The sequence below is a fragment of the Chloracidobacterium sp. genome (assembly GCA_016720705.1).
In the GTDB taxonomy this organism is placed as follows: Bacteria; Acidobacteriota; Blastocatellia; order Pyrinomonadales; family Pyrinomonadaceae; genus OLB17.
Map to the genome: position 1 here is coordinate 57,672 of JADKKB010000008.1, position 55,193 is coordinate 112,864.

Consider the following 55,193-nt stretch of genomic DNA (forward strand, 5'->3'; position numbering starts at 1 on the left):
GCGTCGGGAAAACCGGTCGATGTTGGTTCCGTTGCGTTGAACTATCGAATGGCAGCAATGGGCAGCATGGCCGAGATGAATAACGGATCCGCCTTTACGACAACCGGAACTCCGGGCGTCTATAAGGGCAAAGTTGATATCGAAATGGCTGGTGAATGGCAGGCCCAGATAACGTATGAAGGCCCGGCCGGAAAAGGAGCATTTTCGTTGCCCGTCAGAGCGAAGTAAGCAGGGATGATACATAAGCTCATCGAGTGGTCGTTAAATAATCGCGGACTGATAATCGTGTTTTATATCGGTGTCGCTGCCGCTGGTTATTGGGCCTTGCTGCGCACGCCGATCGACGCGATTCCCGACCTTTCGGATAATCAGGTAATTGTTTTTACAGATTGGACAGGACGCTCGCCGCAGGAGGTTGAAGACCAGGTGACTTATCCGCTTGTCACAAATCTCCAGGGGCTTCCCGGTGTGCGCGTAATCCGTGCAAACTCGGCTTTCAGTTTCTCGATGATAAACATCATCTTTGAGGACAACGTGGATCTTTACTGGGCGCGAACGAGAGTTTTGGAGCGTCTCAATTTGGTTACAAAACAGTTGCCCGAAGGTGTCGTCCCGACACTCGGCCCCGATGCGACAGGGGTCGGGCAGGTATTTTGGTACACGATTGAATCCGATTCGATGAATTTGCGTGACCTCCGCTCAGTTCAGGATTGGTACGTGCGCTATCAGCTCAATTCCGTTCCGGGCGTTGCTGAGGTTGCGTCGGTCGGCGGTTACGTTCAGCAATATCAGATCGACATCGACCCGAATAAACTGCGTGGCGTCAACATTCCGATTTCCACCGTCGTCGAGGCGGTGCAGAAATCAAACAATAACGTTGGCGGCAATGTCGTCGAACAGGGCGGACAGTGGGCGGTCGTTCGGGGAATCGGATTGATCGGCTCGGTGGAAGATGTCGAAAACATAATGATCGGCTCGTCAAACGGCACGCCGATCTTTGTCAAAAACGTGGCCGAAGTAAAGCTAGGCAACGCATTTCGCACCGGAGCACTCGACAAGAACGGTAAGGAATCCGTTGGCGGCGTGGTGATCGCTCGTTATGGTGTCAACACACTCGAAGTTATCGAGGGAGTTAAACAAAAGATCGAAGCTTTACAGGCCGGACTACCCGCGGGAGTTCGCATTGTGCCGTTTTATGACCGCACACAGCTTATCAATCAAGCAACCGGTACTCTCAAGCGAACGCTTGTCGAAGAGTTGCTCCTGGTTACCCTTGCTCACATCATTTTTCTTGCACATTTTCGCTCGATTTTGATCGTCACGATTCCGCTGCCGCTGGCGGTCCTGATGTCGTTTCTCTTCATGTATTTCATGGGCATCAGTTCAAATCTGATGTCGCTCTCGGGAATTGCCATCGCTATCGGCGTTCTTGTCGACGCGGGAATTGTCGTCACGGAAAACGCCTTTCGGTTTATGGAGATAAGGAAGATTGACCCGAAAGACCGCAAGGCGGTGTGGGAGGTTGTTCTCGAATCGACAAAACTTGTCGGGCGCCCCGTTTTCTTTTCGATGGCGATCATTATTCTAGCCTTTATTCCGGTATTTGCCCTGATCGGTCAGGAAGGAAAGCTCTTTCATCCGCTTGCCTTTACAAAAACATTTGCCATGGCCGGGGCGACGATCCTCGCCGTGACGCTCGTGCCGGTACTCTGCACATTTCTGATCGGTGGAAAAGTTCATTCGGAGGGAGCCAATCCAGTTATGCGTTTCTTGCGGCGGCTTTATGAACCGACGCTGCTTCTGGCGCTCAAGCATCGGGTTTTGGCTATCTGTTCGGCTCTCGTCCTGTTTCTCGGAGCGATCATCCTGGCGATGGGCATCGGCAACGAGTTTATGCCGCCTCTTAACGAAGGCGACGTGATGTACATGCCCATTACCGACCCGTCGATCTCAATTGATGAGGCGAGCAAGATAATGAGCAAACAGGGCGAGATGCTTAAAGAATTTCCAGAGGTCGAAACGGCGGTCGGCAAAGCCGGACGAGCCGAGACCTCGACCGATCCGGCGCCGACGAATATGAATGAGACGCTCATCCATCTCAAACCGCAGGATCAGTGGCGGCCGGGATTGACCCGCGAGGATCTGATCAGCGAAATGGATGAAAAGCTGCGGATGCCAGGCGTTACAAATATTTGGACGCAGCCGATCATTAACCGCATCGAGATGCTTTCAACAGGAATACGAACTCAGGTCGGCATCAAGATTTTCGGTAACGATCTGAAACAGCTCGAAACGCTTTCGCGTCAGGTCGCGGAGTCGGTCAAGAAAGTTCGCGGCGCCGTCGATGTCTATCCCGAACAGATCGGCGGCTCACCCTATATCGATATTAAGATCGATCGTCCGGCCGCCGCACGATACGGAATCGACGTTTCGGTAATTCAAGACACGATTGAAAAAGGCATCGGCGAAACGAATCTTTCCGTAACGGTCGAGGGACGCCGCCGTTTCCCAGTCCGCGTACGTTATGCCAAAGAATTTCGAAATACGCCTCAGGCGCTCGGTCAGATACCAATCGCTATGTCCAATGGCGGCTCGGTCCCGCTCTCACAAGTTGCTGAAATTCGTTCGGTCGAAGGCGCGACTATGATCCAAAGCGAAAATGGTTTACTTCGCGGCACGGTACTTTTGAATGTTCGCGGCCGCGATGTCGGCAGCTTTGTCGATGAGGCGAAGGAAAAGATAAAAGAAGTTGAACTGCCGACGGGATATTACATCGCATGGAGCGGCCAATACGAGAATCAGCAGCGTGCGAAGAGCCGTTTGTTCTTTGTCGTCCCGATTGTACTGTTGATCATCTTCGGTTTGCTCTATCTCACGTACCACTCGGGAGTTGACGCCGCGCACGTTTTGATGGCGGTACCGTTCGCTTTAACCGGAGGCGTCTATCTTGTCTGGCTTCTCGGCTACAACTTTTCGGTTGCGGTTTGGGTCGGCTTTATCGCTTTGTTTGGCACTGCGGTCCAGACGGCGGTAGTCATGGTTATCTATCTAAATGAGTCTGTTGAGAACCGGCGAAATGAATTGGGAAGACAGTTAACGTCCAGAGAACTCATGCAAGCGGTCATCGACGGAGCTCTGCTACGTTTGCGGCCGAAGGTAATGACAGTAACCACGGTGGTCGTCGGGCTATTACCGATCATGTGGAGCACGAGCTCAGGTTCCGAGGTAATGAAGCCGCTAGCCGCTCCCGTTCTGGGCGGAATGGTATCGAGTCTATTGCACGTCCTGATCATTACGCCAGTAATCTTCTATTGGCTTCGGGAACGAGAACTAAAGAAAGAAGTTTGATTGAACAAAAAAGGAGCTTTTATGAAAACAATTGAGAAATATGCTTTGGGTCTATTCCTGACAGCCATCGCTATCGTGGCGATGAACGCTCAGTCACAGGCTCAGGCCAAGTCCACAAAACCAAAATTGCAAACCGCACGGGTGTTGATCAACGACCAAGGTTACTCGCGAACCAGCATCAATCTTCGCCGCGGAGTGCCGACGCGGATAACATTCTTACGGCAGACCGAAGAAACGTGCGCAACCGAGGTTGTAATCGCCGACTATGGCATTAGACGTTCGCTCCCTTTGAATGTTCCGGTTGCCGTCAGCTTCACGCCAAAACGATCAGGTGAGGTCACCTTTACGTGCGGAATGAACATGATGAGAGGCAAATTGATCGTTTCATAATGTCAGAACAGCTCGACAAATTAGTCTTTATTTTGGTTTTGATGCTGCTGCCTGGCGGTGTATTTGGGCAGGCCCCGACAACGGCCCCAACGCCAGATACTACTGTCCGTTATCTCGATCAAATTGCCGGAGTAACCGCGGATCAGGCCGTTGTACTCGCACTCGAAAACAATGCCGAGATACTGGCGGTACGAAAAGAGGTCGAAGCAGCAAGAGCAATGGTCAAGCAGTCGAAGCTGCGTCCTAATCCCACGCTCAATGCAACCGGCGCTCGGCAGTTGGGCGGCATGGACAATAACCAGATGGCCGAAGTAATGCTGCCGCTCGAACTCGGTGGGCGACGTTCCGCGCGTATCGCTGTTGCACAGAAGGAACTGGAAGCTCGTGAGTTTGACCTTACAAATAGAGAACGGCTTCTTGCCGCCGATGTCCGGATCAAGTTCGGCGAAGCTGTAGCCTCAATCAAGAAAATTAACGTTACCGAAAGGACATTGACCGCAGCCAGACAAGGTTACGACCTTGTGGCGGCGAGAGTGACGGAGGGCAAGATTGCGCCGCTCGAACAAAACATCTTTCTCGTTGAGGTCAACCGGTTGCAGTCGATCCGCGAAACCGCCGAAGGAAAGGTCGAAACGGCGATGTTTGAGCTTCGCAATATGATCGGAATGAGGCCCGATGAACCTCTGCGGCTGCGAGGTGACTTCACAAGCCTCATCCAAACCTTGCCTTCGCTGATTGATTCCACGAACGACGGGTTGATCCAGAGACCTGATCTTCAGGGTGCGCGTGCGGTAAGGCAGTTGGCTGAGGCGAAGATCGAACAAGCAAGAGCCGAAGGCAGAGCCGATGCGAGCGTGAAGAGCGGCTACCAAAGGATGAATTCTGGATTTCCGGTCAGCGGGTTCGATGATCGAGGGTTATTACGACCCGTCCAAGACGTCTTTCACTTCTTCACATTCGGCGTCGAAATCACTCTGCCCGTCCGAAATCGGAATCAGGGTGCGATCGAGGCTGCTGTTTTCGAACGCGATGCTGCCCAGAGTCGCGTAGAGTTCGGTGAATTGACGATCCGTCGCGAAGTAGCGTCTACATTTGCGAGATACAACCGTGCGGCCCGTTCGCTATCGATATTTCAAAATGGTGTTCGGGACCAGGCGAATGCGAACCTACAGGTCATTTGGCAAACGTACGAGCTGGGGTCGAGAACCCTGCTCGATTACATTGCCGAGCAGCGCAGGTTTCTGGATGTGGAAAATGAATTGGTTGATAGGGAACTCGAAACCTACATCGCGAATGTTGAGATACTAAAGGCTGTCAATGCGCCGCAACTTACAAAGAAATGAGAGAAGAAATCAACGAAGATATTGTCGACGGCGTTGAACCGGGCAAAGTAGCTGCATCGACTCCAAATCGGAAACCTCTATACGTAGCGTCCGGGGCGGTGGGGATTGTTCTCCTCGGTGCGCTGGGATTCTGGTATTTGAGCACTAGTGAAGGTGGAAAGGCCGTCCCGCCGCCGCGAAGTGTTTCATTTGGTGACAATACCAGCACAGAACCCTCGCAGACCGCAAGCGAAGAGACAATAACAATCCCGGAAGACCAGTTGGAAAAGATTGGCTTGAAGATCGAGACTGTTGGTGAAACGCTTTCGGGCGAGGCGATGTCGCTATCAGCTACGGGAGTCGTCCAGCCAAACGCCTACAAAGAAACCCCCGTTATCTCACTCCTTGGAGGCGTGGTTCGAAAAGTGAGTGCGGAGCTTGGGAGCAGCGTCGGTCGAGGCCAGACTGTCGCAGTTATATTCAGTAATGAACTCGCCGCCGCTCAATCGCGGTATCTCGCGTTGCAAACGGAAGCTCAAACTGCGAGCCAGAATTACGACCGGACCGCGAAACTGGTCAGAATCAGCCCGGTTAGTAACACAGAACTGGATCAAGCTCTGGCTGCATTAACCACAGCGGAGGCCGAACTCGAAGAGCATCACAAACACCACGCACGAACCACGAAACTACTCGAAATTGGCGCGGCCAGCCGTGAAGAATTCGAGATGGCGACGACCCGGCTGAGAACGTCGGAAGCCAACGTCACTGCTGCAAAGAATCGATACGCACGTGCAGTTCAGGTAGCCGAGATCAATCCGGTCAGCCGAAGCGAGTTCGAGCAGGCCGCAGTCAAAAGGCAGACCGCCGAATCCGATCTTGCTACGGCAAGGCAAAGGCTTCAGCTATTTGGTCTTTCCTCGCAAAAGGTAAACTCGCTCCGCGCTCCTTCGCAAATCACGTCTGAGATCGCATTAACTGCTCCCGTTTCTGGAACAGTCACAAAACGCAGTATCAACGAGGGAGAGGTCGTCGAAGCGAACAAGGAACTGATGCGCGTGACGAACCTTTCCAGCGTCTGGGTAATTGCTCAGGTTTATGAAAAGGACTTCGGGCTTCTCCGCGAAGGAAGCGGTGCGAGTGTGACTTCGAATGCATTTCCCGGCCAAGTGTTTCGCGGTCATGTTACATACATCGATCCGAACATCGTGCCCGAAACCCGCACCGCTCAGGTCCGGATCGAGCTCGATAATCCGGGTCAAGTTTTGAAAGTCGGTATGTATGTAAACGTGGCCTTTGGATCAATGGGAACGGCTGAGCGCACAATGCCGACAATACCGGTCGCTGCCGTTCAAAATATGAACGACAAACAGGTCGTTTTCGTTACGACTGGAAAGCCGAACGTCTTCATTGTAAGGCCCGTGAGACTCGGATCGGAGAATCAAGGAGTCTTCCTGGTTCTCGAAGGTTTGAACGTCGGCGATAAGATTGCAACCGAAGGAAGTTTTCTTTTGAGAGCAGAATTTCTCAAGCAAAATCTGGAGCATTGATAATATGAAATCACAGTGGGAAAATGTTTATCAAACGAAAGGCCGGGATCAGGTTAGCTGGTTTCGTCAACATCTCGACACATCGCTGCAAATGATAAAAAGCACGGGAATTGGTAAAGATTCCTCTATTATCGACGTGGGAGGCGGCAACTCAAATCTCGTTGACGATCTTTTGATTCAGGGCTTTTGCGATGTTTCAGTTTTGGATATTTCCGGCAAGGCTATTGCGGACAGCAGGGATCGACTTGGCAACCAGTCAATTAAGGCTAATTGGATAGAGGCTGATATAACGGAGGTTGATCTACCCAAAAATGAATTTGACCTTTGGCACGACCGGGCAGTTTTTCATTTCCTAACCGATGCTGACGATCGACGCAAATATGTTGAACTCGTCCTGAGTTCACTAAAACCAGGCGGTCATATCATCGTGGCATCTTTTAGTCTTGATGGCCCCCAAAAATGCAGCGGGCTTTATGTTATGCGATACAGTCCTGAAACGATGCACGACGAATTTGGCGGGTCATTCGAGCTTGTTGAGAGCATTGCCGAAGTACATGAAACGCCTTTCGGCTCGACCCAGGACTTTGTTTATTGTTATTGCCGCAAGATCTGAAATCTGCAGAGCGGAGTTAAACGGCTCTTAGCTGGCTATTCGCACTTGTGAATACGCGGAAGGCGGAGCGCAGGAAAAGGCAAACCAATGCAAGGGCGATGATGATGTCGGGCCAGCCCGACTGAAAGAACCAAACCGCGCTGGCAGCGACAAAGACCGAGACGTTCGAAGCAATATCGTTACGCGAACATTCCCACACCGAACTCATATTCACATCGTCTGTCTTGTGACGCGTAAGCAGATAAAGGCATATCGAATTCCCGACGAGGGCAAGCAAACTAACCACGCCCATGATTTCAAAAATAGGAACGGTCGGAACCACCAGTTTGTAGATCACTTGTCCGAGCACAACGAGCGCCGCTAGAAGGATCAAACCGCCTTTGAATAAAGCGACCTGAGCCTTAGCCTGCGATGATTTATAGACAACGTAAAGGCTCAGCCCGTACGTCATCGCATCGCCAAGATTGTCCAGCGAATCCGACAACAACGCGCTCGAACCCGCATAAATGCCCGCACCGATTCCAGCCACAAACATCGCGACGTTTATACCAAGCACGATCTTCAACGTCGAACTCTGCCTCTCCCGCAAAGCCTCTATCGCACAATCATCTTCACAACAAGCCATAACGACACCAATTTCAGAATAGGTCAATACCCAAACGTTATCAACGAGAGCAGCATCATTACCGCTCAGAACGGATCCGATTAGCGTTACAGAACCTTATCGAAGCCGCTCGGGGAAAAGTCCTATCAAGCCTCGCCAGTGTAAATCGCTCCAATAAAAAAAATAGCGGATGGCAGCTGCTAGAATATGTTATTATTCTGCGTGGGAAACAAGGCGGCATTTTTGTTTTTTTTGCCTAGATTGCATGCGATCGAAACTCTGATACGGTTAGTTGACTTGGTTGCAGGTTGGTTGCAGCGTTCCTGATCATGGCTGATTAGTGTTGAATCGAGATGGCTGTAAGTTGCTGATTCTAAGAGCTTTTGAGCACTTTTGACAAATTATACAAACCTACCTAAATCGCTTGGGGTGCGAGAGGTCGCAAGTTCAAATCTTGTCGTCCCGACCATAATTGAAACGCCCGGTTCAAAGGTGAGCCGGGCGTTTTGGTGTTTTAGGATCAACAGTTAGTTAGAGACTTCGCTGATCTCGTTATCTGTCACGGTTTCTGCTGCATTTGGGTCCGGATATAATTTTTGATTCAGTCGTATGATCAAAAAGTGATTACCCAGAATAGCTATTGCCGCTACAACGACAATGATCGCACCAAGTAAAGGTCCCACTGAAAATGCACCGTTACCAAGTCCGGCCATTTTCTTGAATCTGAATGCTTCCTCCTCTAGCCAGAAATAGCGCATCAGAATGAAAGCGGCAAAATAGAAGAAACTGGACCAAACCGCCCAAGAGCTTTTAGTCGTCCACAAAATCGCATTTCCCACCAATATAAGCAGGACAAATGAGACCCATAGAAGATACCAGGCGATATCTGAATTAAAAGAATAACCCTCGATAGCAGCGATCGGGAGGCCAATGCTCTGTAACCAACTCCACGAATAGTAAGTGAAAAAACCAACCGTCGCGACGGAAACTGCAATCAGCCCAAGGTAAAGTTTGCTCCACATAGTTGAAGTTTGTATCACAATTCGGTCTCGAAGACAAAAAACGCCCGAACAGCGTTCGGGCGTTTTTAAGCGTCAATGAAAAATCACCGTCACTCCGGCCTTATTGTAAGGTAGATCGTCTGCCCACGCCTTGTGATCAGCAGGAGGATCGGTTTGCCGGTCGACGCGTCAATTATGGTCTTGACATCGGCGACCGAGCTGATCGGTCGTTTATTCATCTCAAGGATCACGTCGCCGCGAGAGATCCCGCCCATAGCGGCCGGGCCGTTCGGGTCGATATCTGCGACTACGAGACCATCATTTGAATCAAGTCCTAATTGCTTTGCTATTACTGGCGTCACAGGTTCTAGACTGAGACCGAGTTTGCCACCTTGATCGCTCGATTCCGGAGATCCGGGTTCACCCTTGGGATTCGAACCTTTTGATTGTTCGTCGGTATTTAATTCGTCCAGTGTTGCCGTTAGCTCGACTTCCTTGCCATCCCGGATAACAGTCAATTTAATGGCAGTTCCTGGCGATGTCTGAGCGACCTTGTTTCGCAGGAAATTACTATCTTCAAGCTTTTCACCATTGATCGCGGAGATTATGTCATTACGCTTAACACCGGCTTTATCTGCCGCACTACCCGTTTTAACATTGCTTACCAAGATCCCGGATTTATCCTTCAGGTCCAATGCCTTTGCGATATCATCCGTCACATTTTGAATGTTTATACCCAACATTCCGCGCCGTACTTTGCCGTCCTTCAGGAGTTGCTCCAGAACGGATTGTGCCATATTCGACGGTATCGAAAATCCAATTCCGATGTTTCCGCCACTTGCTCCACCTGGTGAAAGTATTTGCGAGTTGATGCCGATGAGTTCACCGGTTAAGTTGACTAATGCTCCACCTGAATTGCCGCGATTGATCGGTGCATCGGTTTGCAGAAAATCCTCAAAGCTTCCGTCACTGAGTCCTGTCCTCCTACCTTTCGCTGAAATGATCCCGGCAGTAACGGTCTGGCCGATTCCCAGTGGATTACCAATGGCAAGCACAATGTCGCCGACACGAACGTTGTCAGAATTCCCCAGCGTCAAGAAGGGGAGTTGCTGGGCATCAATCTTTAGTACCGCAAGGTCACTGAGCTTATCTGACCCAATTACTTTGGCATCAAATGATTTGTTATCGCTCATCAAGACAGTAATCTTTTCGGCACCATCGACAACGTGATAGTTCGTAAGTACCGTTCCGTCTGAGCTCACGATGACACCGGAACCGAGGCCGCGTTCGATCTGCGGCCGCTGATTCGGCATTTGTCGCTGTTGCGGCATTTGACGAAACATATCATCACCGAATGGAACCATCTGTGGCTGATTCTGTTGATTTTCTTTGTGTTCGGCCTCGATCCTAACAACCGCCGGCGAAGTCTTGTCTACGACGTCTGCATATGAAGTCCTGTTGCCGTCTACAACGAGGGGCGCCGCCGGAGCGGAGTTCACAGTTGGCGGGGCTTCAGAACCCGCAAGTATGCCGGTTTTACAAGCTCCGGAAATCACTGAAACGGCAAAAAGTGCGAAGTAAAAAAATGTTTTGATCGACATTTTGGCAATTCTCCAAGGTATTGTGAAAAAAATAAGTCGCCGGCAGAATGTTCTGCCGGGCAATCAATATGCAAAGTTATACGACGAATTTACCTGACAGGTTCGCTAAAGTTTTGAGTATCAGGAGACTTTCGAGGTTTGATCTCGAAAAATATATGCGAGTGATTTATAAACTAGCTTAGAACATAGAAATGCGGGGGAGTCGTAGTTTTCGTTGTACGAATATTCTACCAGGTCCATTCCAACAACTCGCTTCTTCTCAGCCAGCGTACGTATGAGGGCCAAAGTCTCATACCAACCTAACCCGCCGGGCTCGGGTGTGCCCGTTGTCGGTACAATGCTAGGGTCCAAACCGTCTATATCAATGGTCAGGTAAACATTGTCGGTGAGCCGATCTACGGCTTCGTCGATCCAGTCCGTCCGACCCACAATATCTCGTGCCCAATATATAGCCGTCGGAAGGTCTCCCTTCAGCGATCTTGCCTCATCGCCTGAAATTGAGCGGATTCCAACCTGTACAGATGGAATTCTAAGGTCCTTGACCACGCGAGCCATTATAGAGGCGTGTGAATGTGGTGTGCCGTCATATTCGTCACGCAGGTCAGCGTGTGCGTCGATCTGAAGCACACTAAGATCCTTGAATTTTTCGTGATGAGCCTGGATTATCGGTGCCGAAACCGAGTGTTCGCCGCCAATCATACAAACGAATCTATCGAGTTCGAGAAGCTTTTTCGAATACCCGTAGAGTTCTTCCATCATTTGCTTCGGCGTTTCTCTAGGGGTGAATTCCGGGAGTGTGTGAATGCCGAGTTTGTATACCTCGGCATCGGTTTCTTCTTCGTACAACTCCATATTGCGCGATGCATCCACGATCGCCATCGCACCGGCACCGGTACCGGTGCCATATGAAACTGTGCCCTCGTATGAGACGGGAAGTATAAGTATTTTGGCGGTATCGATGTCTGAGTATTGCGACTCGTCGATACCGCCAAAGTTCATCGGCAATTCAGATGATTGACTCATATAAAGATCTACGGAACTTCAACAACCAGATCCTTCCCGGCGAAACTAAAGTTCGGCCGTTTTCTGCCCTTCATAAATTTCGCAGCCGTTTGCGAAAGTGCCGTGATGATCATCGGCAAGGCAATCGAAGGGTCACTCGGAACATATGCCGTAGTTGCCCCGCGAAGCAGCTTGCCAAAGGTCGAGGTATGACTGCCGGCAAACGACGGAGTTCGGATATCCAGAGGGGCAGAGTCCGTTGTGATGGAGATCGCATACTTGTGGCCACGGATATTAGTACGCGTGATATATGACGAAACCTCAGCGACATTCACCATATTCTGACTGTTGGTGCTGCCCAATGTAATGATGCCCGAGTTGCGCGTGCGTTGAGCGATCTGCATCATTTCCATTGTATCTTGCGTCGTGTCGAATGAGATGTTGATCTTCTTTTCAAACTTCGCCCGAGCAATTCCAACTGACAGTTCCGAACCTCCAAGATCAGGGCAATACACCGGAATGCGTGCCTTGAACGCTGAGGTCAAAATACCATCTTCGTGAGCGATCTCAGACAACTCGCGACCCATCAGGTGCAGAAATTCGCGGACTGAATATGAACGGCTAAGCTCAAGCTGATTGATTACACTACCGATCCACTCATCAGCTTCCTGATATTCTTCGCGATTGGCAAGCACATCGCCCATTCGCATTACGTCAGATGCATCAAGCTCGTCGTCGTCCATACTCGGATGTGCCTGAAAGTGATTGCGTCCGAGGATCTCGTGGATGTCGTGATAAAGCACGGTGCCGGACATCACGATGACATCGACAAATCGATTCTTGATAACGTATGCCAGCAGTCGACGCATACCCGAAGGGATCAGGTTGCCCGAACCGCAAAGATAGATGGTCGAGTTGTCGTCCAGCATATCGAGCCAAATGCGGTGGGCCTCGGCCAACTGTTTAGCACCGAATCCGGCACCTTCCATTTTTTCCAGAAGTCCCGCGACCGAACGGTCTCGGTCAATGGGGATCGGCCTCGTCGGTACCGTCAAATATTTCGAAGCCTTTGTTTTCTTTTGAGCAACCATAATTTCTCCGCGAATGAATTAACTTTAACTATCTTCTAAATGTCTAAAATCCTTATTTCTTGTCTTTTGTGCCGTTTGGCGTCAAATATGTGTAACTATCGACTTGATCCTCGTAAAATTCGATCACTTTACTACCCTCGGTATTGGTAAGCACGCCTTCTTTAATTCGCAACATTACCGCCTTACGAAAAGTGTCGTGCAACTGCACGGCATCAAATCTGACCGACGCGAGGGAATCACCCAAAGTCGCACCGTAAATCACTTTCCTGATAATGTAACCATCCTCGCCAATAAAAATATGAGCTTCGTGGGGCACACCGAAGAGGTTATGATTATTGCCCATTACCTCTTGGTAAGCACCGACCAGCATCATTGCGAGGTAATAGGACTCGTTTTTGACGAGTTTATGCAGTTCGAGTACAGCCTTAGTATCGTGAAGGTCGACAAATTTATCGACGATACCGTCCGAATCGCATGTAATATCACATAGCGTAGCATATTCTGTCGGCTTTTTGTTGAGTTTATGAATTGGGATGATCGGGAACAATTGCTCGAGAGCCCAATTGTCCGGCATTGATCTAAATACCGAAAAATTAGCAAGGTATTTCGCACACATCAGCCGTCGAAGATCCGCAAACTCCTCCGAAACGTATTTTTTAAGTTGGGCGTATTGATCGGCTTTTTCGCAGATATCCCAAAATAGTACTTCGCCTTTGCCTTTGGCTTCAAGTGATATTAATCCAAGATTGAACATCGTGAATAGTTCTTCTCGATGTTCTAGAGCATCGTGATAATACTCACGATAATTCTTAGCGTTTATCGTATCCCTTAGATCAAATAGTTCCTTGACGACCGTCGGATCATCAACGTCCATCGTCATCGGTGTAAGGTCTTCGACAACGGTTTCGATCTCGTCCTGCACGTTCGTTACTAAGATCGCGTGATATGCCGAAAGATAGCGACCCGATTCCTGGATGATTGTCGGATGCGGCACGTTTTCGTCATCGCAAACCGTCTTTATGACGTAGATGACGTCATTGGCAAATTCTCTTGCATTGTAATTAGCCGATGATTCGAATGAGGTTCGCGAACCATCGTAATCGACCGCCATACCGCCGCCAACGTCAAGGTAGTCGATGGGTATCTGCATCTTACGGATCTTGGCGTAGGTTCGGGCCGCCTCTTTCATCGCATTTTTAATGCGTTTGATATCGGTCAATTGTGATCCGATGTGAAAGTGGAGCAGTCGGAGCATATCGATCTTACCGGCTTCCTGCAGTCTGCGAATGACCTCGAGTATCTCAGTGGTTGTCAGCCCAAATTTCGCGGCCTCACCGCCCGATTTTTCCCACTTGCCAGACCCCTTTGAATAAAGCTTTACGCGGACACCGATCATCGGCATTTTGACCTCGCTATTGAGGTTGGATATTTCATCCGCAAGATCAAGCGTGTGATCGAGTTCGCTCATTTTCTCGATGACGATCACGACATTCTTTCCGGCGGCAGCACCGGCGAACGCAAGGCGAATAAAGTCGCGGTCCTTAAAGCCATTCAGCACCAGCAGACTATCCTTTGACTGTTCCAGTCCAAGGGCAGCGTATAGTTCGGCCTTCGAGCCGGCTTCAAGGCCGAAGTTATAACGAGTACCTTCGCGAAGATATTCTTCGATCACGGCGCGATTCTGGTTGACTTTCATCGGAAAGACGCAGAGGTGTCCGCCTTCGTATTCGAATTCCTTTATGGATTTTCTGAATGCTGTTTGGAGTTTCCGTATCTGACCAAATATCAGTTGAGGAAACCTAAGCAAGATCGGGGTGTTGATTCCGCGCTTCTGAAGGTCGTCGATGATCTCCTTAACGTCGGCAGTCAGATTATCATTTTCCGGAGACCGAACGATAAGATTACCTTTTCGGTTAACTCCAAAATAGTCTGCCCCCCAATTAGCGATGCCGTAGGTTTCGATTGTTTGATCAATTATTGCGCTCAAATCCGTATTAACTCCTTTCGACAAAAAATGGATCGCCCCACACTCGACAAAAACATTTAGCTTAATAAAAATCGACGGAAATTCAAAGAGTCAATAACTAAAGGGGCTCTGACGCGTTTTTGTCGTTTGGCGAAGGGCATTTTGTTTGGCACAAGCCTTGCATTGAAGCGAATTCGGGAGAATTGATTTTTAATCGGATGGTAGCTGCGACACTACAAAAAGGTACAAATCAGGATATCGAAATCCGAAAAGGTGCCGCCGTTTGTCAAATGTTGTTGCCAAAATCTGTCACATTATCAATATCCGATCGTAATTTAGAGGTGTCTGAGATGAAAAAAACAAGCGAAAGAGGATTTTCATTGATCGAACTTTTGATCGTCGTCGTGATCATAGGAATCATCGCAACGTTGGCGGTTCCAGCTTTGCAAAAAGGTCTGCGAGCGGCCGAAAACGGAACGACCTTTGCTACATTGAGGACGATCGGTTCGACACAGGTCGGGTTCTATTCGCAAAATAATCGCTTCGGGCGGTTAAATGAATTGAACAACGTACTCGGTCAAGGTTTGGGCGTCACTGCAGGAAATCAGATCAATCGCGGAAAATTTGTATTTGAAATGACGCCGGTGGCCCCCACTAATACGGACCTCGCTAGCCGTTACACTATCACTGCGACGCGAAATATCAGCGGCGAGGGCGTGATCTATAAATATGAGATCACCCAAACGGGCGACATACGGCAGATTCTCCCGTGAGATACAAGACTACTCACCTTATCCTCAAAATCCTCAATCACCTAGGGGTAAAATGTAATGAATGTTTTCGAAGACTTAGTCGTCGAACTTAAAGAAGAAAATCTACTTGAAAGCACGGTTATGGAAAATGACCGTGCTGTACCCGTTGAAATCGACCGCGATGTTGACGAATCGGTAGATCAGGACATCGTAGACGATATCGCGATCAATAGTGTCCCGGATGTCCTTGAGGAAAATGTCCTCACTGATGGACCTCGGCGTCGAGGCTCATTCGGTCTATCCAATGTCGAACCGCCTACGTCGTCAAAACCCGAGCCCCCAGCTGCCGAATCCGCCGACCTTCAATTGCTGGGAAACTCCGAAACCGTCGAGATCAGAAAGCCGACGTCGGAACGCGAATTTTTCATTAAGCGTGCCACCGGTGAAATTTCAAGCCTCCAGATGGTTGAGGCAATACTATCGGCCGTCGAGCGCGAACGTATGAAGATCGTGCCACGCTCCTATGATGACCTAAATGCAAAGAAGGCTCTTCATCATTTCCTTCAATTAGCCGAGGACGTTGAGTCCGAAGAAAGTAAAGAGGCCGAATTTGACCTTCTACGCGAAACTGAAGCTTGGTGCTCTGCCTTGGCTAAACGGGATCGTGAAATATCAGTTACAAATATTCGCCGATATTGCGAGAACTGTAAACCGATGCTCAGTTCGCAAGCAATGCTTTCGCTCGCGAGATTCTACCGTAATCTACCGTATTCAGAATCCGTCCGCGGTAAGTTTGATTTTATAATTACCAGATTATTTACAAGGCCGGCCGAGGACGAACAGCGAATGCTGCTCTTTTCACGAGACAAAATGCTGGGGCACATTAAAACTCTATATGCTGAATGGTCGAGCATACCTCTGTATTCAGCAGAAGGTGAGGAATCTAACATCGCCCTTTCCTCTTTGAGCTTTGAAGATCTAACTAAAGAAGCCGAATTCGCAGAAAACTTTGATGACCTCATTCGAAGCGATTTCTTTGGGCGACTCCGGTTGTTTAAGGAAAGTATTGCTGAACTCTTTTTTGCTCCATCGGTTACCTCCGCAGCGATTGAATGTAATGTGCGGATCGGTAACAAGTATGTCGAGTTGATCGAGCGAGAGCGGCGTAGATCAAGTGCCGCAGACGTCCACGACCGATTCGGCGACATTGACGATCAGATCGTATCTGAGGCTGCCGGCAGATCGCTTGAGTTGGTAAACCTTCTCCGAGATCAGACCGCATCAGAAGAGCTTGCCAATGAGGAGGCGGTTGAGGAACCCGCTGATCCCGAGACCTTGCACGAGGACTCTGCCGATGACATTGTCCAGGCCAAAGCCGTAACGGGAAAGTCCGGAGGCTTCACAATTCGGGTCTTAGACGCGGTGCGTGCCATAAATATGTGGTTTATGGTCGCCGCCTTATTGATGGTTACTGCTTCGGTCGGCGTCTTCGTCTGGGGAAACTACTTTGCCGAACCAAATGTTTCCAGTGTCGGCGTTAAGACACTAAGTTTCCAAGGGACCGACCTAGCTGACGTTGTTAAGACGGCAAAATTAAGCAGTGACACGCTCTACGTCGTTGCTCAGCCAAATCTTGACCAAATGTCTAAGGAAAAGCAGACTGAAGTGCTTCAAAAACTATACCAAGCCGGCAACGAGAAGGGATGGATCGTAGTAAATCTTATGAATAGTGAAGGAAAGACCGTGGGCTACATCAACCCGAACAAGGTCGAGATCCTAAGCGCGGAAACAAAGTAAAAGCCACTTTCGTCATTTTCCGCAAATCAAAATTCTTAAAAAAGCCATAGCTGCGAGCACCTCAGCGTGGCTCTTTTGCGCGGAAAAGGCAGCAATGCCGTCTCCCACTCCGTCAAAGCCGCCTTTTCCAGTTATCGGAAACTGATTTTGGGGTCAGCCTCCGAATCTCATTGATCAAATTGCACCTATATTGAAAATATTACGCCCGAACCTGTTGCAGGTCAATACTTTTTTTCAAAGGCGTTCGATTATTCGAAACAATTACTCGTATGTTGGAGTATTATCATCGTACTTTCGGTATAAACTTCTAAAATTTGGAGTCTGAACATATTGGCAACTGCGTTGCACAATCGTCAGCGCAAGCCTGCTGAATCGCTATGAAATGTAAAAATCTCGTTAGAATGTTCCTGGCCACTTTCGTTTTGCAATCGATAGTTCTGGCCAATTTTGCAATTGGACAATCCACAGCCCCGGCAGATGTGAATGCCGCGATCAGAAAAGAGGCTATGGAAAATTCGAAAATATTCAACACACTTCATTACTTTACCGACCTCTACGGCCCGCGGCTCACCGGTAGTCCTAACCACGTTGCGGCGGCAAATTGGGCAGTCAAAGAAATGACTTCGTGGGGATTCTCGAATGCGGCGCTCGAGCCTTGGGATTTCGGTCATCCTGGATGGGTCAATGAGCGTTCCACCGGGCTAATGATCTCGCCGGTCCAAGACACTTTGACATTTGAAGTTTTGGCGTGGACGCCGTCGACAAAGGGCGTGGTAAATTCGGCCGCTGTTCATATGGTGCTGCCGGATCGACCGACTCAGGAAGAACTTACGGCATACTTTGCCGGAATGTCGGCAAAGGTCGGGAAGAAGATAGTACTGGTCGGTAAACCTGCGGTTATCCCGGTAACGATCGAACCGGCACCCCGCCGAATTCCGGACGCAACTGCCAAGCAACGGTTCGATCCCAAATCGGCTTCGCAGGGGCAAGGGTTCGGTCGAGGGACAGGTCCAATTTCCACCCCGAAACCAAATGCTTTGACGAATGCTCAGATCAATGAACAGCTTGATGCCTTTCTGGTTGTTAACAAGGTTGCCTTGCGTGTAAATGACGCCGCTATGGACCACGGCCTGATCCGAGCTTTTAATAACAGGAGCTTCGATATCACCAAGGTTGTGCCGACCGTAGTTATGCGAAACGAAGATTTTGGTCGCATTGCCCGTCTGATCGCACACGGCACGCCGGTAAACCTGCAGTTTGAGGTTCGCAATCGCCTTGTGCCCGAGGGTAAGACCAGCTACAACGTTGTCGCTGAGATCCCTGGCACCGATAAAAAGGATGAGGTCGTAATGCTCGGCGGACATCTTGATTCTTGGCATTCGGCAACCGGGGCGACCGACAATGCCGTCGGTTGTGCGGTGATGATGGAAGCTGCCCGCATCCTGAAGGCGATCGGCGTTAAACCACGTCGAACTATCCGAGTCGCGTTATGGAGCGGTGAAGAGCAGGGCTTGCTCGGTTCTCAAGCGTATGTCAAAAAGCACTTTGGAACTGCCGAAGCACCGGGGCCTGAATTTTCCAAATTCAACGGTTACTTTAACATCGACAGCGGAACGGGACGTGCTCGTGGATTCAGTGTTTTCGGCCCGGCCGAGACCTCGACCGTTCTTCGTGACGCTGTGGCATCGTTTGCCGATCTCGGCGTAACGGGTGCGATCAGTTCGACGAGCAGGAGCCTTGGCGGATCCGACCACACGTCGTTTAGTGCGGCCGGACTTCCGGGTATTGGCGTTGCACAGGATCCTATCGAGTACTTTACCGATACGTGGCATACCAATCTCGATACCTATGAGCGCGTGATCGATTCTGACGTAAAGTCGTCGGCAATTGTGATTGCAGCCGCTGTTTACAAGTTGGCGATGCAGGATGAGATGCTTCCGCGCTTCTCTGCGGCAGATATGCCAAAGGCTCCGGCCCAGCGTTAGTATCGCGATCCACTCGCCCTTCAGGTGTTGACGTCTAAACCAAATGCCCGTGCTTTAATGTGCGGGCATTTTGTGATTGACCATTTCAGTGCATCCATTTATCATTGACGAACAATGACATACACATCTAGCACGTCTATGAATAGTGACTACATAAGGGTCACAGCTCAAGGGTCATACTCGTACGAGCAGATGTTTGGATTTTTTGATTATTGTCGTAAGGAAGCGGACAATTCTGATCTTGAGAAAGTACTGATCGATTGCGTCGAACTTAAAATGCAATTGTCAGAAGTTCAACGATTTGAGGGCGGACAGATGATTGCCAGCCTTTTCGGCAGCGACAAAAGGGTCGCTCTCGTTCTGCCTGCTGGCCAAGTCACCAAAATGGGCGAAATTGCGGCCAACAATCGAGGTGCTCGATTGCTAGTTACGGAATCGCTCGATGAAGCGTTACAGTGGCTCGACAATTGAACGGCCTCGCTCACACCTTAAACGCCGAAGGGCAAATATCCGCTAATACACAATTCCCGCAATCCGGTTTTCGAGCCTTACATATCTGTCTGCCGTGAAATATCATCCAATGCGGAAACATAACCCAGTATTTTTTGGGCACTACGTCAGATAGATCTTTCTCAATCTTTTCAGGGGCCTTTTCGTCTGTCAACCCTAACCGCTGTGACAAACGGCCAACGTGCGTGTCGACGACGACGCCCGAGGCGATCCCAAACGCGTTGCCTAGGACGACGTTCGCAGTCTTGCGGGCGACGCCGCCAAGCGTCAATAACTCATCCATAGTTTGGGGGATCTCGCCGCCAAATTCATCGATTATCCGCTGACACGCCGCCTGTATATTCTTAGCTTTATTTCGAAAGAAACCGGTCGAGTGGATATCTTTCTCCAATTCTTCTTGCCGGACGTTAATGAGGTCCAACGGCCCGCGATATTTGCGAAAAAGGTTGGCCGTGACGATGTTGACGCGTTCATCGGTGCACTGGGCCGAGAGGATCGTCGCGATCAGCAGTTCAAACGGCGACGTGTGATTGAGTGCGCAATGAGCGTCGGGATACTGTTTCTTTAGACGCTTTATGATCTCGGCGGCTTGGGATGTTCTATCTTTCATCATTCGCTAAAGGCTAAAAAAGAAAGGCACAAAATGCAAATTCTCGATAGTTTATGTAGAATCAAGGCATATTTACAATGGCCGTCGATATTGATGCCACCAATTACCGCGGCGGGCCAACGACTATCAGAATGAAAGTCCCATTACTAGACATTAAAGAGCAAAACGATGCCCTTCGACCGGAGATCGAGGCGGCGTTGGGACGAGTGCTCGACTCCAATGGATTTATCCTTGGCGGCGAGGTTGCCGAACTCGAATGCGAATTGGCCGGCTATTGCGGCACCAAATACGCGATCGGATGTGCGTCGGGTAGCGACGCAATATTGCTTGCACTGATGGCCCTCGATGTCGGTCCCGGCGATGAGGTAATTACCACGCCATATAGTTTTTTTGCGACCGTCAGTGCGATCACACGGCTTGGAGCCGTCGCGGTTTTTGTCGATATCGATCCGGTTACATACAATCTTGACGTCTCGCAGGTCGAGGCAAAGATCACGGACCGGACGAAAGCAATCGAGCCCGTTCATCTTTATGGCCAATGTGCCGATATGACCGCTCTTCGTGAGATCAGTGAGCGGCACAATATTGCGATCGTCGAAGACGCAGCCCAGGCGATCGGTGCCGAAGAGAACGGTATTCGTGCCGGAGCCATCGGTACGATGGGAGCTTTTAGCTTCTATCCGTCCAAGAATCTCGGCGGTATGGGCGACGGCGGTTTTATAACGACCAATGATGACGTTCTCGCTAAAAAGCTGCTTGCGCTTCGTGTACACGGATCGGATGTTAAGTACTACCATAAATACGTTGGCCTAAATTCGCGTCTGGACGGTTTCCAAGGTGCTGTGCTCCGTGTAAAACTTCCGCATTTGGATAAATGGGCCGATATGCGCCGTGCAAATGCGGCGAGATACAGAGAGCTTTTCACCGATGCCGGGTTGACCGAGCAGATCGGGCTTCCGTTTGAAAGATCCACAGCTAAACATATTTATAATCAATATGTTATACGCATTCCCGGACGCCGTGACGAACTGCGTCATTATCTGACCGAGAAGGGAATCGGAACCGATATTTATTACCCTGTACCGCTTCATCTGCAAGAGTGTTTTGCATATCTCGGATATAGTGCCGGCGATCTGCCCGAGGCGGAAAAGGCGGCTATCGAGACGCTTGCGTTGCCGATCTATCCCGAGTTGAAACTGGATCAGCAGGCTTATGTCGTCGATTCCATACGCGAGTTTTTTGAGCAAGACAGTTGATCCATAAATGCCAGAATTTGACCTCAGATCCGACAGCGCTTCGACATCAAAAGCCAAGATCATCTTGATCGCGGCGGTTATCTTCGCGCTCGTTTTCGGCTGGGTGGCAGTACGGCGCCAACTGGGCGGCATGATCGCCGAATTGACACCGGTCAATGACCCAAATGCTACTGCTGCTGCGGACCTGGCCCGCTCGATGGCCCCGTCCGATCCGATTACGCTGTGGCTCGCGGCTAACGTCCAACATAATATTTTCTCGCCCGAGAGCACCAATGCCGCGATCAAGATGTACGAGGACACTGTACGGCTCTCGCCCAACGATTTTCGCTGGTGGATCGAACTCGGCCGTGCATACGAACAGGCCGAGATGAATGAAAAGGCGGAGGCTTCGCTGCGAAAGGCGATCTCACTTGCTCCGGCCTACACGTTTCCCCGATGGCAATTTGGCAACTTCCTTCTGCGGCAGGGTCGTACTGATGAGGCGTTTGCCGAGTTAAAGGTAGCTACCGAAAATAACCAGACGTATCGCGAACAGGTCTTTTCGCTCGCTTGGGAATATTTTGGCAAAGATCCAGTCAAACTTGAGCAGGTGATCGCGGATAAACCCGACGTTTATGCAAGTTTGGCGTTGTTCTATGGGGCACGCGGCCAAGCGGCTGACTCGCTCCGAATGTGGAACAAACTTGATGACGCTGCAAAGGCAGAGCATCCGCAATTTATTTCAGTCATCGCCCAGGGTCTATACGAAAAGCGTCATTTCCCGGAGGCACTGGAGTTTGCCAAGCAACTCGGAATGGACACAGACGCTTTGCCCGATACCGTCACCAACGGCGGATTTGAACGCGGCGTCGGCGACGAAAAAGACACACGCTTTGGCTGGAAGATCTTTCGCAACGATCCGAAATTTGACGCCTCCAGCGATACGTCGGTCAAGCACGGCGGCGGCCGCAGCCTCAAGCTAAGCTTTCGCACATTCAAAAAATCGGAGCTTTACAACGTCTGGCAAACAGTCGTGGTCGAACCGGGCCGCGCATACAAACTCAGCTTTTGGGTTCGCACCGAAAATCTGAAGAGCGGCGGCGGTCCGCAGATCCAGATCGTTAATGGAAATGATGACAAGATCATTACCAATTCGGCGGTCTTTGCGGCCGGCACTAACGACTGGCAACAGTTCACGCTCGACTTTACCGCACCGGACAATTGCAACGGCGTGACCATTCGCACCGTGCGAGCGTACTGCGGCGATGATTGTCCGATCACGGGAACCCTCTGGTACGACGATTTTGAATTGAAAAAGATCAATTAAGAGAAATTACATTGACTGCTGCTAACAAGACAATCTTTTTCCTGCTTTGTGCGTGCGTGATCGTTTCGACGCTCGCATACGGCACGGTCCATCAGCCGACGATCGCACTGTTTTACTTTGTGATCGCCGGAATGTTGGTCATTTGGGCGATCGACGGTTTTACAGGCAGTTCCGTCAAATACAGCACGAGCCTTATCCAAATACCGGTTTACCTTGCGGCGGCATACGCATTTCTTCAGATCATCCCCTTCGGTTCGATCGCCGAAACGGCCGGTTTAAGCGGCATACCGCGGACAATCTCGCTTGCTCCGTTTGCGAGTGAGGCGACAGGGCTCCATTTCATTGCCCTGGGCATTTTTCTCTCGCTCGCTCTTACATACATCGACAGCGCCGCACGCCTTAAGCGAATTGCCGTGGTGATCACCATATTCGGAGCAGTTTTCGCATTTTTTGCGATACTGCAATCGGTGCTGTCGCCAACCAAGATCTATGGCATATTCGAGCGTCCGTCGCCATTCGGTTCGTTTGTCAACCGGCATAATTTCGCTGCGTATATCGAAATGACGGCGAGCATCCCGCTCGGCCTGCTATTTGTCGGGGCTGTCAGCCGCGATAAAAAGCTGCTTTACATTATCGGCATCACGTTGATGTGCGTGGCTCTACTGCTGAGCGGTTCGCGCGGCGGTTTTATCGCTCTGCTTGCCGAGTTGATCTTGCTGATCTTTCTCACTACCCGCAGTCACGGAGTCAGAAAGGTCGCACTGCGCATCGCTCTTTCGCTACTATTGATCGGTGCGGTCATCGTCGGAGCATTTTTTGTCGGCGGTGAAACGTCTTTGTCGAGGTTTGCCGAAACTGCCGCCTCCAAGGACATCACCACCAATCGCACGCATATCTGGGCAGTCACTCTTAAAGCGATATCAGGCAATCTGCCATTCGGTGCGGGCCTCGGGGCATTTGCCCAGGCTTACACGCCCTACGATGACTTTAATGGCCTCGAACGCGTCGAACAGGCCCATAATGATTATCTCCAAGTGCTCGCTGACGCCGGCATCGTCGGAGCGTTGATAGGGCTAGCATTCCTGTTCCTGATTTACCGGAGCGCACGAAAGGGAATTGCGGTCCATAATCTATTTCGCCGCGGCATCGCGATCGGTGCACTTTCGGGGATCTTCGCGATCCTGATCCACAGCGTATTCGATTTTGTGCTTCATACCACGGCAATATCGATACTCTTTCTGACGCTAGTGGCAATGCTCACCGCCGCGTTGCGCAAATACCCCGACGACGAAAGTGATCCCGATCACCACGAACACCGCAAACGCCGTTCATCGACCAAGGTGGCGGAATTCAGCCCCAAACGTTAGAAGCACTTTTAAGTAAAGCCGAGTGTCCCAAATTAGTTAAATTTAATTTGAAACAGTTGGATTACACATTCTGTAACGCTAAGCCGTGTGATCGCTGTTATTTACAGGCGAAAAGTGTCCCTAATTAATTTCGCGTTTTTGCCGAATTTGGGACAGGCTAAATGCTCTGAATAAATAAGTTAACCTCCCAAAGTGTCCCTAATTAATTTCCTTCCCCTCAGGTTTTTTGCAGAATGTGCTCGGAAATGCCTTAACGTGTGTGTTTGTTGCATTTAGCGGAATTCTGCTGTTTCACAATACAATTTCCGGTATCCGAGTATTGCGATCCATCCGAATTGGGTCATTGTGCCGTCTGCATTCGGTATTTCTCAAATGAAGATTGCGAAATGCAAAAGCCTCGACCGTGCCAAAATTCGTGCCATAAATCGTGCCATTTTTGCACACGCGGTCCGCTTGTAACCCGTTGCCACCAGGGCATTTGCAGCCACAAATCGTGCCATTTTTACGTTGTGCAAGTAACACCGCTTCAAAAATGGCACGGCTGTTTTCCGGTAAACCGGCCCTTTTTCTTGCGGTTACAAACAGCGACTGTTGCTATTCCGTATTCGACATTCGTTATTCGCCATTTCTCCCGAGCTCTTTCGTTATTGCAGATATTTTCAAACATCAAACCCAAAGCGGCAGACCCTACCGTCCGAGCCTACAATACAATTATCTCACAGATATTGTGTATCATACAATATAGTATCTATGCAACAAAAAATAAAATGAGCTACAACTCGTCGCGAACAAAACCATTGATACCGACCGGCAACAGGTACAAAATGACGTTATCGTCGCCTCGCCGAGCCCCACGGACGGCGAACGGGCCAAAAGACATCACGCTTTCGCTCCATCGCATCGAAGTAGAAGGGCAATGTCAGGAGAAGTTTAATGAATGATCGCAGTACCGAAGTCGTGCCCCGCATCGCTGCATCGATACGCCGACCCGGATCGGTCAAACGGTCGAGCAGTATGGATTTGAAAGAGAATCGCAATATCGCATGCATGACCCCGTTGCTTCCTCTCCGATTGCTTCTCTACTACAGGACATATGATGTGCTAGCTACAGTGCGGCAGATTTTCGTTGCTTCACCATCGGAAACCGTGATAAGATTCCCAACAAAATCCAACAGAACAGGAGTCGAACTGCAAATGGCTACAACGATAACTCTTGAGATCGAAAAGTTTCTCGACCGGGATCAACCCGCGATTATCGAGGCGGTCGGATTTGACTGGCATCAGGCCAGACTTCCGAACGGCACCAATGGAGCGTTTAGCATTATTAAATATGTGGATAACGATTCGCCAGTGATCTTCCGCGCGGCTGTTAGCCGAAAGGTTTATCCGATGACTCTTTACATGCGAAGTGGCACCGCCAACAGAACGGAGATCTTTCAAGCAATTCGTTTGGAGGGTGCCCTGATCAACTCCGTCGATTACCTCGGCCGCGTCTCCGACGAAAAAAACGGCGAGACCGTAGAGATCACCGTGGACAGTTATAAGAGCCGTAGAATTTCCCAACGCTCGGACGGCGCATGGACCGATGGTTAGCCGCGAATGGACCGGCTTTTAGATAGTAAGATCCAACGAACATGGAGGCAATAGCAAATGGCTACAACGATGACGCTAGAGATAGAAAAGTTTCTCCGCAAGGGTGAAAAGGCGTAAAGATTCGGGGTCAAACATGCGATAGTGCGATTCTCTGTTTGTACTTCTCCTGAACTTTCTTCGATGTGCTTTCGAACTCCGGATCGGTCTTGCATTTCTGTCTCGCGGCGTCGAATCGGCGGCCGGCGTTTGACTGGTCGAGGCCGACGATCCCGGACATCTCCGTGATGGTCGCACCTGATTCCTTGCCGAACAGTATGAACACCTCCTTTGCTGTAATGATACGCTTATTCTTTCCGGATCCGAAGAAATTTTCCCGCTCCATTTTGAATACCTCTTCGATCACGTTCAGCAGCAGATCCGCATCAAAGGGCAACACGTCTCTGTGTTTGCTTGCCCATTTATCGGCTTCGCCCATTCGGTGGATCGTATCATCGACGAACTCTTCAGAACTGACGATCTTAACGTCTGCGTAGAATGTCTCGATATCGTCATCGGGCTGGTTCATGGCGGCTGCCATAAATGCAGCGTAGCGTTCGTGGGCCTTTCGCTTATGCGGGCCGAAACGCCGCAGCACCGGATCGACATCGATGACGCCATAAGGTTCGATGCCAAGATACGCCCGGTGGCTGCTGAATTCGTACTCGTCGGGCGTTGGGACCATATTCGCTCGAACAGGATTCAGATGAATGTACCTTACCAACTTCGCGAGATACGGGTCAGACTGGCAAAGTATCGATTTGTGCCGCCCTTGAAATAGATGGCCGACCTTGTGGTAACGCTTGTTGTAATACTGACTATAGCCCGTCAGCACCCGCTGCATGATCCGACCGACCGTCTCCGAACGACGCTCGATCAGCAAATGTAGGTGATTGGTCATCAGGCAATAGGCATAAACATAAAACCCCAAATTCTGTTTCGCCTTTTCGATGAGCGAAATGAACTTCATCTGATCCTCTCGCGAATGAAAAATGTCCTGCCTATCGTTACCACGCACGATCACATGATAAAGCCCGCCCTCGATCTCAACCCTAGGTCTCCTTGCCATTTGACAAGCACTCTACCACAACCTCATAAATCGCACAATCGCATGTCTGATGCTATGAAGTGTTGACCTCGCGGGAGTCGAGTTTTTGTGTAAACTCGAATTCTGACAAAAGAATAACAACCCGCGAGATCAACAATGGCAGTATACATTGGGGTTGACTTTCATCCATATGAGCAGACGCTTGCTTTTGTGGATGAAGCGGATGGAGAGATCAGATATAAGCGGTTTCTTCATAGCGATAAGGCGGGGATAAAGGCGTTTTACCGCAAGTGCGGAAAGGACGCGGTTATTGGAACGGAGGCCACGGGATCGCTGTGGTGGTTTGAGAAGTTGCTCTTTGACAATGGAATGACGCTCAAGATCGGAGACCCTAGGATGATCCGTCGAGCAGCATTATCGAGACACAAGAACGACCACAGGGATGCGGAGACGATCCTGGATCTATTGATGCCGGGACATTTCCGGCGATCACGCCGAGGAACGAGCAGAGCCGAGAGATGCTCGATCTGCTGAACTATCGTCACTCATTGGTGAGCAAGCGGACATCGGTGGTGAATCAGCTGCAGGCGTTCGCACGATCGAAGGGCTTGCCACGGTTCCGTTTGCCGGTGGTAAAGGCGAGAAAGAAGATCGAGGAGGTTGAGACGACACAGGTCGAGCGGCTTCTGGTCAGCTCTCGATTTGTTCTTTGCGACGAGCTGACACGCCAGATCAAGGCCGTGGAGGCGAGGCTCGAGGAAGAGGCGAATAAGGAAGAGCGTGCTCAATTGCTAATGACGCATCCCGGCATCGGGCTGATCAACGCCATGGCACTTGTTCACACGCTCGGCGATGTTCGACGCTTTCGCCGTAAGGAAGAGGTCGTGGCATTTGTAGGACTCGACCCGCTGGAGAAAAGCTCGGGCGAGACGAGGCGGATCGGTTCGATCAGCAAGCGAGGTTCGCGGCTCGCAAGGTACCTGCTCGGGCAGGCAGCCCAGGCAAGTCGCGATAAGAAGATACGGAAGTTCTATTCCGAGGTTAGCCGTCGTAGAGGCCGCCCGAAAGCAAAAGTTGCAGCGGCCCGTAAGCTTCTCATTAACTGTTATGTCATGCTTCGTGACAATATCAGCTACGAGGAGTTTACACGGCGGGGCGAAGTTGGTTTGTACGAGGGGTCAGGAGAGGTGACGGGGAAACCCGCTCAGTCTCTGAAGGTCTGATGGTACGGCCAGCCATCTCGATATAGTTCGAGATGAGCCGATCAGGTTTCATGTAGCCAGCCGCTCGAACGAAGCTGTGCACGAATAGATGATGGCATTCGCTAATTACAGCGGTGCGTATCTGAAAGAATCTAACTAATAATGGAGGCGCCGGTTGTTCTCTTTTGTCACCCAATCAAACGCACCAATCGCATCCCAAAGATGCCATAATACCCGTGCGCTTGACTTGAGTACTTACTTCATAGATGACCCCCTCTTTCATTCTAGAAATCGCAAAATACTATCATCTTTGCATCTCCTCAAAAAGAGCCGGAGGATTGACGGCAGAAGCGGTTTCGAGGTTTCGGCTATCGTCGGATTGAAACGCCCATATCAGTCTGCAATTAGTGAAATCCATCCGTTTTTGGCCAGTCGGATCAAGGACAAAGTCTGGCATGATCCGAAATTTGGCATATTTCCCATTTGGCGTCTTTACGAAGAATATTGATGGGGACCCCAAGGTCGTCTGTACACTGTTCTCGTAAATTTCGGGAGCCAACGCTACATTATCAAAATCCAAATTCAAAGAAATCGGAGCTGAACTGATGCCCCCTGGGTGCGGAACAGAAATGATAATCTGCGACGGAGAAGTTGGGTCGGTATTGATTATGAAATCAGCCTCCGGATCATTTTTGTTGGTTACCTCGCCCCGTCGAAAAGAAAACGCGACATTGCCCCCAAGATTATAGAAACCCTTAATAGTAGGGAGCGGTTGCCCAGACTCAATTTTGCGTAATTCGATCGTAATTGAACCATCACTTATGCAATTCTCACTATTACAACCGCTTTCAGCGTAGCCCTCCTTCCAAGCACGTATCGAATAAGAGTCACTTTTAGGATTGACCTCAAAAAGCCCATCTTCATTGGTCTTCACGAAAACCGGTTTGGGATTGTATGGCCCGTCAAAATTTCCCGATTCAACGGCTACCAAGACCTCTGACAAAGGTTTTTTTTCTCGTGAGAGAATTCTACCCTTTAACGTTTGATTGCTATATGACGTTAAATTCTTACAACCATTGCCATAGACTATCAAAAGTAACATCAACCCCTTGGTGGCGAGACTAATTAAACTTATTCTGGAAAGAAGTGGGGTCATCTATGAAGTAAGTACTCAAGTCAAGCGCACGGGTATTATGGCATCTTTGGGATGCGATTGGTGCGTTTGATTGGGTGACAAAAGAGAACAACCGGCGCCTCCATTATTAGTTAGATTCTTTCAGATACGCACCGCTGTAATTAGCGAATGCCATCATCTATTCGTGCACAGCTTCGTTCGAGCGGCTGGCTACATGAAACCTGATCGGCTCATCTCGAACTATATCGAGATGGCTGGCCGTACCATCAGACCTTCAGAGACTGAGCGGGTTTCCCCGTCACCTCTCCTGACCCCTCGTACAAACCAACTTCGCCCCGCCGTGTAAACTCCTCGTAGCTGATATTGTCACGAAGCATGACATAACAGTTAATGAGAAGCTTACGGGCCGCTGCAACTTTTGCTTTCGGGCGGCCTCTACGACGGCTAACCTCGGAATAGAACTTCCGTATCTTCTTATCGCGACTTGCCTGGGCTGCCTGCCCGAGCAGGTACCTTGCGAGCCGCGAACCTCGCTTGCTGATCGAACCGATCCGCCTCGTCTCGCCCGAGCTTTTCTCCAACGGGTCGAGTCCTACAAATGCCACGACCTCTTCCTTACGGCGAAAGCGTCGAACATCGCCGAGCGTGTGAATAAGTGCCATGGCGTTGATCAGCCCGATGCCGGGATGCGTCATTAGCAATTGAGCACGCTCTTCCTTATTCGCCTCTTCCTCGAGCCTCGCCTCCACGGCCTTGATCTGGCGTGTCAGCTCGTCGCAAAGAACAAATCGAGAGCTGACCAGAAGCCGCTCGACCTGTGTCGTCTCAACCTCCTCGATCTTCTTTCTCGCCTTTACCGCCGGCAAACGGAACCGTGGCAAGCCCTTCGATCGTGCGAACGCCTGCAGCTGGTTAACCACCGATGTCCGCTTGCTCACCAAAGAGTGACGATAGTTCAGCAGATCGAGCATCTCCCGGCTCTGCTCGTTCCTCGGCGTGATCGCCGGAAATGTCCCGCGCATCAATAGATCCAGGATCGTCTCCGCATCCCTGTGGTCGTTCTTGTGTCTCGATAATGCTGCTCGACGGATCATCCTAGGGTCTCCGATCTTGAGCGTCATTCCATTGTCAAAGAGCAACTTCTCAAACCACCACAGCGATCCCGTGGCCTCCGTTCCAATAACCGCGTCCTTTCCGCACTTGCGGTAAAACGCCTTTATCCCCGCCTTATCGCTATGAAGAAACCGCTTATATCTGATCTCTCCATCCGCTTCATCCACAAAAGCAAGCGTCTGCTCATATGGATGAAAGTCAACCCCAATGTATACTGCCATTGTTGATCTCGCGGGTTGTTATTCTTTTGTCAGAATTCGAGTTTACACAAAAACTCGACTCCCGCGAGGTCAACACTTCATAGCATCAGACATGCGATAGTGCGATTCTCTGTTTGTACTTCTCCTGAACTTTCTTCGATGTGCTTTCGAACTCCGGATCGGTCTTGCATTTCTGTCTCGCGGCGTCGAATCGGCGGCCGGCGTTTGACTGGTCGAGGCCGACGATCCCGGACATCTCGGTGATGGTCGCACCTGATTCCTTGCCGATCAGTATGAACACCTCCTTTGCGGTAATGATACGCTTATTCTTTCCGGATCCGAAGAAATTCTCTCTCTCCATTTCGAATACCTGTTCGATCACGTTCAGCAGCAGATCCGCATCAAAGGGCAACAAGAGCAATCGGGGTCACGCCTGCTAATTTGTCGATTCTCGATTGACGTTGTCATTTGGTCGAGATAGTAACATCGAGCAAATTGCGAGGAAAGCGAGGATCGAGGTCGAGGGCGGGCTTTATTATGTGACGACGAGAGGGGTGGATCGGAGGGACATCTTTCATTCGCCGGAGGACTATCGGAAGTTCGTTGCGCTGTTCGCCGCACAGAAGGCAAAGCTGCCATTCTATCTTTACGCATACTGCCTGAGGACCGATCACATTCATCTGCTAATCGAGCGCCTCACGGACGATATCGGGCGGATCATGCATCGCGTGTTAACGAGCGTGTGGTCGGTGCGTGAAGATGCGGCGAGGGCGGGGCGGAAATGGAAAGAACCCGGAAAGAACCCGGTCGCTATCGCTCCCGGTTCTGACAGGGGTTTGGCGTTCGCGTTTGCCGGAACGGAGCGGATGAAAAGAACCCAGTCGCTATGGCTCCCGGTTCTGACAAGAGTTTGGCTCCCGGGAAGATGGAGTCAGGAACTGCGATCCAAGCAATTCCGAGCGTTACCGCTTTTTGCACGGTGAGAAAAAATGCCGCCGAAGAGTTCGGCGGCATTTGGTTTCACTGTAGGTCGATCAAGACTCGGCTGTCTGGACGTCACGGGCCTCGATACGGCGGCGTTTGCGGGCCTGACGCCAGGTTCGGACGCCTTCGCCGGTCAGGCTGAGGATCGATCGTCGGTTATCAAGCAATAGTTTGACCCAAGCCCATTTGCTCATCTGCGGAAAATAGATGCCGCGAAAGAACAGTCGAGCGACCAGGTGGCTGATGCGAACATCGATCGGAGCGTGACGAATAGCATTGATCGCCTCGTAGTTGCGTTCCGGGCTGTATGAGCGTGACCACGCGTCAAAGGTCTCGTCCTTGGCATCCTCGATGGTCATCTTCAGAGGATTATGAGCCATTACGAACGGAGCGAATTCGAGCCAGTGTTTCGGGCGATGAAGCCGACCGGTCTTCTGCAAACGCGTGTAAAGCGGAGTTGCGGGAAACGGCGTCAATTGGCCAAAAACCGGAAGCCCCGGAGCCCAGCTTTCGATCTCGTCCACCGTTCTGTCGGCGACGCCGACCGTGTCATTGTCCATTCCAAAAATGAACGAAGTGATGGCGTAGATGTTACGTCGAGCCAGGCCGTCGAGCACGGCCTGATAATTGGCCGGTTTAGAAAACGTCTTGTTGACGTCCGCCATATTGGCCGGATCGATCGACTCCATTCCGATAAAGATCCATTTGCCGCCGGCCTCTGCGATCAGGTCAACGAGTTCTTCGTCCGCGAGCAAGTTAGCGCTGATCTGGGCTACCCACGGCAGCGTGGCACCGGCGGCGATCATATCGCGGAGCAGTCCTTTGAGCCGCTTTTTATTGATAGCCAGATTGTCATCAATAAAGAATACGGCGATCTGGCCTTTTTCCTTTCTAGCGCGTGCCTTTAGCCGCAGCAGTTCGTCGATCACGCTCTCATTGGTGCGAAAGCGGATCGAGTCGCCAAAAAATCCGGTCACGGTACAAAATTCGCAGCCGTAAGGGCAACCGCGTCCGGTCTCGATCGGAACTACAAAGAATTTGCCCCAGCCCGCTCCCGCTTTGGAAAGTGGGCCTTGCAGAAACTTAGGTACGAGTGAGAATTGGTCGAGATCCAGCGTCTCCCAGGGGATATGCGGGTATGGCTGTAGGTCCGGCTTAAAATCATTACCCTTTTCGTCCACCTTAGGTTGATAAACCTCTTTGAGGTTGCCGCTAGCCGCATCTTCGACGATCTGAGCCCAATACTCATCCGCTTCGCCGAGAGCGACGGCATCAGCGTGACGCGGGCCGCCATCCTTGCCAAGTGCCTCGTCCGGACACTCTGTAACGTGCGGGCCGCCCATTACGACCTTAAAGCCCTCTTCGCGGAGTGCGTCGGCGACCTTGTAGGCACGGGCCACCATACGGGTCATTGCCCCGATGCCGACTAAGCCAATATCGTTATCTTTGCAAAAACGAACAAGCTCAGGGCGCGTCATTGCCTTGGCGTTTCCGTCGATAAGGATCACTTCGTGCCCAGCAGGCGTCAGTGACTGGAGCAGGAACATCCAAAGGTGCGGCATAAAATTGCGCGTAATGCCGTTGTCCGGATTATATAAAAGGATCTTCATTCTTATTTATCGCTTTGGTAAAACTGGTTATCGGTTGCCGATGTCTCGGCAACCCAAATGGTAGATACTGCGTTTTCGTCTATTTGAATCTGCAAAGTTATTGCTTATATTCTCACGAATTTCAGAAAATATCTATTTAAGAATAATTCTTCGGATAATAGAAAAGAATGCAGCGTCAGGCAAAAAGCGTCTGAGCGTAAGGATTCCCTTAGTGTTTACGCCGTATCTTAGCCGCTTTGTGCCGTCGCTGACGGCTTCGTAAATCTTTTGGGCGACAACCGCCCCGTCGGGTGCAGTTTCGCCGGCACGCAGCATATTTGGCATTGCCCGGGCGGTTATCGCGTCATAAGCAGTCAAGCCTTCCTTGTGGGTGAGGTCCTGCGAGCGGTCGTAAAAATCGGTTCGGATGGGGCCCGGTTCGATGACCTTAACGCGAATGTTAAATTGTTCGAGCTCGTATTGCAGCGATTCCGAAAACCCCTCGACGGCCCACTTGGTCGAATTATAAAGGCTGTAGAGCGGAAAGGTCATTCGGCCGCCGACCGACGCAATATTGACGATCGTCCCGCGTTTTTCGGAGCGAAAATACGGCAATATCTCGCGGCAAACGTTCATAAGTCCAAAGACATTGGTCTGAAACTGCTTTTCGATCTGCTCCGGCGTTGCCGCCTCAAATGCTCCGGTCAGGCTGTAACCGGCGTTATTGACCACGGCGTCGATGCGGCCAAATTTTTCGATCGCCGCAGCGATCGCGGCACGGATCGATCCCGGGTCGGTCACGTCAAGGCGTATACACTCGATATCGACGATCTGTTTGAGTTCGTCGGCACTCTCGGGATGACGCATAGTCGCCGCGACCTTCCAGTTCTTAGCCTGAAATAGCTTGGCCGTGTGCAGACCAATGCCACTCGACGATCCCGTTATTAGCACAACTTTGTTCATATATGAAAATTTACCACAGAGTCACAGATAACACGGATAACAAAAGCCAGGCGTCGTTAACTCTTTAACTATTAACTGCGAGATCCTGAATTCCGTTTTGGAGGATAGTCCGCCGAGAGATCTGTGCATCTGTGATGAATTTTCTTTGTGATAAAATCGAGTGTATGAAGTTCCTGCATATCGCAGACGTGCATCTTGGGTGTACACGGTACCAACTTGCCGAGAGCCCGAGGGATTTTTTCGACGCGTGGGTCGATGTTCTGCGGCGTTATGCCATCGACGAAAAGGTCGATTTTGTCATAATGTGCGGTGATTTTTTTCACAAGCGAATTGTACCGCCCGAGACGATGAATTATGCCGTTGAAGGCCTCAAAATGGTGAAAGATGCCGGGATCCCGGTCATCGCGATCGAGGGCAATCACGATCAGAAATACAATGACAGTGCATTTAGCTGGCTGCGTTCGCTTGCCGCCTGGGATCTGATGATCCTGCTCGAACCGCGAACAGTCGAGGGTAAAATGGTCTATGACGAATGGAACGCCGACGCCCGCAGCGGCGGATACATTGATATAGGACGAGCTAGGATATTTGGCTCGGAGTGGTACGGTGCGTCCGGAAACTGGGCGATCCCTATGCTGACCGATGCGATCGCCGATAGTCGCCGCGACGGTGCATTTCATCTATTGATGCTGCACACCGACGTCGAAGGGCATCAGACCCATCCGATACCGGCACTGTCGATCGATGCACTAAAACAGCTAAAGTCGGTGACCGAATATGTCGGGCTTGGCCATACACACAAGCATTACGAGATCGACAACTGGGCATTCAATCCAGGGTCGATCGAGATCACGAATATCAGTGAGTTTCGCGAAACGCGGGGCGTATTTGTCGTCGAGGTCGGCGAAGACAATACGGTCGATGCGAGACATATCGAGGACTATCATTATCGGCCGTTTCAACAGCTACAGTTTAATGTGACGGGCTATGCTGACGCGCGAGCGGTGACCGAAGACATCCTCAAACGCGTCGATGTCGAGGCTCGACGGGCAGAGGACGGCAAACCGCAACCCATCATTGAGATCAGTCTTCGTGGACAGCTTGGATTTCCAAACTCGCTACTCGAGATGACCAAGATCCGCGATCAGGTCCGGGCAATGACCGGTGCACTACACGTCCGGATCAAGAATCATACGGTGCCGGCGGAGTTCGTTGAGACTGATGACACCGCCGACGATATCGGCCGGGAAAAATTAGAACGCCGCGTGGTCGAAGATCTGATCAACCGCGATAACCGTTATAAAACGAGATCTGACGACGTGACGGACGCCGTGATCGGAGCCAAACGAATGGCGCTCGGTGACGACGAACCGCAGAAGATCGCTGATTTTTTAGCCGTAAAACTGGGCTAGGCCGCCCGACGAATTATGAATAGTTCACTGGATAAAGTTGCAGGCATTAACGATCTGCCGATCTTTCCGCTCCCGCTGGTGATAATGCCAAACGAGATTCTGCCGCTGCATCTCTTCGAACGCCGTTATCGGCAGATGCTTGACGACATCGGCGGCGTCGGCGGCATTTTCGGTATCACACTTTTGGATCACGAAAGCAGCCTTTCGGAAAGGCCGGAGGTGGGGTCGGTCGGGTGTGCCGCCGAGATACGCGATGTCCAGACGATGGACGACGGGCGTTCGAATATCATCATTATCGGGGTTGCCCGGTATCGACTGGTGGATCTGATCGACGACGATAAGCCGTATCTGTACGGCGATGTCGCGTTTTTTGAGGACGAACCGGACGAGAGCGGAGATCCGGAAAATTTGGCGGGCGAGGTCTTTGACCTATTTATGAGGATGGCAAATGCGGTGTCCAAGATAAACGGCAGCCGTATTAAATTGCCCGAGATATCTAGATCGGACCCGGAGTCGCTATCATTCCTTGCCGCGGCGACACTTGGATTTGAAAATGAGCTGAAATATCGGCTTTTAGAGATGACCTCGACGGTGGAGCGTCTGGAAAGTATCCGCAAGACGCTGATCCAGTCCGTCAAACAGATCGAAGATCGAACTGACATCGTCGCCGCAGCGAAAACCAACGGTCACAGCAAGAAAAAGCTGGATATTTAATTGCCGAGATTATTTCGGAAAAAGTCGATTATGCGACGATCATAGGCTTCGGACTGATCTATTGACGCATTGATGATACCGACTCCTGAAGGACTAAGATCAGTCTTGCTCTCGATCTTGTTACCGGAGGCAAAGCACTTGCTCAGTTTCGTCGTCGATTCCTGAAAGTCAGGAGCGTCGAGGCCGGCGAGTAATAAGATACTTCGCCCGTCGATCTTTTTCGCGGTTTCACACGACGGGTCGCTTATAACAGCCGTCAAAGAAATAGAGGAATGTTCCGACCTTGGCCAAACGGGTTGTGATCGAGCTCGCAAATGGAAATCGTCGGCTGACGGCGTCGGTGACCAATGCGTCTGAGTTTTCCGGAACGCTGTCGAGGACAAGTGCCTTGATGGTCTTGTCGATAGCGGCGGCGTTGAGTGCAGCGGATGCCCCAAGCTCGATGCCGTAAACGCCGACGTCCTTGCCGACGAGGGTGATCTGATTGGGCGTCTTGAGGTTACGGATAAATTCGACGGCCGAAATAGCGTCTTCGGCTTCGCAGCCGCCAAATGACGAGTTTTTGACCGGCGCATTTTCGCCGTGAGCCCTGAGGTCGGGCATAAGAACCGTGAAATTCGTCGATTCGTTGAGCTTAACGCCGAGATTCAAAATGTATGAACGGTCGGCACCGTACTTATGAAAGAGGACGACCGCCGGAGCGTTTTCGATACCGCGGAGCAGCCAGCCACGCGAAGTCGAGCCATCTTTATTGGTCCACGTTTCATCTGTAACTTGTGACCCGCGTGAACTCAGCTGAGCGTATTTTTCGGGAGTGACGAGATACTTGACCGCATCCGGATGAGCCGTGCGGTAAGTTAACCAGACCGATGCCGCCGCCAATGCCGCAACTATCAGCAAAATGACGGGAAATATCAGTTTTGAAAGACTCTTTGCCAGACGCGTGGACATTGCCATAAAAGATATTTGCGAAAAGTCACAGGAGACCCACTCGCATTTGCAGGACACTGAAAGCAAAACAGAAGAATGCTTTCGATAAGGCTCTTACGATGTTACCATAATGGGCTAGTTTTAAGGAAGATAATTTTTGATGCGAAACATACTCAGATCGGCCGCCGTGATCGTATTTCTAACGGCCTTCGGCACCCTCACATTCGGACAAACAACTGCGTCTGCCGCTAAACAGAGCGGAGTGGCGATAATGCCGCTCGCGGATGTCCGGGAAGGTGCCCGCGGGATCGCCAAAACGGTCTTTCGCGGGTCTGAGCCCGAGGATTTTAACGTCGAGATACTCGGCGTCGTCCCGGGTGCCGTCGGGCCGCATCAGGATATGATAATCGGTCGCCTGAGCGGAGCACTGGCCGAGAGGACGTTTGTCTTTGCCGGAATGTCCGGTTCGCCGGTGTACATCGACGGCAAACTCATCGGCGCGATCGCGTACAGCTTTCCGTTTGCCAAGGAACCGATCTGCGGCATTACGCCGATCGAGCAGATGATATCGATATTTGAACAGGCACCTGCGGCAAAGCCTGCCGTTGCGGCCAGCGCCGTAAAATTCTCAGATATCACCGCGTCAAGGCTGAGCTTTGACGCACCGTTGACCTTTTCGAACGCCGGGAACATTGTGTCGGGAATGGCGACCGACTCGAGGATGAGTTCGGTGGCCGGACAGACATTTGTGCCGATCGCGACGCCGATGACCTTTAGCGGAATATCTCAGACGACGCTGGACGTTTTTGCCCCGCAACTTAAGAGCATCGGCGTTATGCCCGTTGCATCGCTCGGCGGCGGTAACAAGATAACTCCGCTCAAGCCCTTTGACGAAAAAACGCTCCTCGGAGGTGATTCGATCGTTGTACAGCTTGCCCGCGGCGATATCTCGATCGCGGCCGCCGGCACCGTGACACTTCGAGACGACCGCAAGATCTATGCCTTTGGCCACCCATACTTCAGTTTAGGATCGACCGACCTGCCGATGGCAGAGTCGCACGTCGTCGTGGTCGTGCCGAATACCAACAATTCGTTCAAACTCGCTGTTGCCGACGATGCCGTGGGAGCTCTGACGCAGGATCGCGCGACCGGTATATTTGGCACGCTCGGCCAGGCGCCCAAGATGTTGCCGGTAAAACTTGCGATCGTGACCAGCCGCGGCCGTAACGAAGTTGTGAGGTTTGAGTCCTGCATCGATGATTTTCTGGCTCCGCTCGTCGTCAATGTCGGTGCACTCAATGCCATCGCGGCTCAGGAACGCGGTATGGGCGATATGACTGTCACGCTTAACGGCACTATCAGTATCCGGGGTGAGCAAAGCGTCCGGATCGAACGTCGATATACGGGCAATCAGGCGGCCGCGCTTGCGGCTGCAACGGCGGCGGTCCCGCTGGCTTTATTGTTAAAGAGTAACCTTGCGGGAATTGACGTGACCGATGTCGATCTCAACTTCTCGATCGCTGAGGGCAGCAAGGCGGCCTCGCTCGAACGTGTGGCGGTCGATCGGACGCAGGTGCGGCCGGGCGAGTCGATCACCGTGAACCTTTTTATCAGGACGGACGGCGGCAATCTGGAAACTCGTTCGGCGGTCGTCGCGATACCGGCAGATGCTCCGTCCGGCCCTTTGTCATTGATGATCGGCGACGGAGCGTCGATACAAGAAAATGCTGCGATCAAGCAGTTTACGCCAATATCGGCGGCCGAACTTATCAGGACGATCAACCTCGCAAAGCGGTCTGACCGGCTTTATGTTTACGGTTACCGAACTGTCGCGGGTGCGGTCATCGGTGCCAACGAGATGCCCAATCTGCCGCCCTCGATGCTTGCCACCATCAACAATGACCGAAGCGTCGGCGGGTCAAAGGCAGCGACTCAGCGATCCGTGATCGATCAGATGCTTGCCGATGGCGAATATCTCGTCACCGGTTCGCAGACGATCGCGATCGAGGTCATTCGATGATGCGGCAAAATGCTCTGCCGACATTGCCCGACGGAGCACGAAACTTCGTTGACCTTTCGAACGCAGATTGATATTCTGATGTGTGAATAACCTAAATAAAGTACTACACGCGGCCCGCTTTGCGGCGGAGAATCATACCGGACATTTTCGAAAGGGTTCCAAGCGTGAGCCCTATATCAATCATCCTATCGAAGTTGCGAATATGATCGCTAATGTCGGACTCGTAGATGACGAGGACATTTTGGCGGCGGCATTGCTGCACGACACGGTCGAAGATTGTGGCGTGACCGGCGACGAGATCGACGAGAAGTTTGGTGAGACAGTTACGAGTTACGTCCTTGAGGTGAGCGACGACAAGTCTCTCCCGAAACACGAACGTAAACAACTCCAGATCGAGCACGCACCTCACCTTTCCTACGGTGCTAAGGTGATCAAAATTGCGGACAAGATCAGCAATGTACGCGATGTCATTGTGAGTCCCGCCGAGGATTGGGACAAGCAGAGGCGGGTCGAATACGTGCAGTGGGCGGTCAACGTCGTCGCCGGACTTCGCGGGGCAAACGATCAACTTGACGAGCTTTTCGACGAGGTTGTCGCGATGGCCAATGAAAAGCTCAGCCAACTCGACTGATCAGGCGGTGACATCGCCCTCGACCCAGTGTTCGCCGTGGGCATAGACCTCTTTCTTAAATATCGGGACAGTACGTTTGAGTTCGACGATGAGCCATTCGCAGGCGACAAATGCCGCTTTGCGGTGCGGTGAGGCGACCGATATGACGACGCTTGTCTCGCCGATCTCGAGCTTGCCGAGACGGTGGACTATCCCGACGTTTGAGATCTCAAATCGATCTTTGGCGGCCGTTACGAGCTTCTGCATTTCTTTCAAAGCCATCGGCTCATAAGCCTCGTATTCGAGATACTCGGTCTCGCGAACCACGCCGTTAGCTTTATCCCTGGTAAATCGTCTGGCGTATCCGTCTAACGTCACCGTCGCTCCACACTCAGGCGGTACGACGCGTCGCGATACTGCGGTGATGTCGAGGGGATCGGTTGTCAGTTCGAAAAAGTCCATTTTAGAATTATCCACCCGAAACTGCGGTGAAGATCGCAAGTTCGTCCCCATCATGAACGATCTCTTTGCCGGTGGCGTAATTTTGATTCAAAGCATAATGCAGTTTGTATCCGCTCAATTTTGGGAACTCGTCTTTGATCCGGTCGAAGACAGTTTTAGACGTCTCGCCATCCGGCAGAGACTTTTCCAGGCTACGCTGTCCGACGACGTCCGCAGTAGCACCAAAAAAACGAAAAATCACTCTCATTAAACACCAATTCCAAAGGTCGAACCAGAGTATTTGGGAAGATCGCAACTACGACATTTAGCCAAAAATATAGGGCTGGTGACCCAAAACGAGTAAGTAAAGAATCGATTATGACATCTTGGGCAATTCCAAGTGTTAAATCGTCCGACCGCCCATAAATAGATTACAGCCCACCCCGCAAACATTATCAACTGCAACGCTAAATGGTCTTTTAGATCATCACCAAAAAGATGCAAAACCAATGCCATGGATATGAAAATGGGAAATGCCAGAAAGAATGCCAGCAAACTGACGTTTCGGCGACGGCGATATTCTTTCCATTCCTTCTGATAAATATATCCGTCTAGCATTTCCGATTTCCAGAACTCATTTGATCGCTCCCGCGATCGGACTCGATGCCGACGCATATAGGCGTTTCGGCATACGACCGGCGCGATAGCTCAGGCGTCCGGCCCGGACGGCGTAATTCATAGCTGTTGCCATCGCAGCGGCGTCGGTCGCTTCGGCGATGGCGGTGTTCATCAATATCGCGTCCGCACCGAGTTCCATAGCGATGGCGGCATCGCTTGGGACGCCGACACCGGCATCGACGATTATGATCGCGTCCGGCAATTGCTCACGCATGATCCGCAGATTCGAAGGGTTTTGCACGCCCATTCCCGAACCTATCGGGGCGGCAAGCGGCATCACGGCCGGACAGCCGGCGGCGAGCAGCTTTTTGGCCATTATCAGGTCATCGGTGAAGTACGGCAGGACGATAAAACCTTCTTTTACCAAAACTTTGGCCGCCTCAAGCGTTTGTTCGTTGTCGGGCAAGAGCGTCACCGGATCGCCGATGACCTCGAGTTTGATCCAATCGGTTTCCAGGGCTTCGCGAGCGAGTCTGGCCGTTCGGATAGCGTGATCCGCGTCATAGCAACCCGCCGTGTTCGGCAGGATCTTCATTTTTGGGTCGAGGTGATCGAGAAATGATTCGGACGAATGGTCGAGCGGCACGCGGTTGACGGCAACGGTCACCATCTCGGCCCCGGACGCAATATGGGCGGCCTTCATATCATCGTACGAACGATACTTGCCCGTCCCGATGATCAATCGCGAAGAAAATGTGGTGCCTGCGAGTGAAAATGTGTCTGACATAGCTTTACGATAAGTTTCACGCAAAGTGAATGAGAAAGCAAAAGAAAGATCCACCACAGAGACACAGACGGCACGGAGATACTTGAACAGGATCGCAGGTGGTTCAACGACAATGGGCGTTAAAGCATTGCTTCTTATCGCATCTTTCTCTGTGCATTTGTGGCGAAATAAATACTATCCGCCGCCGACGAAGTGCACGACCTCGATGCGGTCACCTTCGTTGACGGTGGTGTTAGGCCAATCCGCGCGACGGATCACGGTCTTATTAAGTTCGATAGCGATCCGCTGATGCGGCAGTGAAAGCTGGTCGAGCAGTTCGGCCAGGGCCGTTTCGGCGGTGACATGACGCGTTTCGCCATTCAGATAGACAGTTATATTTGCCATCAGAACAATCTTCCGCTTTGATGGAGAGAATTTCAAATTTGTAAGGCGAAGTTCTCGGCCGAGAGATCAACCGGGCAGTACGACGCGTCGCAATTCGATCTCTTCGCCGTTGTGCGATGCACGCAGTAGCAAAGCCGCTCTGCCCGATGAAAAACGAGGCATCTGAAGATGGACGCTGGCCATTCCGTTCGAGTCCGTTTTAGCGTGAAAGATCACCGGCCGAAAACTGGATCCGAGGACCTTGACCATTATTTGGGCATCAGCGACCACCTTTCGCTCCGTGCCGCGGCAGATCATAAGGCTGACCGTGATGCGGTCTCCGCCCTTAAACTTTGCGTCGCCGAGAAGTTCGATACTGAGTTTCTGGTTGGCCGGGCGTTCCTTGCCGGACAGTTCGCTGACGACAGCGACTGCGTCCGCCGGCAGTAGAATGTCGTCTTCGATTATCTCGAAATCTTCAAATATCGGTGCGTCAAAGAATTCATCGACCTCAAAATCCTCGGTGACAACGGCATCAGGTAGTTCGATCGGATCGTCGACGGGCGACAAGATCGGATCATCCGGCGGCAAAATGGTGATTATACGTTGAGTTTCTACACGGGCGATCGGCGTCGGCACGATCGCGGCCTCGTGATGTATCGGGGCTGGATCGGCTGACCTGGCGGCACTCGCTTTTGCGGTCATTGCCTTTAGATCCTCAAGTCGGCCGGCCCGAATGGCGGCGCAGATCAGTGTGTGTTGTTTCTGAACGCGTTCGGCGACCGCCGTCTCATCTAACGCACCTGTGGGTAGGTCTTCGTAATTCGTTCGTTTGCTGGCGAGGATCGTGCCGCCGTCATAGACAAGCGAGATTATCTTGCGCGAAGGCAAACCTTTGTCCTCGGTCTGGACGTGATACACGACACCGTCGAACTCTATATCTGTATTAAAACCAGCTATCACAGTGTATTTTTATCCGTTTACGAAGTGGGATAATAGCGGAATTCCGGCACGGATCGCCACTCTTGAAATTAGCATATCGGCTCGTTTGCGGTCAACGAATTAGTTTGAATTCCGAGTGGCCTAAATTAGGGCAAAGCCGTCATCGGACTGCCTTGACACCTATACAGGCTTAACTTACGATTAGGTTTGTGCCAAGCGTATTAAACTGATTTAGTTTAGGCAGGAAATTTCCTGCCCGTTAGATATATTTTCAAGAGATAGGTTCAGGGGTCTAAATGTCAGAATTCAGCCTAATGGATTACGCTCCGATAGCCGTGATGTTCCTTGTCGCGGCCGGATTTGCCGTAAGCCAATTGCTCGTTACTCAATTGATCGGGCCGCGTAAGAGAACGGCGACCAAATTGATGCCGTATGAATGCGGTAAAGATCCGGTCGGATCCGCACATGATAAATACTCGGTGAAGTTTTACGCGGTTGCGGTCATATTCCTCCTGTTCGATATCGAAATCTTGTTTATGGTTCCGTTTGCCGTTGCTTTCAAAAGCCTTCTGGCGGAGCAGAACTTGACCGGTATTGCCTTCGGCACGATCGCATTTATCGAAATACTTGTATTTATTTCGACCCTGATCGTAGGCTTCATCTACGTTTGGAAAAAGGGAATTTTTGATTGGGGATTGCAGGCACGTGCCGAGGCAAGATCTCAGGCAAAGGAAATGGCACGGCGGAACCGTGAGATCAAAAGGGCGGCGTAAATAAGAAATGGGTCTCGAAAACACACTATTTGAATCATTGCCGGACGTGGTGACCGTCAAACTCGATGCAGTCGTCAATTGGGCGCGAAAGAGCAGTCTGTGGCCGGCGACCTTTGGCCTGGCGTGCTGTGCGATCGAGATGATGAATACGGTCGCGGCGCGCAATGACCTGTCGAGGTTTGGTGCCGAGACGTTTCGTGCGAGCCCGCGGCAGGCGGACGTGATGATCGTCTCAGGCCGCGTGTCGCGCAAGATGGCGCCGGTTCTACGGCGTATTTATGATCAAATGCCGGAACCGAAATGGGTGATCTCAATGGGTGCCTGTGCTACTTCCGGCGGCGTTTTTGATAATTATGCGATCGTTCAGGGAGTGGACAAGATCGTTCCGGTCGATATTTACGTCCCGGGCTGTCCGCCGCGACCCGAAATGCTGATCCACGCGATCACAATGCTTCAGGACAAGATAATGAAGGAATCGGTCAAGGATCGCCGCGACACATTTGAGACCGAATCGCGCGAGTCGATCGTGCCCGGAACGCTGCCGGTGACCGAGGGAACTGCCCTGGAAACCCAGATGGAGATCGAGGTTGCGGAGAATGCCACCTCGCGGCCGTATTCCGTGCCCTCGAAGCACGAACGGAGAAGGAGCTCGTAATGACCAAACGCTTGCTTGTTGCCCTTACGTTGCTCGCAGCACTCTGCTGTTTGCCGAGTGCGTCAGTGGGGCAGACAGGCATGCGGTTCGCCGCACCGAAGCGGCGTTTGGCGGATAACGGGCAAGGATGTTGAGGGCCTAAAGTGGCTCGGTACTATGCGGCTTGCCGCGAGCACGCCACGGTGTGCGTGCGACATATAGCGGATATATCGATTGGCGTTCCAGTGACCGCCGCAACTCGGGCCGCGAATTTTTTAATGCGTCGTTTTACTCGGGCAATGGCGGTATCACGATCGTCGGTTATCGAGTCGCGAGGGCAAGGGCGATATCGCCGCCGGGCGATACTCCGGACATCTCAGCGGACGCGGTCGCAGCATAGTCCGCGGCACTTGGGGCGGTCAGGACGTTATCGCGGGTAAATGGTCGGCCAAGTGGTCGAGGTCAAGGTAGGGAATAGTTGCTATGGCATCTCTTTTTGGATTTTGTCGAAAGATCAAGGGTAAGAACGGCGAATGGGTTTTGGCAGTGGTCGAGGCTCACGGCGAGGTCACGGTCATTGTGCCCCGCGAGTCAGTTGTCGATATTTGCGAATTTCTCCGTGATGAAAGCGGATTTGATATGCTCGCAGACCTTTGCGGAGCAGATCGCGGACCGGAAGAAGAACCGCGATTTGAGGTCAATTACCATCTTTTCGGCACCGAGCATCACAAGCGTCTTCGCCTTGAAAGTTTTATTAAGTGACGATGACCCGAGCGTCGAGTCGGTGACGACGGTCTGGCGAACGGCAGACTGGCACGAAGGGAGACCTATGACCTATTCGGCGTAAAATTTACCGGTCATCCGGATCTGCGGCGTATCCTGTTGCCCTCGGATTTTGACGGACACGCGTTGAGAAAGGATTATCCGTTGCGGCTATGAGCCGTACAGTATGAAATAGAACATAGTGAATCGTGAATTGTGAATAGAGCCATCGCGATCAGGTCGACTATTTACGGTTTACGATTATCGATTCACTAAAATATGAGCGTTGCAGTAGAAAATATACCCAGCCAGTTCGATGTGTTGGATACCGCACTCGAATCGCAAATGACTTTGTCGATGGGGCCGCAGCATCCGTCGACTCACGGCGTTTGCGTCTCGATCTGCGGCTCGACGGCGAGTTGGTAATAAAAGCGATACCCGATATCGGCTATCTCCATACCGGAATGGAAAAGCTCTTTGAGTACAAAAAGTACCAACAGGGCATTGTCATCACGGACCGGATGGATTACCTCAACCCGCTGGGCAATAACCTTGCTTATGTGATGGCGGCCGAAAAGCTTTTGGGCATTGAGATACCCGAACGTGCTCAGGTGATCCGCGTTTTGATGTGCGAACTCCAGCGGATCGCGTCGCATATGGTCTGGCTCGGTACGTCGTGCCTCGATATGGGGGCAATGACGCCGTTCTGGTTTACGTTCAAAGAGCGCGAAAAGATACTTAACCTGATCGAGGCGGCCTCCGGCGGACGTATGACGCCGAGTTATTTCCGTATCGGCGGACTGATGATGGATCTGCCGGCGGGATTTGATAATCGCGTAAAAGCAGTTTCTGGCGGATTTTCCGGACGCTCTTAATACGTTTGACACACTGGTCACCGGAAACACGATCTGGCAGAGCCGCACAAAAAATATCGGCATTATCTCAAGGGAAGACGCGATCGCTTGGGGATTGACCGGCCCGAGCCTACGCGGCAGCGGCGTCGACCTCGACTTGCGGCGTGATGAGCCGTATTCCGGTTACGAAACGTACGATTTCGAAGTGCCGACCGAACCTGTGGGTGACGTCTGGTCGCGATTTAAGGTACGTATGCGGAGCTGGTCGAGTCGTACAAGATCGTCCGTCAGGCGCTCGAACGCCTCAAGCCGGGCCCGATCAAAGCCGACGCACCGAAGGTCGTATTGCCGGACCGAGATGATATGCGTAAGCATATGGACTCGCTGATCCACCATTTCCTGATCGTCGCCGAGGGCTTTAACGTACCCGAAGGCGAGGTCTATCACGCGATCGAGGCGTCCAAGGCGAACTCGGCGTTTATATCGAAATCCAACGGCGGGCCAAAGCCTGAGCGAGAGTGCATTTTCGCGGGCCGAGCTTCGTCAACCTTTCGGCTTTGCCCGTAATGGCTGAGGGCGAAATGATAGCCGACGTCGTCGCCGTGATCGGCAGCCTGGACATCGTGCTTGGGGGATCGATCGATAGATAATTATGGCAGCAGCAACTCCAACAAGTTTTACTGACAAAATTCTCGTTACCGACGAGATGGCCGAATTTTCGCCGGCAGTGATCGACGAGATGAAAGGCCATCTGGCCAAATACCCGGCCGACCGCCTCCGCTCGGCACTGATCCCGCTCCTTTTATCGTCCAGCGTGAGCGGATGGGTGGATAACCCGGGAGTGAACTTTCTGGCAAAGTTCGCTTGATCTGCTGGTCACTGACGTCTGGGAGACGGTTACGTTCTACTCGATGTTTGACCTGCGGCCCGTCGAGGGCGTCATCACATCCAGATCTGCAAGACGCTGTCGTGCAAGATAATGGGAGGACCGACATCACCGACCACGTCTGCAGCAAACCTCGGGATACATCCCGGCGATACGACCGAAGACGGCAAATTTACCGTCTCGCTGGTCGAGTGTCTCGGCAGTTGCGGAACGGCACCGATGATGCAGATCGGATTTGACTATCCACGAGGACCTGACGATCGAGAAGGTGGACAAGATCCTCGACGGGTGCAAATAATTACGAGCAACGGTGTGGTTATTAGCGGCGTATGCGAAGCGTTTGGAACGGAAACTATTCCGGCGTTCTCGGCGTTCCGACGAGAATATCTCGTGGACCGAGGCTGAAGGATTTATGTATGGCCGGAACGTATGTCGGCCCGAACGCGGTGCTCGAGAATGTATTTATGGGGCTCGGGACCGAATGGGGAAGGTTTCAGTGCCGTCCCGCATCAGGTCATCGACGGCGGCGATTCGGTCGTTGGGCTAGGGACCTATTCCGGCAAGTATTTGAAGACCGGCAAGAGGTATGTCCAGTGCCGTTCGCCCACGTGTGCGGACGCTCAGGGACGGCAAGATCGTTAAGTTTGTTCAGTGCACCGATACGCTTGTGATCGCAAACAGCATCGGGTAAGAGATCAAGATGGAAATCAAGGCAATTGGCTGTGAGCCATTACAACTCAAGCGAATGCACATCAAAGATGGGCATACGCTAAAGGTCTATCGTGAAACCGGCGGTTATAAGTCTCGCGAAAGGCGCTCAAGATGGCTCCCGCCGATATCATTGAGGAAGTCAAGAAATCAGCTCTTCGGGGCCGCGGTGGTGCCGGATTCCGACCGGTTTGAAGTGGTCGTTTGTGCCGAAAGACTCGCCGAAGACCAAATTTTGTCGTTTGTAACGCCGACGAATCCGAGCCAGGACGTTCAAGGACCGCTATCTGATGGAGCGATCCGCACGCCCTGATCGAAGGGATGCTGATCGCCGGGTTTGCTCTCGTTCGACGACTGGCTTCATCTACACCCCGCGGCGAGTACAGTATCTGATCGAGGCATAATGGATGTCGCCCTGGTGAGGCTCGCGAAGCCGGCCTGATGGGCGACAATATTATGGGCTCGGGTTTTGATGAATATATACACCCATACGGGTGCCGGAGCATATATTTGCGGTGAGGAAACCGCACTTTTGGAGCTCGCTTGAGGGCTTTCGCCCGGGCATCCGCGGTGGAAGCCGCCGTTCCGGCTATCGAGGGATTATATGCGTCGCCGACCGTCGTCAATAACGTCGAGACCTTGACCGCCGTGCCCCAGATATTAGAAATGGGCGGCTAAACCTGGCGAAGCTCGGAACGAAAATCGGGCGGCACAGCACCCTGGTCTGTCAGCGGACACGTCAAGCAAACCCGGCGTATATGAACTTCCGATGGGCTATGCCGATGGGGAAAGTTCATACGGAAGACTGCGGCATTCGCGGCGGCAAACAGCTAAAGGCGGTCATTCCCGGCGGGTCGAGCGTTTACATTACCAACGCCGAGCAAGTTTTCACGAAAAGGCGTGACAATGGACTACGAGGGACTTGTCGTGGCCGGATCGATGGTCGGGTCGGGGGATTTATCGTGATGGACGAAACTGTCGATGTAATGGAATCGACTAAGAATCTATCGAATTTCATAAGCACGAGTCCTCGTGCGGTTAAGGTGTACTAAGTGCCGCGAGGGCGGCGGCCTGGATCGTTAAGATATTTGACCGGACCGCTGCCCGGCGGGCGTCCGAGGACGCGAAGTTGCTGCTCGACATCTGCGACAATATGGAAGGCAAGAGTTTTTGTCCGCTCGCTGATGCTGCGGCGTGGCCGATCCAAAGGTGCGATCAAGCAATTTCCGAATGATTTAAGAAATGGCTTGCCGATAAAATGAATGGTAACGAGGTCATCGCAAATATCTGATGTTGCAACGACGGGCGATAAAACCTTTGTTTTTTGCCGTTTCTTGATCCTGCTGCTGTCAGCGGCGATCCTGGGGCAGGAAAAGCTGCCCGTGATAATAGTTCCGGGCTGACCGGTTCTGAATTGATAAATAGCCGGACGAATGAGGTCGTCTGGTTTAAGGCTCCGAGGTCGAAAGACGATGATCTACGCTTGCCGATCACGGCCAATGTCCTAAAATCGCAGGACTCCCTTGTGCGGGGCGATATTCTGCGGAGCATCAAGATCGGCATCTTTCCGCGAATAGACGTTTATGGCGGCCTGATCCGAAGCACTTATCGCCAAGGGCGGTTACCACGAAGAGTCGTGGGCAACCCTACAACCGATGGTGATAAAGCGTCGATCTACGTTTTTCCCCTTACGATTGGCGAAAGGATAACGTCGAAATGCGGCTGCTGATACGCGAGATCACCGCCTTGGGCTCAAACTGAAGCGGCCGGATCTGAAGTTTAACGTAATTGCTCACTCGATGGGGCATCATTACTCGATATGCGGCAATGTAAAGCGATGTTGACCTGCCGGCGGGTAATCCGAAAGCCGCAACCGACTTGGGCCGGTGCTAAGAATTTCGAAAGAGTAGTTTTACTAGGGACACCGAGCGAGGGTCGGCACTGGCACTCAGGTCACTGGTCGACGGGTTTGCATCACGGCATCAATATCAATTTGCCGTTTGTCCAGGTAAAACCACGAAATTTGATCTTTTCGATCCCGTCGGCCTATCAGTTGCTGCCGGCACCCGGAACATTTAGAGTGACGGATGAGAATTTTGAAACCGATCATGTTGATCTTTACAACCCGAAGGAATGGAGCCGATACGGTTGGAACGCGATCAACGATAAACGCTTTCCACAGGAGTTTAGCTAGCCGAACGGCGTTTGGCAGTGCAGTTTTTGCCTCGGCGTTAACGAGGGCAAAGCGGTTAATCTAGGCGTTGGCTGTGGGTTCTAAATGCAACTGCACCGGCCTTGTTCAACATAGTTGGGGCCGACTGTAGCTGTGATTCGCTCGACCCTGTAGTGCTCGGAAAGCGATCGGCGGACTGATAATTGGATCACGATGTTCAAGCCCGCGTCGTTTTCGAACGAAATCTAGCGGTGATAAGGTCACGAGCGACGAGCTTAAGAAATTGATGCTCCCAAATGGTGACGGTGTCGTAACCAAACGGTCGCTTGAGACCGATACGCGGACGCGATATACGGGGCGTCGATATTGAAACCGGTGTCGACGCAAGTTTATTTGCGAAGAGCATAATAAACTTGCGGCAAATGCCGATATTCAATTATCATGCGAAATCCTTGGGATAGTTCCGCCAAGGCCGGAAACAGTGGCGAAGTGAGGGCGGCGACCGACGAAAGACATTTGGGATCAACGACGATGAAGTTAGCGGTCAGGATCACACACTCATCGATAACGATATTTTGTTAGTACAGCGATCAATATCACGCCCGATGGCATAGAAGTAAAGGCCACGGAAACGCAATATTTGAGAAAAGTTTGATGTCAACTGAACTTATTAAAGTCACAAAAACGAACAGGAACTCGAGGTCGAAAGGGAGCCCGTCTGATCGACGTTTGCCGCGAAAATGGCTTTGCGATCCCGTCATTCTGCTATTGCTGGATCTCGCTCTACAGGCGTCGTGTCGAATGTGTCTGGTCCGCATCGAAAAGATGCCCAAGCCCCAGACGTCTTGCACCATTATCTTGCACCGATGGAATGGTCGTGACCACCGACAGCGAAGAAGTCGAAAGGCTCAACGCTCGATGGGCGAATTCCTGCTTGCAAACCATCCACCCGATTGCCCAAGTATGTGATCGCGGCGGCGAGTGCGAATTGCCAGAGGTGATTTTCGACTGGGGCGATATCGAAGAGCCGATTTACCGAGCGCAAGTCCCCGCAGCCCGAAAAAAATATATCTTTCGCCGATCATCGCCAACGATCACTGGCGACCCGCATCCTATGCAAACGCTGCACGCGTCTGTGACGAGTGGATGGGTGAGGACGCGATCGAGGATGACAACCGCAGAGATAACGCAATCACATCGGAAGCGTACCGGCGGTTGAAGCCCAACTGTTCGCAGTGCAGCGAACTGCATCGAGGTCTGTCCGACCAGCCCGCTTCTGGACGGTGTCTATCGACACGAAACACGTACTTGGGAACTGGATCAGATCACTTCGACCGACGTTTACAGTTCGGACGGTATGCGATTGAGCATCGGTTCCGCGGCGGCGTAGTCCACCGGATGCGTCGCGCGAGCGTTATGCAAACGGATTGAACGGCGAAGATTCCAGGCCGGCATCAAAGCCCGTTTTGCACACGGCCGTATCGGTCACGCAGATCGGATCAGAACACCATTAATCCACCTTACAAAGGGCGGCAAGCTGATCCCGGCGACCTGGGACGAAGCGGTCAAGTTCGCTGCCGAAAAGTTTAAGGCGGCGGGCACGTCGGTCGGCGTTATTGCCAGTCCGCGATTGACCAACGAGAGCGTTTTTACGCTCAAGCGATTTGCTCTGGAAGCAGCCGGATCGGAGAATTTTGCGGTCGCGGAAGATGGTAAGCTAAATTCGATCTTTGATAACCTGAGCGTCGATCTCTGTACGCACAAGGAGCTCCGTTATGCCAAAGGTCATCCGGTACGCTGATCGAGGCGAACCCGAAGAAGAACAGACCTACACGTATAGGATAGATCCGACAAGCAGTCCGAAACGGCGGGGCAAAATTCATCTGCGTAAATGATACGCCGATCAATCCTGACCTGGCGTGTAACGCAGTTCATTGCCCGTGAATCCGGGCACGGCGATGGCGCTTTGCCCTGGCACTGGCCGATCCATCAGCCGACTCGCTCGTCGCCGACAAACTTGGTATCGATGCCGGTGAGATCGCCGCCGTAGGGCAGACCATCAATGACGCTCAAAGGTGATGGTCTTTATGGTCGGTAACGCGAACTGTCGGCCGAAGGCTCAGGAACTCGTGTGCAGGAGACGGCCGCAAAATTTGCCAGAGTGAAGAGGAAAACCGCGTGTAAACCATCCGCTTGCGAAATGCAATAATTCCGTCTGGTGCCCACGTTATGATGCCGGGCAGCAGATCCGGCCGATCAGAAATGGTCAGCGGGTCAAAGGCTTTGCACGATCGGCGGCAGTCTCCAGTCAACCGATGGCCTTGCGGGCAAGGGGATTTTAGTACCGTGCGGGAACTGTTTATGATTTAAACGGCTGGCAGATTTGCTGATCATCGTGTTTCCGATCGCGAGTTTTTAAGAGATCGACGGTACATTTACAAACAACGCCGGCAACGTGCAGCGTGTACGAAAGGCAATCCTGAAAGCCTGCGAGTTTTCAAAATTGGATTGAAGTTAAGCCCGTCGCTCATCGCTGGGGAAATGGGGGTTGATTTTGGTTACGATTTTTCAGCGTCGCTGGTGTTCAAGTCACTTGCAGAGAGCGTACCGGCCTATGAAGGGCTTCGTCGCCCGCCCTCGAGGACCGAATCGAATCAACACCGGACAAGCTACGCCGTCATGCTTCACCTGACGTTCAGGTGCGGTGACCTGCACCCAAGGCACGTGTCGAATCAATGAGCAGCGATACCGAGAAAATTACCGGAAACGCCGCAGGTCGGGCACAAACTTCATCGTTTGACGACGATGACGAGGCAAGACCGAGCAATTTCACCTGCTGAAAACCCACGGTAACCCGAAGCCCGGCAATTTGCTCGTATCACCGCTCCTTTCAGTTTGCCCTGGACGGCAAACCGCTGGATGAATTTTTGGCCGATTAAAGCCGAGGTCGGGTGCCGCCGACGAGGTCGTTGGTCGGTAAATAGTTTTTGTTTGTGGAATCTGTTATCAAAACTGTATTTCCGTTTTTGGTCTTCGGTGCTGCGATCGGAGCCGCCTTTGGCGGTGACTTGATGGTCGTCGCCTGTACGGTGCTCGCCGAACGAAAGCTTTTTTGGGCTGGATGAGGGGTGCTTAGGCCCCAAACCGCGTCGGCCCCTGAGGAGTTATTCCAGCCGTTCGCCGACCTATTTGAAGTTCATTTTAAGGAAGACCTGACGCCCGATCAATCGACGAAATTTGTCTATTTTTCTGGCCTTTCGTCGCTCTGACCTGTGCGTTGATGCCGATGTGGTCGTGTACCCTTTCGGGCCGCGTATCGCTGATCCGCTCATGGTGGTTGGTGCCGTACGTTTCAGGTATTGCCTATGTCCGCTTTGATGCCACCGTGGCACGGGTCGCCCGAACAAGCCGGGAATATGCCGCTCACGGTCTCACAGATCGATGTCGGCGTGCTGTTGGCGTGCTCGGAATCCCGTCGGTCGGTGTTTACGGCATCGCTCGCGGGTTGGTCGTCAGACAATAAATATTCGCTGATGGGCGGCCTCCGCTCGTCGGCCCACGGATGATCTCGTACGAACTCGCATTAGGAGCATCCGTTCTCGGCGTTGTGATGCTCTCAGGCACTCTGGATCTGAACAGCATCGTCTTCGCTCAGATACATTCGCCGTTCCATTGGTTTATCATCCCGCAGTTCATCGGTTTCGTAGTGTTTTTGATCTCTGCTTTTGCGGAGACAAACCGCACCCCGTTTGACCTGCCGGAGAGCTGAGACAGGTTAGTGGCGGGATTTCATACCGAGAATATTCGTCCGCTCAAATTCGCACTGTTCTTTATGGCCGGAAGTACGTGAATATGTTTACGGTATCAATGAAATTAGTAGCCACCGTACTATTCCTCGGCGGTTGGTATCTCCGGGCCTTGGCCATCTGGTCGAACCCGGTTCGATCCCGTATGCCGCGATCAGCGTTGTGGCATTTGTCGTTAAGATCTGTACGTTTCTATTCTCTATATCTGGGTTCGCGGCACGCTTCCGCGATTCCGTTTTGAGCAGTTGATGAACTTTGGTTGGAAGTTTCTGGCTTCCGGTCGCGTTGGCCAAACGTCGTCATGACAATCATCATGGTCTATTTCTTGAATAGCTAGCATTATGGTGTCGACAGCCTTATTTTTTGTATTTGCCGGCCTCGCGATCCTTTTGCGATCTCGATGTTATATCACCGGAAAATCCGATCTTTGGCGCGATCGCTGAATTTGGTGTTTTCATTTCGCTCGCGTGCATTTATGTGACTTTAGCAGCACCGTTCATCGCGACCGTGCAGATCCTGGTCTATGCCGGAGCGATAGGTGTTGTTGGTCGTCTTTGTCCTTATGCTGCTCAATCTTGACGAAGAGCCAAACCCGAAAGACTGGAAGCAAGTATCTTTGGGCATTCAGCGGCGGACTCGGAGCACTGCTGCTAGATCAGACGTTCTTTATCTACTACGCGGTGATGCGGGCTCCGGGCTGTACGTCGGATCAGGCACAAACGGTGGGTAAGACACTGAGCATCGGCCAGGCAATGTACAAGGATATCTGCTGCCGGTGGAGATAGTCGGGGTGATGCTGCTGATAGCGATCATCGGTTCGGTGATCGCTTATGGGAGCTTGATTCAAGTCAGCCCAAGCTCAGACTGGTCATCGATAACGGAAGAGCAAGAATTGAGGCTGAAAGAAAGCCTCTGATCTAAACGAAAATGGAACCAAGTTTGTATTTGATTATCTGGCACAAACAGGAGTATGTGTTCACGATCGAGGCGGTCGGCGTTGTTTTCAAACTTTACGCTTTATCAGGATGTTTATGTGCATCGAGCTGATGCTCAATGCCGTAAATCAGACATTCGTGGCATTTTCACGATATTACGGCGATATGACCGGACAGCTTTTCGTGTTTATGGTGATCCCCGTCGCCGCCCCAGAAACGCCACCGTCGGGCTCGGTATATTCATTGCGTTTTCCGAAACAAACAGTCGGTCGACGTCGATGGCGCAAGTATTGCTGAGGAAGTGGTACCACCTTCTTGACTGAAAATAACCTTTTAGCTTAATTATTTTTGCCCCGCTGGCGTCAAATTTGCCGTGATCAATTGGCTGATCGGCGGCCGGCTCAAGAACGCGTTGTTTAGCGGAGCTGTGGCGTGCCGGCTCGATCGTGGTGTCGTAGCGGTGGCGTTCTACATAGCGTTTGTCGCCGATGGCGGAGCTTTGTTTATCTGACTCAAGCCCGTACTCCAGTCAGATCTGGACGTGGATACAGGTAGAATTTCCGGGCTGACTTCGGGCTCGGAATGGACCACCTGTCGGCCATACTCATGCCTGTTTTATAACATTTGTCGGCTTGCTGATCCACATATTCGCGACCGGCTATACCGAAGGAGCGATCCGGGGTTTTACCGCTTCTTTGTACCTGAACCTCTTTGTATTCGCAATGCGAAGGCGTCAATTTCTGGCGGATAATTTCCTCCTGATGTTCGTCGGATGGGAAGGCGTAGAGACTTTGCTCATATCTTTTGATCGGAATTACCATCAAAAGGACGAGGCGTAAGGCTGCAAAGAAGGCTTTGTAATGAACCGCATCGGTGACTGGGGCGTTTTGATGG

64 protein-coding genes and 4 pseudogenes (1 of these 68 only partly in view) are annotated in these 55,193 nt (G+C 51.6%); 44 read left to right on the top strand and 24 right to left on the bottom strand.

Translation table 11 applies throughout. The features are described from left to right. The 6 genes in view from IPQ00_17735 to IPQ00_17760 are tightly spaced (at most 21 nt apart) and all read left to right on the top strand, a layout consistent with a single transcriptional unit that may run on beyond the window. Positions 1 to 228: the 3' portion of a FixH family protein gene (locus IPQ00_17735; GenBank protein MBL0242408.1), read on the top strand. The gene continues 222 nt to the left of window position 1, outside the view; 228 of the gene's 450 nt are visible here — the last part of the coding sequence; its start codon lies beyond the left edge, outside the window; the stop codon is at positions 226 to 228. A gap of 6 nt (positions 229 to 234) precedes the next feature. Continuing rightward, a complete protein-coding gene (locus IPQ00_17740) occupies positions 235 to 3,348 on the top strand; it encodes an efflux RND transporter permease subunit (protein ID MBL0242409.1) in 3,114 nt (1,037 codons plus the stop codon). 21 nt (positions 3,349 to 3,369) lie between these two features. Continuing rightward, entirely contained in the window at positions 3,370 to 3,738 is a 369-nt protein-coding gene (locus IPQ00_17745) for a cupredoxin domain-containing protein (GenBank protein MBL0242410.1), read from the top strand. Further along, positions 3,738 to 5,081: a TolC family protein gene (locus tag IPQ00_17750; protein MBL0242411.1), complete on the top strand. Its 1,344-nt coding sequence runs from the start codon at positions 3,738 to 3,740 to the stop codon at positions 5,079 to 5,081. The genes IPQ00_17745 and IPQ00_17750 overlap by 1 nt, the downstream gene beginning before the upstream one ends. Then, complete coding sequence (locus IPQ00_17755; GenBank protein MBL0242412.1) at positions 5,078 to 6,607, top strand: efflux RND transporter periplasmic adaptor subunit; 1,530 nt, start codon at positions 5,078 to 5,080, stop codon at positions 6,605 to 6,607. The genes IPQ00_17750 and IPQ00_17755 overlap by 4 nt, the downstream gene beginning before the upstream one ends. A gap of 4 nt (positions 6,608 to 6,611) precedes the next feature. After that, positions 6,612 to 7,220 (top strand): class I SAM-dependent methyltransferase, encoded by a 609-nt coding sequence (locus tag IPQ00_17760; GenBank protein MBL0242413.1) that lies wholly within the window; start codon positions 6,612 to 6,614, stop codon positions 7,218 to 7,220. 16 nt (positions 7,221 to 7,236) lie between these two features. Here IPQ00_17760 and IPQ00_17765 read toward each other — a convergent pair whose 3' ends face one another. The 6 genes from IPQ00_17765 to speA form a co-directional block, all read right to left on the bottom strand. Then, a complete protein-coding gene (locus tag IPQ00_17765) occupies positions 7,237 to 7,845 on the bottom strand; it encodes a cation transporter (GenBank protein ID MBL0242414.1) in 609 nt (202 codons plus the stop codon). Positions 7,846 to 8,351: 506 nt separating this feature from the next. After that, positions 8,352 to 8,846 (bottom strand): hypothetical protein, encoded by a 495-nt coding sequence (locus IPQ00_17770; GenBank protein ID MBL0242415.1) that lies wholly within the window; start codon positions 8,844 to 8,846, stop codon positions 8,352 to 8,354. Positions 8,847 to 8,935: 89 nt separating this feature from the next. Next, positions 8,936 to 10,426: a DegQ family serine endoprotease gene (locus tag IPQ00_17775; GenBank protein ID MBL0242416.1), complete on the bottom strand. Its 1,491-nt coding sequence runs from the start codon at positions 10,424 to 10,426 to the stop codon at positions 8,936 to 8,938. 120 nt (positions 10,427 to 10,546) lie between these two features. Further along, on the bottom strand, positions 10,547 to 11,449 hold the full coding sequence (gene speB / locus IPQ00_17780; protein ID MBL0242417.1) for an agmatinase: 903 nt from the start codon (positions 11,447 to 11,449) through the stop codon (positions 10,547 to 10,549). Between the two features lie 8 nt (positions 11,450 to 11,457). Beyond that, on the bottom strand, positions 11,458 to 12,519 hold the full coding sequence (locus IPQ00_17785) for a deoxyhypusine synthase family protein (protein ID MBL0242418.1): 1,062 nt from the start codon (positions 12,517 to 12,519) through the stop codon (positions 11,458 to 11,460). Positions 12,520 to 12,571: 52 nt separating this feature from the next. After that, complete coding sequence (gene speA, locus IPQ00_17790) at positions 12,572 to 14,506, bottom strand: biosynthetic arginine decarboxylase (protein ID MBL0242419.1); 1,935 nt, start codon at positions 14,504 to 14,506, stop codon at positions 12,572 to 12,574. Positions 14,507 to 14,835: 329 nt separating this feature from the next. On the opposite strand from speA, the gene IPQ00_17795 reads away from it, so the two are divergent. The 4 genes from IPQ00_17795 to IPQ00_17810 all read left to right on the top strand — a co-directional run bounded on the left by IPQ00_17795 (position 14,836) and on the right by IPQ00_17810 (position 19,490). Next, positions 14,836 to 15,258 (top strand): prepilin-type N-terminal cleavage/methylation domain-containing protein, encoded by a 423-nt coding sequence (locus IPQ00_17795; GenBank protein MBL0242420.1) that lies wholly within the window; start codon positions 14,836 to 14,838, stop codon positions 15,256 to 15,258. A gap of 57 nt (positions 15,259 to 15,315) precedes the next feature. Then, positions 15,316 to 17,034 (top strand): hypothetical protein, encoded by a 1,719-nt coding sequence (locus IPQ00_17800; protein ID MBL0242421.1) that lies wholly within the window; start codon positions 15,316 to 15,318, stop codon positions 17,032 to 17,034. 401 nt (positions 17,035 to 17,435) lie between these two features. Continuing rightward, on the top strand, positions 17,436 to 19,019 hold the full coding sequence (locus IPQ00_17805; protein MBL0242422.1) for a M20/M25/M40 family metallo-hydrolase: 1,584 nt from the start codon (positions 17,436 to 17,438) through the stop codon (positions 19,017 to 19,019). Between the two features lie 114 nt (positions 19,020 to 19,133). Beyond that, on the top strand, positions 19,134 to 19,490 hold the full coding sequence (locus tag IPQ00_17810; protein ID MBL0242423.1) for a hypothetical protein: 357 nt from the start codon (positions 19,134 to 19,136) through the stop codon (positions 19,488 to 19,490). Between the two features lie 10 nt (positions 19,491 to 19,500). Here the strand turns inward: IPQ00_17810 and nth are convergent, their stop codons facing one another. Further along, on the bottom strand, positions 19,501 to 20,142 hold the full coding sequence (nth, locus tag IPQ00_17815) for an endonuclease III (GenBank protein ID MBL0242424.1): 642 nt from the start codon (positions 20,140 to 20,142) through the stop codon (positions 19,501 to 19,503). Positions 20,143 to 20,270: 128 nt separating this feature from the next. Between nth and IPQ00_17820 the strand changes: the two genes are divergently transcribed. Genes IPQ00_17820 through IPQ00_17830 form a run of 3 tightly spaced genes read left to right on the top strand, consistent with a single transcriptional unit; the run spans position 20,271 to position 24,068 of the window. Beyond that, the gene (locus IPQ00_17820; protein ID MBL0242425.1) at positions 20,271 to 21,395 is read left to right on the top strand and encodes a DegT/DnrJ/EryC1/StrS family aminotransferase; all 1,125 of its coding nucleotides are present in this window, start codon (positions 20,271 to 20,273) and stop codon (positions 21,393 to 21,395) included. 7 nt (positions 21,396 to 21,402) lie between these two features. Then, positions 21,403 to 22,701, top strand: a complete 1,299-nt coding sequence (locus tag IPQ00_17825; protein MBL0242426.1) for a carbohydrate binding domain-containing protein — start codon at positions 21,403 to 21,405, stop codon at positions 22,699 to 22,701. Between the two features lie 11 nt (positions 22,702 to 22,712). After that, positions 22,713 to 24,068 carry an O-antigen ligase family protein gene (locus IPQ00_17830; GenBank protein ID MBL0242427.1) on the top strand — a complete coding sequence of 452 codons (1,356 nt, stop codon included), beginning with the start codon at positions 22,713 to 22,715 and terminating at the stop codon, positions 24,066 to 24,068. A gap of 830 nt (positions 24,069 to 24,898) precedes the next feature. Here the strand turns inward: IPQ00_17830 and IPQ00_17835 are convergent. Then, on the bottom strand, positions 24,899 to 25,117 hold the full coding sequence (locus IPQ00_17835) for a hypothetical protein (GenBank protein ID MBL0242428.1): 219 nt from the start codon (positions 25,115 to 25,117) through the stop codon (positions 24,899 to 24,901). Positions 25,118 to 25,262: 145 nt separating this feature from the next. On the opposite strand from IPQ00_17835, the gene IPQ00_17840 reads away from it, so the two are divergent. Further along, complete coding sequence (locus IPQ00_17840; protein MBL0242429.1) at positions 25,263 to 25,661, top strand: hypothetical protein; 399 nt, start codon at positions 25,263 to 25,265, stop codon at positions 25,659 to 25,661. Positions 25,662 to 25,788: 127 nt separating this feature from the next. Here IPQ00_17840 and IPQ00_17845 read toward each other — a convergent pair whose 3' ends face one another. Continuing rightward, positions 25,789 to 26,766, bottom strand: a complete 978-nt coding sequence (locus tag IPQ00_17845) for a transposase (protein MBL0242430.1) — start codon at positions 26,764 to 26,766, stop codon at positions 25,789 to 25,791. 135 nt (positions 26,767 to 26,901) lie between these two features. On the opposite strand from IPQ00_17845, the gene IPQ00_17850 reads away from it, so the two are divergent. Then, positions 26,902 to 27,279, top strand: a complete 378-nt coding sequence (locus IPQ00_17850) for a transposase (GenBank protein ID MBL0242431.1) — start codon at positions 26,902 to 26,904, stop codon at positions 27,277 to 27,279. Continuing rightward, positions 27,264 to 27,968 (top strand): IS110 family transposase, encoded by a 705-nt coding sequence (locus IPQ00_17855; GenBank protein ID MBL0242432.1) that lies wholly within the window; start codon positions 27,264 to 27,266, stop codon positions 27,966 to 27,968. Before IPQ00_17850 ends, IPQ00_17855 begins: the two co-directional genes overlap by 16 nt. A 283-nt stretch (positions 27,969 to 28,251) precedes the next feature. Here the strand turns inward: IPQ00_17855 and IPQ00_17860 are convergent, their stop codons facing one another. The 3 genes from IPQ00_17860 to IPQ00_17870 form a co-directional block, all read right to left on the bottom strand. Next, positions 28,252 to 29,103 carry a hypothetical protein gene (locus tag IPQ00_17860; protein MBL0242433.1) on the bottom strand — a complete coding sequence of 284 codons (852 nt, stop codon included), beginning with the start codon at positions 29,101 to 29,103 and terminating at the stop codon, positions 28,252 to 28,254. 245 nt (positions 29,104 to 29,348) lie between these two features. Beyond that, positions 29,349 to 30,416, bottom strand: a complete 1,068-nt coding sequence (locus IPQ00_17865) for an IS110 family transposase (protein ID MBL0242434.1) — start codon at positions 30,414 to 30,416, stop codon at positions 29,349 to 29,351. 85 nt (positions 30,417 to 30,501) lie between these two features. Further along, positions 30,502 to 30,816, bottom strand: a complete 315-nt coding sequence (locus tag IPQ00_17870) for a hypothetical protein (GenBank protein MBL0242435.1) — start codon at positions 30,814 to 30,816, stop codon at positions 30,502 to 30,504. A 34-nt stretch (positions 30,817 to 30,850) separates the two neighbouring features. Between IPQ00_17870 and IPQ00_17875 the strand changes: the two genes are divergently transcribed. Beyond that, positions 30,851 to 31,378, top strand: a complete 528-nt coding sequence (locus IPQ00_17875) for a transposase (GenBank protein ID MBL0242436.1) — start codon at positions 30,851 to 30,853, stop codon at positions 31,376 to 31,378. 51 nt (positions 31,379 to 31,429) lie between these two features. Here the strand turns inward: IPQ00_17875 and IPQ00_17880 are convergent, their stop codons facing one another. Beyond that, complete coding sequence (locus tag IPQ00_17880) at positions 31,430 to 32,989, bottom strand: B12-binding domain-containing radical SAM protein (GenBank protein MBL0242437.1); 1,560 nt, start codon at positions 32,987 to 32,989, stop codon at positions 31,430 to 31,432. A 132-nt stretch (positions 32,990 to 33,121) separates the two neighbouring features. Then, the gene (locus IPQ00_17885; protein MBL0242438.1) at positions 33,122 to 33,931 is read right to left on the bottom strand and encodes an SDR family oxidoreductase; all 810 of its coding nucleotides are present in this window, start codon (positions 33,929 to 33,931) and stop codon (positions 33,122 to 33,124) included. A 164-nt stretch (positions 33,932 to 34,095) separates the two neighbouring features. On the opposite strand from IPQ00_17885, the gene IPQ00_17890 reads away from it, so the two are divergent. Both IPQ00_17890 and IPQ00_17895 read left to right on the top strand, forming a co-directional pair. Then, positions 34,096 to 35,343, top strand: coding sequence for an exonuclease SbcCD subunit D (locus IPQ00_17890; GenBank protein ID MBL0242439.1), 1,248 nt, complete (start codon positions 34,096 to 34,098; stop codon positions 35,341 to 35,343). 15 nt (positions 35,344 to 35,358) lie between these two features. Continuing rightward, a complete protein-coding gene (locus IPQ00_17895; protein MBL0242440.1) occupies positions 35,359 to 36,057 on the top strand; it encodes an LON peptidase substrate-binding domain-containing protein in 699 nt (232 codons plus the stop codon). Here the strand turns inward: IPQ00_17895 and IPQ00_17900 are convergent. Both IPQ00_17900 and IPQ00_17905 read right to left on the bottom strand, forming a co-directional pair. Then, positions 36,054 to 36,317, bottom strand: a complete 264-nt coding sequence (locus IPQ00_17900) for a hypothetical protein (GenBank protein ID MBL0242441.1) — start codon at positions 36,315 to 36,317, stop codon at positions 36,054 to 36,056. The two genes, IPQ00_17895 and IPQ00_17900, sit on opposite strands and share 4 nt — an antisense overlap. Beyond that, a complete protein-coding gene (locus IPQ00_17905; protein ID MBL0242442.1) occupies positions 36,286 to 37,014 on the bottom strand; it encodes a hypothetical protein in 729 nt (242 codons plus the stop codon). Before IPQ00_17905 ends, IPQ00_17900 begins: the two co-directional genes overlap by 32 nt. Positions 37,015 to 37,147: 133 nt before the next feature. On the opposite strand from IPQ00_17905, the gene IPQ00_17910 reads away from it, so the two are divergent. Together IPQ00_17910 and IPQ00_17915 are read left to right on the top strand one after the other, a co-directional pair. Beyond that, positions 37,148 to 39,007: a hypothetical protein gene (locus IPQ00_17910; GenBank protein MBL0242443.1), complete on the top strand. Its 1,860-nt coding sequence runs from the start codon at positions 37,148 to 37,150 to the stop codon at positions 39,005 to 39,007. Between the two features lie 82 nt (positions 39,008 to 39,089). Then, the gene (locus tag IPQ00_17915) at positions 39,090 to 39,638 is read left to right on the top strand and encodes a bifunctional (p)ppGpp synthetase/guanosine-3',5'-bis(diphosphate) 3'-pyrophosphohydrolase (GenBank protein MBL0242444.1); all 549 of its coding nucleotides are present in this window, start codon (positions 39,090 to 39,092) and stop codon (positions 39,636 to 39,638) included. On the opposite strand, the gene IPQ00_17920 is transcribed toward IPQ00_17915, so the two are convergent. The 5 genes from IPQ00_17920 to IPQ00_17940 all read right to left on the bottom strand — a co-directional run bounded on the left by IPQ00_17920 (position 39,639) and on the right by IPQ00_17940 (position 42,789). Next, entirely contained in the window at positions 39,639 to 40,079 is a 441-nt protein-coding gene (locus tag IPQ00_17920; protein ID MBL0242445.1) for a molybdenum cofactor biosynthesis protein MoaE, read from the bottom strand. It lies immediately after the preceding gene. A gap of 7 nt (positions 40,080 to 40,086) precedes the next feature. Beyond that, positions 40,087 to 40,326, bottom strand: a complete 240-nt coding sequence (locus IPQ00_17925) for a MoaD/ThiS family protein (GenBank protein ID MBL0242446.1) — start codon at positions 40,324 to 40,326, stop codon at positions 40,087 to 40,089. A gap of 366 nt (positions 40,327 to 40,692) precedes the next feature. Next, entirely contained in the window at positions 40,693 to 41,463 is a 771-nt protein-coding gene (locus IPQ00_17930; protein MBL0242447.1) for a thiazole synthase, read from the bottom strand. A gap of 174 nt (positions 41,464 to 41,637) precedes the next feature. Continuing rightward, on the bottom strand, positions 41,638 to 41,838 hold the full coding sequence (thiS, locus tag IPQ00_17935) for a sulfur carrier protein ThiS (protein ID MBL0242448.1): 201 nt from the start codon (positions 41,836 to 41,838) through the stop codon (positions 41,638 to 41,640). A 75-nt stretch (positions 41,839 to 41,913) separates the two neighbouring features. After that, positions 41,914 to 42,789, bottom strand: coding sequence for a hypothetical protein (locus tag IPQ00_17940; GenBank protein ID MBL0242449.1), 876 nt, complete (start codon positions 42,787 to 42,789; stop codon positions 41,914 to 41,916). Between the two features lie 275 nt (positions 42,790 to 43,064). On the opposite strand from IPQ00_17940, the gene IPQ00_17945 reads away from it, so the two are divergent. The 13 genes and pseudogenes from IPQ00_17945 (at position 43,065) to IPQ00_18005 (ending at position 49,579) form a co-directional block, all read left to right on the top strand. Then, a complete protein-coding gene (locus IPQ00_17945) occupies positions 43,065 to 43,541 on the top strand; it encodes an NADH-quinone oxidoreductase subunit A (protein MBL0242450.1) in 477 nt (158 codons plus the stop codon). A 7-nt stretch (positions 43,542 to 43,548) separates the two neighbouring features. Continuing rightward, complete coding sequence (locus IPQ00_17950) at positions 43,549 to 44,196, top strand: NADH-quinone oxidoreductase subunit B (GenBank protein ID MBL0242451.1); 648 nt, start codon at positions 43,549 to 43,551, stop codon at positions 44,194 to 44,196. Positions 44,197 to 44,380: 184 nt separating this feature from the next. After that, positions 44,381 to 44,575 carry a hypothetical protein gene (locus IPQ00_17955; GenBank protein ID MBL0242452.1) on the top strand — a complete coding sequence of 65 codons (195 nt, stop codon included), beginning with the start codon at positions 44,381 to 44,383 and terminating at the stop codon, positions 44,573 to 44,575. Positions 44,576 to 44,797: 222 nt separating this feature from the next. Beyond that, positions 44,798 to 45,114: pseudogene (locus IPQ00_17960) on the top strand (NADH-quinone oxidoreductase subunit C). A 102-nt stretch (positions 45,115 to 45,216) separates the two neighbouring features. Continuing rightward, a pseudogene (gene nuoD, locus IPQ00_17965) lies at positions 45,217 to 46,441 on the top strand (NADH dehydrogenase (quinone) subunit D). Positions 46,442 to 46,443: 2 nt separating this feature from the next. Beyond that, the gene (locus IPQ00_17970; protein MBL0242453.1) at positions 46,444 to 46,659 is read left to right on the top strand and encodes a hypothetical protein; all 216 of its coding nucleotides are present in this window, start codon (positions 46,444 to 46,446) and stop codon (positions 46,657 to 46,659) included. A gap of 78 nt (positions 46,660 to 46,737) precedes the next feature. After that, positions 46,738 to 47,082: an NAD(P)H-dependent oxidoreductase subunit E gene (locus IPQ00_17975; GenBank protein ID MBL0242454.1), complete on the top strand. Its 345-nt coding sequence runs from the start codon at positions 46,738 to 46,740 to the stop codon at positions 47,080 to 47,082. Between the two features lie 51 nt (positions 47,083 to 47,133). Beyond that, a complete protein-coding gene (locus IPQ00_17980) occupies positions 47,134 to 47,319 on the top strand; it encodes a nuclear transport factor 2 family protein (GenBank protein MBL0242455.1) in 186 nt (61 codons plus the stop codon). A 58-nt stretch (positions 47,320 to 47,377) separates the two neighbouring features. Further along, entirely contained in the window at positions 47,378 to 47,698 is a 321-nt protein-coding gene (locus IPQ00_17985; GenBank protein ID MBL0242456.1) for a hypothetical protein, read from the top strand. A gap of 445 nt (positions 47,699 to 48,143) precedes the next feature. After that, positions 48,144 to 48,437: a hypothetical protein gene (locus tag IPQ00_17990; protein MBL0242457.1), complete on the top strand. Its 294-nt coding sequence runs from the start codon at positions 48,144 to 48,146 to the stop codon at positions 48,435 to 48,437. 23 nt (positions 48,438 to 48,460) lie between these two features. After that, positions 48,461 to 48,619 carry a hypothetical protein gene (locus IPQ00_17995; GenBank protein MBL0242458.1) on the top strand — a complete coding sequence of 53 codons (159 nt, stop codon included), beginning with the start codon at positions 48,461 to 48,463 and terminating at the stop codon, positions 48,617 to 48,619. Positions 48,620 to 48,709: 90 nt separating this feature from the next. Beyond that, positions 48,710 to 49,114 carry a hypothetical protein gene (locus tag IPQ00_18000; protein MBL0242459.1) on the top strand — a complete coding sequence of 135 codons (405 nt, stop codon included), beginning with the start codon at positions 48,710 to 48,712 and terminating at the stop codon, positions 49,112 to 49,114. 108 nt (positions 49,115 to 49,222) lie between these two features. Then, positions 49,223 to 49,579 carry a hypothetical protein gene (locus tag IPQ00_18005; protein MBL0242460.1) on the top strand — a complete coding sequence of 119 codons (357 nt, stop codon included), beginning with the start codon at positions 49,223 to 49,225 and terminating at the stop codon, positions 49,577 to 49,579. A 196-nt stretch (positions 49,580 to 49,775) separates the two neighbouring features. Here the strand turns inward: IPQ00_18005 and IPQ00_18010 are convergent, their stop codons facing one another. Together IPQ00_18010 and IPQ00_18015 are read right to left on the bottom strand one after the other, a co-directional pair. Further along, positions 49,776 to 49,964, bottom strand: a complete 189-nt coding sequence (locus IPQ00_18010) for a hypothetical protein (protein MBL0242461.1) — start codon at positions 49,962 to 49,964, stop codon at positions 49,776 to 49,778. A 377-nt stretch (positions 49,965 to 50,341) separates the two neighbouring features. Continuing rightward, positions 50,342 to 50,503: a hypothetical protein gene (locus IPQ00_18015; GenBank protein ID MBL0242462.1), complete on the bottom strand. Its 162-nt coding sequence runs from the start codon at positions 50,501 to 50,503 to the stop codon at positions 50,342 to 50,344. Positions 50,504 to 50,984: 481 nt separating this feature from the next. Here IPQ00_18015 and IPQ00_18020 point away from each other — a divergent pair, with 481 nt between their 5' ends. The 10 genes and pseudogenes from IPQ00_18020 (at position 50,985) to IPQ00_18065 (ending at position 54,810) form a co-directional block, all read left to right on the top strand. Then, on the top strand, positions 50,985 to 51,359 hold the full coding sequence (locus IPQ00_18020; protein MBL0242463.1) for a molybdopterin-dependent oxidoreductase: 375 nt from the start codon (positions 50,985 to 50,987) through the stop codon (positions 51,357 to 51,359). A gap of 90 nt (positions 51,360 to 51,449) precedes the next feature. Continuing rightward, positions 51,450 to 51,608 (top strand): hypothetical protein, encoded by a 159-nt coding sequence (locus IPQ00_18025; GenBank protein MBL0242464.1) that lies wholly within the window; start codon positions 51,450 to 51,452, stop codon positions 51,606 to 51,608. Positions 51,609 to 52,923: 1,315 nt separating this feature from the next. Further along, entirely contained in the window at positions 52,924 to 53,124 is a 201-nt protein-coding gene (locus IPQ00_18030; GenBank protein MBL0242465.1) for an NADH-quinone oxidoreductase subunit H, read from the top strand. Further along, positions 53,121 to 53,327, top strand: coding sequence for an NADH-quinone oxidoreductase subunit H (locus IPQ00_18035; protein ID MBL0242466.1), 207 nt, complete (start codon positions 53,121 to 53,123; stop codon positions 53,325 to 53,327). The genes IPQ00_18030 and IPQ00_18035 overlap by 4 nt, the downstream gene beginning before the upstream one ends. A 22-nt stretch (positions 53,328 to 53,349) precedes the next feature. Then, positions 53,350 to 53,669 (top strand): annotated as a pseudogene (locus IPQ00_18040) (NADH-quinone oxidoreductase subunit H). Positions 53,670 to 53,733: 64 nt separating this feature from the next. Next, a complete protein-coding gene (locus tag IPQ00_18045) occupies positions 53,734 to 53,943 on the top strand; it encodes an NADH-quinone oxidoreductase subunit J (GenBank protein ID MBL0242467.1) in 210 nt (69 codons plus the stop codon). After that, positions 53,940 to 54,149, top strand: a complete 210-nt coding sequence (locus IPQ00_18050; GenBank protein MBL0242468.1) for a hypothetical protein — start codon at positions 53,940 to 53,942, stop codon at positions 54,147 to 54,149. Before IPQ00_18045 ends, IPQ00_18050 begins: the two co-directional genes overlap by 4 nt. Further along, positions 54,140 to 54,280, top strand: a complete 141-nt coding sequence (locus tag IPQ00_18055) for a hypothetical protein (protein ID MBL0242469.1) — start codon at positions 54,140 to 54,142, stop codon at positions 54,278 to 54,280. The genes IPQ00_18050 and IPQ00_18055 overlap by 10 nt, the downstream gene beginning before the upstream one ends. An 11-nt stretch (positions 54,281 to 54,291) precedes the next feature. Beyond that, positions 54,292 to 54,622 (top strand): annotated as a pseudogene (gene nuoK / locus IPQ00_18060) (NADH-quinone oxidoreductase subunit NuoK). A gap of 50 nt (positions 54,623 to 54,672) precedes the next feature. Next, on the top strand, positions 54,673 to 54,810 hold the full coding sequence (locus IPQ00_18065) for a hypothetical protein (protein ID MBL0242470.1): 138 nt from the start codon (positions 54,673 to 54,675) through the stop codon (positions 54,808 to 54,810). A 1-nt stretch (position 54,811) separates the two neighbouring features. On the opposite strand, the gene IPQ00_18070 is transcribed toward IPQ00_18065, so the two are convergent. Beyond that, a partial coding sequence (locus IPQ00_18070) for a hypothetical protein (GenBank protein MBL0242471.1) occupies positions 54,812 to 55,193 on the bottom strand: 382 nt, incomplete at its 5' end.

Coding starts and splice junctions, on each gene's coding strand:
- IPQ00_17740 (MBL0242409.1), top strand. CDS start 235: ATGATACATAAGCTCATCGAGTGGTCGTTAAATAATCGCGGACTGATA.
- IPQ00_17745 (MBL0242410.1), top strand. CDS start 3,370: ATGAAAACAATTGAGAAATATGCTTTGGGTCTATTCCTGACAGCCATC.
- IPQ00_17750 (MBL0242411.1), top strand. CDS start 3,738: ATGTCAGAACAGCTCGACAAATTAGTCTTTATTTTGGTTTTGATGCTG.
- IPQ00_17755 (MBL0242412.1), top strand. CDS start 5,078: ATGAGAGAAGAAATCAACGAAGATATTGTCGACGGCGTTGAACCGGGC.
- IPQ00_17760 (MBL0242413.1), top strand. CDS start 6,612: ATGAAATCACAGTGGGAAAATGTTTATCAAACGAAAGGCCGGGATCAG.
- IPQ00_17765 (MBL0242414.1), bottom strand. CDS start 7,845: ATGGCTTGTTGTGAAGATGATTGTGCGATAGAGGCTTTGCGGGAGAGG.
- IPQ00_17770 (MBL0242415.1), bottom strand. CDS start 8,846: ATGTGGAGCAAACTTTACCTTGGGCTGATTGCAGTTTCCGTCGCGACG.
- IPQ00_17775 (MBL0242416.1), bottom strand. CDS start 10,426: ATGTCGATCAAAACATTTTTTTACTTCGCACTTTTTGCCGTTTCAGTG.
- speB (MBL0242417.1), bottom strand. CDS start 11,449: ATGAGTCAATCATCTGAATTGCCGATGAACTTTGGCGGTATCGACGAG.
- IPQ00_17785 (MBL0242418.1), bottom strand. CDS start 12,519: ATGGTTGCTCAAAAGAAAACAAAGGCTTCGAAATATTTGACGGTACCG.
- IPQ00_17795 (MBL0242420.1), top strand. CDS start 14,836: ATGAAAAAAACAAGCGAAAGAGGATTTTCATTGATCGAACTTTTGATC.
- IPQ00_17800 (MBL0242421.1), top strand. CDS start 15,316: ATGAATGTTTTCGAAGACTTAGTCGTCGAACTTAAAGAAGAAAATCTA.
- IPQ00_17805 (MBL0242422.1), top strand. CDS start 17,436: ATGTTCCTGGCCACTTTCGTTTTGCAATCGATAGTTCTGGCCAATTTT.
- IPQ00_17810 (MBL0242423.1), top strand. CDS start 19,134: ATGACATACACATCTAGCACGTCTATGAATAGTGACTACATAAGGGTC.
- nth (MBL0242424.1), bottom strand. CDS start 20,142: ATGATGAAAGATAGAACATCCCAAGCCGCCGAGATCATAAAGCGTCTA.
- IPQ00_17820 (MBL0242425.1), top strand. CDS start 20,271: ATGAAAGTCCCATTACTAGACATTAAAGAGCAAAACGATGCCCTTCGA.
- IPQ00_17825 (MBL0242426.1), top strand. CDS start 21,403: ATGCCAGAATTTGACCTCAGATCCGACAGCGCTTCGACATCAAAAGCC.
- IPQ00_17835 (MBL0242428.1), bottom strand. CDS start 25,117: ATGCATGCGATATTGCGATTCTCTTTCAAATCCATACTGCTCGACCGT.
- IPQ00_17840 (MBL0242429.1), top strand. CDS start 25,263: ATGGCTACAACGATAACTCTTGAGATCGAAAAGTTTCTCGACCGGGAT.
- IPQ00_17845 (MBL0242430.1), bottom strand. CDS start 26,766: ATGGCAAGGAGACCTAGGGTTGAGATCGAGGGCGGGCTTTATCATGTG.
- IPQ00_17850 (MBL0242431.1), top strand. CDS start 26,902: ATGGCAGTATACATTGGGGTTGACTTTCATCCATATGAGCAGACGCTT.
- IPQ00_17855 (MBL0242432.1), top strand. CDS start 27,264: ATGCTCGATCTGCTGAACTATCGTCACTCATTGGTGAGCAAGCGGACA.
- IPQ00_17860 (MBL0242433.1), bottom strand. CDS start 29,103: ATGACCCCACTTCTTTCCAGAATAAGTTTAATTAGTCTCGCCACCAAG.
- IPQ00_17865 (MBL0242434.1), bottom strand. CDS start 30,416: ATGGCAGTATACATTGGGGTTGACTTTCATCCATATGAGCAGACGCTT.
- IPQ00_17880 (MBL0242437.1), bottom strand. CDS start 32,989: ATGAAGATCCTTTTATATAATCCGGACAACGGCATTACGCGCAATTTT.
- IPQ00_17885 (MBL0242438.1), bottom strand. CDS start 33,931: ATGAACAAAGTTGTGCTAATAACGGGATCGTCGAGTGGCATTGGTCTG.
- IPQ00_17890 (MBL0242439.1), top strand. CDS start 34,096: ATGAAGTTCCTGCATATCGCAGACGTGCATCTTGGGTGTACACGGTAC.
- IPQ00_17895 (MBL0242440.1), top strand. CDS start 35,359: ATGAATAGTTCACTGGATAAAGTTGCAGGCATTAACGATCTGCCGATC.
- IPQ00_17905 (MBL0242442.1), bottom strand. CDS start 37,014: ATGGCAATGTCCACGCGTCTGGCAAAGAGTCTTTCAAAACTGATATTT.
- IPQ00_17910 (MBL0242443.1), top strand. CDS start 37,148: ATGCGAAACATACTCAGATCGGCCGCCGTGATCGTATTTCTAACGGCC.
- IPQ00_17920 (MBL0242445.1), bottom strand. CDS start 40,079: ATGGACTTTTTCGAACTGACAACCGATCCCCTCGACATCACCGCAGTA.
- IPQ00_17925 (MBL0242446.1), bottom strand. CDS start 40,326: ATGAGAGTGATTTTTCGTTTTTTTGGTGCTACTGCGGACGTCGTCGGA.
- IPQ00_17930 (MBL0242447.1), bottom strand. CDS start 41,463: ATGTCAGACACATTTTCACTCGCAGGCACCACATTTTCTTCGCGATTG.
- IPQ00_17945 (MBL0242450.1), top strand. CDS start 43,065: ATGTCAGAATTCAGCCTAATGGATTACGCTCCGATAGCCGTGATGTTC.
- IPQ00_17950 (MBL0242451.1), top strand. CDS start 43,549: ATGGGTCTCGAAAACACACTATTTGAATCATTGCCGGACGTGGTGACC.
- IPQ00_17970 (MBL0242453.1), top strand. CDS start 46,444: ATGGCAGCAGCAACTCCAACAAGTTTTACTGACAAAATTCTCGTTACC.
- IPQ00_17980 (MBL0242455.1), top strand. CDS start 47,134: ATGTATTTATGGGGCTCGGGACCGAATGGGGAAGGTTTCAGTGCCGTC.
- IPQ00_17985 (MBL0242456.1), top strand. CDS start 47,378: ATGGAAATCAAGGCAATTGGCTGTGAGCCATTACAACTCAAGCGAATG.
- IPQ00_17990 (MBL0242457.1), top strand. CDS start 48,144: ATGAACTTCCGATGGGCTATGCCGATGGGGAAAGTTCATACGGAAGAC.
- IPQ00_18005 (MBL0242460.1), top strand. CDS start 49,223: ATGTTGACCTGCCGGCGGGTAATCCGAAAGCCGCAACCGACTTGGGCC.
- IPQ00_18010 (MBL0242461.1), bottom strand. CDS start 49,964: ATGCTCTTCGCAAATAAACTTGCGTCGACACCGGTTTCAATATCGACG.
- IPQ00_18015 (MBL0242462.1), bottom strand. CDS start 50,503: ATGGTTTGCAAGCAGGAATTCGCCCATCGAGCGTTGAGCCTTTCGACT.
- IPQ00_18025 (MBL0242464.1), top strand. CDS start 51,450: ATGATACGCCGATCAATCCTGACCTGGCGTGTAACGCAGTTCATTGCC.
- IPQ00_18030 (MBL0242465.1), top strand. CDS start 52,924: ATGTCCGCTTTGATGCCACCGTGGCACGGGTCGCCCGAACAAGCCGGG.
- IPQ00_18035 (MBL0242466.1), top strand. CDS start 53,121: ATGATCTCGTACGAACTCGCATTAGGAGCATCCGTTCTCGGCGTTGTG.